The organism is Mannheimia haemolytica, assembly GCF_004342115.1.
In the GTDB taxonomy this organism is placed as follows: Bacteria; Pseudomonadota; Gammaproteobacteria; order Enterobacterales; family Pasteurellaceae; genus Mannheimia; species Mannheimia haemolytica.
Window position 1 is genome coordinate 1 of sequence record NZ_SMAC01000018.1, and the last position, 57,671, is coordinate 57,671.

At 41.0% G+C, this 57,671-nt stretch carries 50 protein-coding genes (1 of these 50 running past the window's edge); 24 read left to right on the forward strand and 26 right to left on the reverse strand.

Going from position 1 to position 57,671, the window contains the following annotated elements:
• Positions 1 to 185: 185 nt before the first annotated feature.
• Together EDC41_RS07765 and EDC41_RS07770 are read right to left on the reverse strand one after the other, a co-directional pair.
• Positions 186 to 569, reverse strand: coding sequence for a hypothetical protein (locus EDC41_RS07765; RefSeq protein WP_006249297.1), 384 nt, complete (start codon positions 567 to 569; stop codon positions 186 to 188).
• A gap of 29 nt (positions 570 to 598) precedes the next feature.
• Entirely contained in the window at positions 599 to 1,168 is a 570-nt protein-coding gene (locus EDC41_RS07770; RefSeq protein WP_006251100.1) for a TorD/DmsD family molecular chaperone, read from the reverse strand.
• 58 nt (positions 1,169 to 1,226) lie between these two features.
• Here EDC41_RS07770 and nfo point away from each other — a divergent pair, with 58 nt between their 5' ends.
• Both nfo and EDC41_RS07780 read left to right on the forward strand, forming a co-directional pair.
• Positions 1,227 to 2,072, forward strand: coding sequence for a deoxyribonuclease IV (gene nfo / locus EDC41_RS07775; RefSeq protein ID WP_006249299.1), 846 nt, complete (start codon positions 1,227 to 1,229; stop codon positions 2,070 to 2,072).
• Between the two features lie 127 nt (positions 2,073 to 2,199).
• Positions 2,200 to 2,772: an NlpC/P60 family protein gene (locus EDC41_RS07780; RefSeq protein WP_006251099.1), complete on the forward strand. Its 573-nt coding sequence runs from the start codon at positions 2,200 to 2,202 to the stop codon at positions 2,770 to 2,772.
• A 66-nt stretch (positions 2,773 to 2,838) separates the two neighbouring features.
• Here the strand turns inward: EDC41_RS07780 and EDC41_RS07785 are convergent, their stop codons facing one another.
• Complete coding sequence (locus EDC41_RS07785) at positions 2,839 to 3,297, reverse strand: LexA family protein (RefSeq protein WP_006251098.1); 459 nt, start codon at positions 3,295 to 3,297, stop codon at positions 2,839 to 2,841.
• A 173-nt stretch (positions 3,298 to 3,470) separates the two neighbouring features.
• Positions 3,471 to 3,854 carry an autonomous glycyl radical cofactor GrcA gene (gene grcA / locus EDC41_RS07790; RefSeq protein ID WP_006251097.1) on the reverse strand — a complete coding sequence of 128 codons (384 nt, stop codon included), beginning with the start codon at positions 3,852 to 3,854 and terminating at the stop codon, positions 3,471 to 3,473.
• A gap of 158 nt (positions 3,855 to 4,012) precedes the next feature.
• Here grcA and ung point away from each other — a divergent pair, with 158 nt between their 5' ends.
• The 3 genes from ung to EDC41_RS07805 are packed head-to-tail and all read left to right on the forward strand — an operon-like array spanning position 4,013 to position 6,111.
• The gene (gene ung / locus EDC41_RS07795) at positions 4,013 to 4,702 is read left to right on the forward strand and encodes a uracil-DNA glycosylase (RefSeq protein ID WP_006250132.1); all 690 of its coding nucleotides are present in this window, start codon (positions 4,013 to 4,015) and stop codon (positions 4,700 to 4,702) included.
• Between the two features lie 15 nt (positions 4,703 to 4,717).
• Positions 4,718 to 5,638: an SPFH domain-containing protein gene (locus tag EDC41_RS07800; RefSeq protein ID WP_006250133.1), complete on the forward strand. Its 921-nt coding sequence runs from the start codon at positions 4,718 to 4,720 to the stop codon at positions 5,636 to 5,638.
• A gap of 35 nt (positions 5,639 to 5,673) precedes the next feature.
• A complete protein-coding gene (locus EDC41_RS07805) occupies positions 5,674 to 6,111 on the forward strand; it encodes an NfeD family protein (RefSeq protein ID WP_006250134.1) in 438 nt (145 codons plus the stop codon).
• Positions 6,112 to 6,251: 140 nt separating this feature from the next.
• Here the strand turns inward: EDC41_RS07805 and EDC41_RS07810 are convergent, their stop codons facing one another.
• From EDC41_RS07810 to grpE, 5 genes are all read right to left on the reverse strand, one after another.
• Positions 6,252 to 9,056 (reverse strand): S8 family peptidase, encoded by a 2,805-nt coding sequence (locus EDC41_RS07810; RefSeq protein ID WP_032848863.1) that lies wholly within the window; start codon positions 9,054 to 9,056, stop codon positions 6,252 to 6,254.
• 247 nt (positions 9,057 to 9,303) lie between these two features.
• Positions 9,304 to 13,290, reverse strand: coding sequence for an ATP-dependent RNA helicase HrpA (gene hrpA / locus EDC41_RS07815; RefSeq protein WP_115262443.1), 3,987 nt, complete (start codon positions 13,288 to 13,290; stop codon positions 9,304 to 9,306).
• 103 nt (positions 13,291 to 13,393) lie between these two features.
• On the reverse strand, positions 13,394 to 13,846 hold the full coding sequence (locus tag EDC41_RS07820; protein WP_006251093.1) for a DUF441 domain-containing protein: 453 nt from the start codon (positions 13,844 to 13,846) through the stop codon (positions 13,394 to 13,396).
• A gap of 62 nt (positions 13,847 to 13,908) precedes the next feature.
• Positions 13,909 to 14,178, reverse strand: coding sequence for a CCDC90 family protein (locus tag EDC41_RS07825; RefSeq protein ID WP_006251092.1), 270 nt, complete (start codon positions 14,176 to 14,178; stop codon positions 13,909 to 13,911).
• A gap of 97 nt (positions 14,179 to 14,275) precedes the next feature.
• Positions 14,276 to 14,872 carry a nucleotide exchange factor GrpE gene (gene grpE, locus EDC41_RS07830; RefSeq protein WP_006251091.1) on the reverse strand — a complete coding sequence of 199 codons (597 nt, stop codon included), beginning with the start codon at positions 14,870 to 14,872 and terminating at the stop codon, positions 14,276 to 14,278.
• 221 nt (positions 14,873 to 15,093) lie between these two features.
• Here grpE and EDC41_RS07835 point away from each other — a divergent pair, with 221 nt between their 5' ends.
• The 3 genes from EDC41_RS07835 (at position 15,094) to recB (ending at position 21,298) form a co-directional block, all read left to right on the forward strand.
• Positions 15,094 to 16,188: an extracellular solute-binding protein gene (locus EDC41_RS07835; protein ID WP_006251090.1), complete on the forward strand. Its 1,095-nt coding sequence runs from the start codon at positions 15,094 to 15,096 to the stop codon at positions 16,186 to 16,188.
• A gap of 135 nt (positions 16,189 to 16,323) precedes the next feature.
• Positions 16,324 to 17,715, forward strand: a complete 1,392-nt coding sequence (locus tag EDC41_RS07840) for an MATE family efflux transporter (RefSeq protein WP_006251089.1) — start codon at positions 16,324 to 16,326, stop codon at positions 17,713 to 17,715.
• 58 nt (positions 17,716 to 17,773) lie between these two features.
• Positions 17,774 to 21,298 (forward strand): exodeoxyribonuclease V subunit beta, encoded by a 3,525-nt coding sequence (gene recB / locus EDC41_RS07845; protein ID WP_006251088.1) that lies wholly within the window; start codon positions 17,774 to 17,776, stop codon positions 21,296 to 21,298.
• Positions 21,299 to 21,339: 41 nt separating this feature from the next.
• Here the strand turns inward: recB and greB are convergent, their stop codons facing one another.
• From greB to EDC41_RS07860, 3 genes are all read right to left on the reverse strand, one after another.
• A complete protein-coding gene (gene greB / locus EDC41_RS07850) occupies positions 21,340 to 21,822 on the reverse strand; it encodes a transcription elongation factor GreB (protein ID WP_006249813.1) in 483 nt (160 codons plus the stop codon).
• A 50-nt stretch (positions 21,823 to 21,872) separates the two neighbouring features.
• Complete coding sequence (gene pepB, locus EDC41_RS07855; protein ID WP_006251087.1) at positions 21,873 to 23,153, reverse strand: aminopeptidase PepB; 1,281 nt, start codon at positions 23,151 to 23,153, stop codon at positions 21,873 to 21,875.
• Positions 23,154 to 23,291: 138 nt separating this feature from the next.
• On the reverse strand, positions 23,292 to 24,113 hold the full coding sequence (locus EDC41_RS07860; protein WP_006251086.1) for a 5'-nucleotidase, lipoprotein e(P4) family: 822 nt from the start codon (positions 24,111 to 24,113) through the stop codon (positions 23,292 to 23,294).
• Positions 24,114 to 24,260: 147 nt separating this feature from the next.
• Here EDC41_RS07860 and EDC41_RS07865 point away from each other — a divergent pair, with 147 nt between their 5' ends.
• Entirely contained in the window at positions 24,261 to 25,205 is a 945-nt protein-coding gene (locus tag EDC41_RS07865; protein ID WP_006251085.1) for a bile acid:sodium symporter family protein, read from the forward strand.
• Positions 25,206 to 25,317: 112 nt separating this feature from the next.
• On the opposite strand, the gene EDC41_RS07870 is transcribed toward EDC41_RS07865, so the two are convergent.
• Complete coding sequence (locus tag EDC41_RS07870) at positions 25,318 to 26,481, reverse strand: efflux RND transporter periplasmic adaptor subunit (RefSeq protein ID WP_006249365.1); 1,164 nt, start codon at positions 26,479 to 26,481, stop codon at positions 25,318 to 25,320.
• A gap of 65 nt (positions 26,482 to 26,546) precedes the next feature.
• On the reverse strand, positions 26,547 to 27,362 hold the full coding sequence (locus EDC41_RS07875) for a Cof-type HAD-IIB family hydrolase (RefSeq protein WP_006249366.1): 816 nt from the start codon (positions 27,360 to 27,362) through the stop codon (positions 26,547 to 26,549).
• Between the two features lie 483 nt (positions 27,363 to 27,845).
• On the opposite strand from EDC41_RS07875, the gene leuA reads away from it, so the two are divergent.
• The 7 genes from leuA to upp all read left to right on the forward strand — a co-directional run bounded on the left by leuA (position 27,846) and on the right by upp (position 34,772).
• Positions 27,846 to 29,390, forward strand: a complete 1,545-nt coding sequence (gene leuA / locus EDC41_RS07880) for a 2-isopropylmalate synthase (RefSeq protein ID WP_006249367.1) — start codon at positions 27,846 to 27,848, stop codon at positions 29,388 to 29,390.
• 221 nt (positions 29,391 to 29,611) lie between these two features.
• Positions 29,612 to 30,184 (forward strand): RNA polymerase sigma factor RpoE, encoded by a 573-nt coding sequence (rpoE, locus tag EDC41_RS07885; protein ID WP_006251084.1) that lies wholly within the window; start codon positions 29,612 to 29,614, stop codon positions 30,182 to 30,184.
• Positions 30,185 to 30,229: 45 nt separating this feature from the next.
• Entirely contained in the window at positions 30,230 to 30,853 is a 624-nt protein-coding gene (locus EDC41_RS07890) for a sigma-E factor negative regulatory protein (protein ID WP_006251083.1), read from the forward strand.
• Positions 30,854 to 31,010: 157 nt separating this feature from the next.
• On the forward strand, positions 31,011 to 31,994 hold the full coding sequence (locus EDC41_RS07895) for a MucB/RseB C-terminal domain-containing protein (RefSeq protein ID WP_006250209.1): 984 nt from the start codon (positions 31,011 to 31,013) through the stop codon (positions 31,992 to 31,994).
• Entirely contained in the window at positions 31,991 to 32,455 is a 465-nt protein-coding gene (locus EDC41_RS07900; RefSeq protein WP_006251081.1) for a SoxR reducing system RseC family protein, read from the forward strand. Before EDC41_RS07895 ends, EDC41_RS07900 begins: the two co-directional genes overlap by 4 nt.
• A complete protein-coding gene (fadD, locus tag EDC41_RS07905; RefSeq protein ID WP_006251080.1) occupies positions 32,433 to 34,118 on the forward strand; it encodes a long-chain-fatty-acid--CoA ligase FadD in 1,686 nt (561 codons plus the stop codon). The genes EDC41_RS07900 and fadD overlap by 23 nt, the downstream gene beginning before the upstream one ends.
• 24 nt (positions 34,119 to 34,142) lie before the next feature.
• Positions 34,143 to 34,772 (forward strand): uracil phosphoribosyltransferase, encoded by a 630-nt coding sequence (gene upp, locus EDC41_RS07910; protein WP_006250206.1) that lies wholly within the window; start codon positions 34,143 to 34,145, stop codon positions 34,770 to 34,772.
• Positions 34,773 to 34,882: 110 nt separating this feature from the next.
• Here the strand turns inward: upp and rsmA are convergent, their stop codons facing one another.
• The 6 genes from rsmA to hemA form a co-directional block, all read right to left on the reverse strand.
• Positions 34,883 to 35,749, reverse strand: a complete 867-nt coding sequence (rsmA, locus tag EDC41_RS07915; protein WP_006251079.1) for a 16S rRNA (adenine(1518)-N(6)/adenine(1519)-N(6))-dimethyltransferase RsmA — start codon at positions 35,747 to 35,749, stop codon at positions 34,883 to 34,885.
• A gap of 61 nt (positions 35,750 to 35,810) precedes the next feature.
• On the reverse strand, positions 35,811 to 36,755 hold the full coding sequence (locus EDC41_RS07920; RefSeq protein ID WP_006251078.1) for a peptidylprolyl isomerase: 945 nt from the start codon (positions 36,753 to 36,755) through the stop codon (positions 35,811 to 35,813).
• Between the two features lie 78 nt (positions 36,756 to 36,833).
• Positions 36,834 to 37,388, reverse strand: a complete 555-nt coding sequence (gene pyrR, locus EDC41_RS07925) for a bifunctional pyr operon transcriptional regulator/uracil phosphoribosyltransferase PyrR (RefSeq protein WP_006251077.1) — start codon at positions 37,386 to 37,388, stop codon at positions 36,834 to 36,836.
• A 13-nt stretch (positions 37,389 to 37,401) separates the two neighbouring features.
• Positions 37,402 to 38,829 carry a bifunctional D-glycero-beta-D-manno-heptose-7-phosphate kinase/D-glycero-beta-D-manno-heptose 1-phosphate adenylyltransferase HldE gene (gene hldE / locus EDC41_RS07930; protein WP_006251076.1) on the reverse strand — a complete coding sequence of 476 codons (1,428 nt, stop codon included), beginning with the start codon at positions 38,827 to 38,829 and terminating at the stop codon, positions 37,402 to 37,404.
• 95 nt (positions 38,830 to 38,924) lie between these two features.
• Complete coding sequence (gene der, locus EDC41_RS07935; RefSeq protein WP_006253144.1) at positions 38,925 to 40,460, reverse strand: ribosome biogenesis GTPase Der; 1,536 nt, start codon at positions 40,458 to 40,460, stop codon at positions 38,925 to 38,927.
• Between the two features lie 184 nt (positions 40,461 to 40,644).
• Complete coding sequence (gene hemA, locus EDC41_RS07940) at positions 40,645 to 41,952, reverse strand: glutamyl-tRNA reductase (RefSeq protein WP_006251074.1); 1,308 nt, start codon at positions 41,950 to 41,952, stop codon at positions 40,645 to 40,647.
• A 253-nt stretch (positions 41,953 to 42,205) separates the two neighbouring features.
• Between hemA and relA the strand changes: the two genes are divergently transcribed.
• Positions 42,206 to 44,404: a GTP diphosphokinase gene (gene relA / locus EDC41_RS07945; protein ID WP_006251073.1), complete on the forward strand. Its 2,199-nt coding sequence runs from the start codon at positions 42,206 to 42,208 to the stop codon at positions 44,402 to 44,404.
• Positions 44,405 to 44,522: 118 nt separating this feature from the next.
• A complete protein-coding gene (gene ispC / locus EDC41_RS07950; protein WP_006253142.1) occupies positions 44,523 to 45,713 on the forward strand; it encodes a 1-deoxy-D-xylulose-5-phosphate reductoisomerase in 1,191 nt (396 codons plus the stop codon).
• Positions 45,714 to 45,755: 42 nt separating this feature from the next.
• Here the strand turns inward: ispC and nhaC are convergent, their stop codons facing one another.
• From nhaC to EDC41_RS07980, 6 genes are all read right to left on the reverse strand, one after another.
• Positions 45,756 to 47,138 (reverse strand): Na+/H+ antiporter NhaC, encoded by a 1,383-nt coding sequence (nhaC, locus tag EDC41_RS07955; RefSeq protein WP_006251071.1) that lies wholly within the window; start codon positions 47,136 to 47,138, stop codon positions 45,756 to 45,758.
• Positions 47,139 to 47,183: 45 nt separating this feature from the next.
• Entirely contained in the window at positions 47,184 to 48,770 is a 1,587-nt protein-coding gene (locus tag EDC41_RS07960) for an FAD-dependent oxidoreductase (protein ID WP_032844914.1), read from the reverse strand.
• A 63-nt stretch (positions 48,771 to 48,833) separates the two neighbouring features.
• Positions 48,834 to 49,640: an ABC transporter ATP-binding protein gene (locus tag EDC41_RS07965; protein ID WP_006250193.1), complete on the reverse strand. Its 807-nt coding sequence runs from the start codon at positions 49,638 to 49,640 to the stop codon at positions 48,834 to 48,836.
• Positions 49,641 to 49,654: 14 nt separating this feature from the next.
• The gene (locus EDC41_RS07970; protein WP_006251068.1) at positions 49,655 to 51,625 is read right to left on the reverse strand and encodes a dipeptide/oligopeptide/nickel ABC transporter permease/ATP-binding protein; all 1,971 of its coding nucleotides are present in this window, start codon (positions 51,623 to 51,625) and stop codon (positions 49,655 to 49,657) included.
• 1 nt (position 51,626) lies between these two features.
• Complete coding sequence (locus EDC41_RS07975; protein ID WP_006250191.1) at positions 51,627 to 52,580, reverse strand: ABC transporter permease; 954 nt, start codon at positions 52,578 to 52,580, stop codon at positions 51,627 to 51,629.
• A gap of 211 nt (positions 52,581 to 52,791) precedes the next feature.
• Positions 52,792 to 54,375, reverse strand: coding sequence for an ABC transporter substrate-binding protein (locus EDC41_RS07980; protein ID WP_006250190.1), 1,584 nt, complete (start codon positions 54,373 to 54,375; stop codon positions 52,792 to 52,794).
• A 222-nt stretch (positions 54,376 to 54,597) separates the two neighbouring features.
• Between EDC41_RS07980 and hemW the strand changes: the two genes are divergently transcribed.
• The 6 genes from hemW to queF all read left to right on the forward strand — a co-directional run.
• A complete protein-coding gene (gene hemW, locus EDC41_RS07985) occupies positions 54,598 to 55,755 on the forward strand; it encodes a radical SAM family heme chaperone HemW (RefSeq protein WP_006251066.1) in 1,158 nt (385 codons plus the stop codon).
• Positions 55,756 to 55,896: 141 nt separating this feature from the next.
• Positions 55,897 to 56,379, forward strand: coding sequence for a virulence RhuM family protein (locus EDC41_RS07990; RefSeq protein ID WP_006251065.1), 483 nt, complete (start codon positions 55,897 to 55,899; stop codon positions 56,377 to 56,379).
• Positions 56,348 to 56,545, forward strand: a complete 198-nt coding sequence (locus EDC41_RS13865) for a hypothetical protein (RefSeq protein WP_006251064.1) — start codon at positions 56,348 to 56,350, stop codon at positions 56,543 to 56,545. Before EDC41_RS07990 ends, EDC41_RS13865 begins: the two co-directional genes overlap by 32 nt.
• Before the next feature lie 86 nt (positions 56,546 to 56,631).
• Positions 56,632 to 57,099: a thioredoxin-dependent thiol peroxidase gene (gene bcp / locus EDC41_RS08000; RefSeq protein WP_032844913.1), complete on the forward strand. Its 468-nt coding sequence runs from the start codon at positions 56,632 to 56,634 to the stop codon at positions 57,097 to 57,099.
• A complete protein-coding gene (gmhB, locus tag EDC41_RS08005) occupies positions 57,099 to 57,647 on the forward strand; it encodes a D-glycero-beta-D-manno-heptose 1,7-bisphosphate 7-phosphatase (RefSeq protein ID WP_006251062.1) in 549 nt (182 codons plus the stop codon). The genes bcp and gmhB overlap by 1 nt, the downstream gene beginning before the upstream one ends.
• A gap of 4 nt (positions 57,648 to 57,651) precedes the next feature.
• A protein-coding gene (gene queF / locus EDC41_RS08010) for an NADPH-dependent 7-cyano-7-deazaguanine reductase QueF (RefSeq protein ID WP_006251061.1) crosses the window boundary here: on the forward strand, positions 57,652 to 57,671 show its 5' end (the start). Its footprint extends 820 nt past the window's final position; 20 of the gene's 840 nt are visible here — the first part of the coding sequence; it begins with the start codon at positions 57,652 to 57,654; the stop codon falls past the right edge of the window.

The window sequence follows — 57,671 nt, forward strand, 5'->3', positions numbered from 1 at the left end:
ACGGATTTGGGTGGAAAAGAATTTAAGCTCAAATTAATCTGACAGACACGGTAATTTAAAACGGGGGACTGTCAGATTAGGTTTGATCTTCTACATATAAAATAAACCTATATCAATTAATAAGCGGTCATTTCTCGCCAATTTTTTGCAAGGTGTTAAAAAAATGACCGCTCATACAATGAGATTTACCAGCAATAATAGCAGTAACGCCAGCCTCTATACATATAGTCTCTATCGTAATTCCAACGAATTTCTTCAAGTTCTACTTGTGCCTTGTAATTTTGCCAAGCAAGCTTATAACAGGCTTGGAACATTGGGGCATTGACTTTTTCGGCATAGCGTTTCTTAAATGCTTTCTCTTCTTGTTCGGTTTGGCTAAGTGGCGGATTAAATTGTTGGTACATTAACTCCGCCGTTTCTACATCACATTGTTTGGCGAGCTGAACTTGCAAATCTTGTTCTGCCCGAATTTGCTTCGCTTTACGTTCAGCTTGTTGCTCTGGAGTTAAAGTACAGCTACTTAACATAAGTGCGAGTGAAAAAATGCAGCCTAATTTGAGTGTTTTCATTGCTGAATCCTCTAGTTGAAATTGGTGATTTATTCTACCACTTCTAACTCACTTTCTTCAAGTTCATCAGCCATAGCACTAAGGGCATCACGGCTAAGTTGTGCGAGGGCTTTATAAAAACCATTGTCGAAAGCTTCTATTTTTCCTAAGAATTTGCCTGCACAAGGTAGTAAAAATTGTTCGAATAATATTTTTTGAGCTAAGGCAGAATCGAGATTATCTTCGATCCAAGATGCCGTGAGAAATAGTAACCCAATGTGATCGGCATTTTCTAATTCAGGCATTGCCCGCTCTTGTCTAAAAGCTACAAAATTATTAACTGATAATCCATAGGCTGAAATTGTTGGAGAAATAGCCCCATTTTCAGCAAAAAGCGCTTGATAGCTTGCTGCTAATTGCGTAGGGTTAGCATTCTTTTGTAAGAGAGTCAGCGCATTTTCACTTTGGCTATCCGTATTTAATGCCCAGACTTGGCGTAATCCTCCTTGGGCAAGCCAGTTAAATGTGCCAGCTAAAATAGGGTCGGTAGGGTGACGATAAAATAAGTTGCCAAACAAACGGCAAAGCAGGGAAAAATCGTTAATGGTAGTTTCGTTCATAATTTGAAATAGATAGAAAAAAGAATTGTTAGTATAGCAGAACACAAGAGAGGACTGAATGAAATATATAGGCGCACACGTTAGTGCTTCAGGTGGGGTGGAAAATGCAGTTTTGCGTTCCGTAGAAATTGGTGCTAATGCATTTGCGTTATTTACTAAGAATCAACGTCAATGGCAGGCACCGGCATTAAAAGCCGAAACTATCGAAAAATTTAAGCGTTTTTGTAAAGTGCATCATTTTTCAGCAGAGCAAATCTTACCACACGATAGCTATTTGATTAATTTAGGAAATCCGGAAGCGGAGGCATTGGAGAAATCTCGTGTAGCATTTATTGATGAGATGTCTCGAGCAAATCAATTAGGTTTAAAATTGTTGAATTTTCACCCGGGGGCGCATTTAAAGCAAATTTCCGAGCAAGATTGTTTGGCTAGAATTGCAGAATCGATCAATATTGCAGTTGAAAAAGTACCGAATGTTATTGCCGTGATTGAAAATACGGCAGGACAGGGTTCTAATTTAGGTTGGCATTTCGATCATTTGGCAACTATTATTGAGCAAGTTGAGGATAAAAGCCGAGTGGGGGTGTGTTTAGATACTTGTCACTTATTTTCTGCCGGCTATGATATTAGTTCTTATGAAAAGAGCGAGGCAGTATTTAATGATTTTAACCAAACGGTTGGTTTTCATTATTTAAGGGGAATGCACTTAAATGGTTCAAAAACACCATTAGGCAGCAGAGTGGATCGTCATCATACCTTAAGAGAAGGCACAATAGGAACCGAAGTGTTTGCATTTATTATGCAAAATATGCATTTTAACCATATTCCTATGATTTTAGAGACAATTTCGCCTGAAATTTGGGCAGATGAAATAAAATTTCTACGCACATTGGAACTAAAATAGGTTATACTGGTCTGAGTAGTGGGTCTAGCAGAGTCTAGACCTTATTTTGTTATCTTTTTTAATCTTTTAGAAGATTTAGTTAAGGAATTTACCGCTGTAATTGTTCTGGCGAGACGAGACATAAATTATGAAAAAAAATCTTTTTGCAACAACCTTCAAGCCCGTATTTATTGCTTCTATTTTGTCTGTTTTTGGAGGGTATTCTTCCATTGCTGTAGCAAGTTTAAGTTCTAAACCGGCCACACCAAATCAAATCATTGCAAGTAAAGCAGAAAGATTAGCTAAGTCTTCTTCAGTATTTACCAATCGAGCAAATCTTCCAACTTCTTCCGCTCATACAGCGAATTATAGTGGTCGTATTAATAGTGTTTATCATAATTGGGTAGGGACACGCTATCGTTTAGGCGGCATAACAAAAGCAGGAATTGATTGTTCCGCCTTTGTGCGTGAAGTAATGGGCAAAGCATTTAGTAAAGATATGCCTCGTTCAACTGCAGAACAACGCCATGTCGGGCATTCCATTTCAAAATCTGATTTACGCCCAGGTGATTTAGTCTTTTTCCGTAAGAATAACCATGTAGGGGTTTATATTGGTAATGGTAAATTTGTACACGCTAGTTCAAGTAGAGGGGTAACCACCAGCTCATTGTCAGAAAGCTACTGGTCAAGAAACTACACACAATCTCGCCGTGTAATTTAATAAATTACAATTCCAAGATGAAAAGAACACTCACTTTTGCGAGTGTTCTTTTTTAATTAAAAAAGTTTATGCTACGCGTTGCTTAGCTTGTGTAAATGCTCCACGAGTACGCATTTGATGAACCACATTAGTAATTACACCTGCTATTTTTACTTCAGCCCAATCAGTAATTCTAAGATTTGATTCGCTCACATCTAATGAAAATAAAATTTTTTCAGCAATACCTTCCCCATTCTGAATTTCATTAAAGAATTGATAGAATTTATATTCCCCATCTTTTTCAAGCACCAATAGATCATTAACTAAATATTGGTTGGTCTGTTCTACAATCAATAAATCGTCTAGTTCAATTCCCCACGCGATTAAATTTGGGTTTTTCACGTGGATAAAAAAAGTGTCTCTTGGGCGTTTGATACAAAGTGAGTTAAGATCGAGCTTTACAGAGCGGCTGCTATTGAAATCCCGATAAAGCGGAATCGGCTGATAAGCTGCCGTTTGATCTGAAATTTGTCTAATTGAAGCCATAGTAAAATCCTCTATCTGTTTTTTTATACAGGGTATTTTACTGGCTAAAATACCAGTGTCAACCATTATTTTGGAATTTTTTGTAAATTTAACCAGTGTTTTGACCGCTTGTTATCCTTTAAAAAGCAATAAAAAAGCACCCATAGGGTGCTTCTTATGCTTAAAAGCTGTTATTATAGGCTTTCAGTGAATGTACGAGTAATAACATCGCGTTGTTGCTCAGGGGTTAATGAGTTGAAACGAACTGCATAACCTGAAACACGGATCGTTAATTGAGGATATTTCTCAGGGTTTTGAATCGCATCTTCTAATGTTTCACGGCGTAAAACGTTTACGTTTAAGTGCTGACCACCTTCAACTTTAATCGTTGGTGCAACATTAACGGGTACTTCACGGTATGCGATATCACCTAATTCGCTGATAGCAACAACTTGATCTTCTTCAAATCCTGCTTTTGCAGCTAAACAACGAGCTTCATTTTTAGCTTCGTCTAATAACCAGAAAGAGTTTAATAAGTTGCTGTTTGATGATTCTGTGATTTGTACACCTTTAATCATTTTGATATCTCCTCTAAGATTGAAATTATAAAAAAATTTTAAAAATTCAAATTTATTTGAAGTTATTGTACCCCTTTTTAGATAAAAAGCGATAAAAATTTAACCATTTTTAGACATGATTGAGTTGGTTGGGTAAAAAATATACACTTGGTGGTTTTATGAAAACTTGGACAGAAGCTTTAGGCGAAGAAAAACAAAAAGCGTATTTTCAACAAATTTTACAATATGTACATAACGAACGATTAGCCGGCAAAGTCATCTATCCTCCGCAAAACGAGGTGTTTAGTGCTTTTGCCTTAACCGAATTTAGTGACGTGAAAGTAGTAATTTTAGGGCAAGATCCTTATCACGGCCCAAATCAAGCCCACGGATTAGCCTTTTCAGTTAAACCGCCGGTTGCCCCGCCACCTTCTCTGGTCAATATGTATAAAGAATTATCTGAAGATATTGAAGGATTTCAAATTCCACCGCATGGCTATTTAATTGACTGGGCAAAACAAGGGGTATTTATGTTAAACACTAGCTTAACGGTTGAGCAAGGTAGAGCCGGTTCGCATTCACAAATTGGTTGGGAAATTTTTACCGATAAAGTGATCGCACAATTAAATCAACACCGTGATAATTTAGTCTTTCTACTTTGGGGAAGCCACGCTCAGAGAAAGGGGCAATTTATCGATCGTAATCGCCATTGTGTGTTAGCTTCTCCGCACCCATCACCACTTTCCGCATATCGTGGATTTTTTGGTTGTAAACATTTTTCTAAAGCCAATAACTACTTGATTTCTCAAGGAATATCCCCAATTAATTGGCAATTATCAGTAGACGTTAGTTATTCTTCAACACATTAGTTTAAGGAGCAAACGATGAATTTTGATTTACCGATTGTTAGTATTGCATTTGTTGTGCTTGTTTTAGTTGCATTAAGTTCGACTATTAAAATTGTGCCACAGGGCTATCATTGGACAGTAGAACGTTTTGGTCGTTATACTAAAACGCTAAGCCCGGGGTTGAACATTGTCGTACCTTTTATTGATCGTATTGGGCGAAAAATGAATATGATGGAGCAAGTTTTAGATATTCCATCGCAAGAGGTTATTTCACGTGATAATGCAAGTGTTGCGATTGATGCTGTATGTTTTGTTCAAACAGTTGATGCTCGCCGAGCTGCCTATGAAGTGAATCATTTAGAGCAAGCAATTGTTAATTTAACCATGACAAATATGCGTACCGTGCTCGGCTCTATGGATCTAGATGATATGCTCTCTCAGCGTGATTTAATTAACGGTAGATTACTTTCCATTGTCGATGAGGCGACTAATATTTGGGGAGTAAAAGTCACCCGTATTGAGATTAGGGATGTTCGTCCACCGAAAGAGCTGGTTGCGGCAATGAACGCTCAAATGAAAGCTGAGCGTAATAAACGTGCTGATATTCTTGAAGCAGAAGGGATTCGACAAGCTGAAATTCTGCGGGCTGAAGGGGAAAAACAATCTCGTATTTTAAAAGCAGAAGGTGAAAGACAAGAAGCATTCTTACAGGCAGAAGCTCGTGAACGAGCCGCAGAAGCGGAAGCTAAAGCCACTCAAATGGTTTCTGAAGCAATTGCTAAAGGCGATACTACAGCGATTAACTATTTTATTGCACAAAAATACACCGAAGCTTTGAAAGAAATAGGTTCTTCAGATAACAGTAAAGTTGTACTTATGCCGTTAGAAGCTGGAAATTTGATTGGTTCTGTTGCTGGTATTGCTGAAATTTTAAAAAGCAATAAAACAAGCTCATAGCCTAAAACCGGATTAATTGAGTATATGGAGGGAGTATGGACTGGTTTTTTAATTGGATTGGCTGGAGCATATTAGGCTTTGTACTACTTGCATTAGAATTAGTATTACCGGGTGTCTTTATTATGTGGTGGGGATTTGCCTCGCTTATTCTTGCTTTCATCGTTGCACTTTTTACATTAGGGCAAGCGTTACAAATTGCGTTATTTGCGATAATTGCGACTATTTTTAGTCTTATTTGGTGGAAATATCAGCATGGAAAAGACAAGAAAGAGGATCAGAGCAGTTCCCTTAACTCTCGAGAGCATGCTATGCTAGGAGCTCAAGGCTTTGTGGTTGAAATCTTACCTAATGGCATCGCTCGAGGAAAATTTGGTGATACGACTTGGCGTGTTATAGGTAATAATTTACAAGTAGCAGATAAGATTGAAGTCCAGAAAGTGGAGGGAATTACCTTATTTGTCCGTAAGCAATAAGTTTTTTCTTATTTAGTCATAGAACACTAAACAAAAACCTTGAACAGTTGTTCAAGGTTTTTTCTCTCAAGCGGTTGAAAATAGAGTGAAATTTGCAAATTTTCACCCTAAATTAACCGCTTGTGTCCCACCATAATAAGTTAGAAACTAAAGCCAACATTTACTTTCCAACCAAATAGGTTTGCAGATTTCACTCGACTGTAATCTAAATTCATCGCAGTAAACCAATTTTTATAATGCAGTTTCACCCCGACTTCGCCGTTTAATTGGCGATTACGTTTCGTCGTTGCTTCACTATGCAGTGTTTTTCCTGCAATGTTACTGGTAATTTTGGTTATTTTTACATTTAATCTATGCAAGTAATTTAGCCCGATATAAGGGGAAATAGAGCCTTGCTCAAGTTGGAAAGTTCGCTGTAATTTCACGCTTGGAACAATATTCACATCACGATAACGCATTGCAGCCGTTTGAGTCGCAAGTTCGCCACTTTCATTTAAACCATTCATTTTGGTTTGAATCCATTGTACGCCAAGGCTTGGTTCAATTATCCATTGGTTTGGCATAAATTGATAACCGATCCGCATTTCACCACCGAGCGTTGAACCTCTGGTTTCTGCAGTACCTAGTTGATGGCTAGCAAATCGACGGCTTTGTTGATATTTCTGGCGAGCAAATTGCAATGTAGCTTCACTAAACCAAGCGTTATCTAAATGATAACGTAAGCCAATATTTAATGCTGTTTGTTTTAAGGTAGCTTGTGCAAATGGTTTTTCTAAGCGGTTTTTTTGCTGTGAAAGTGTTGCACTAAGTACCGTTTTATCTGCCAGTTTGTGGTTTACTCCCAATTGTGATTGGTGGTGTTTAACATCGGTATGCTTCGATGAGGCTGATTGTTTTTGATTCAAATGTTCAGCCCAAACAGTCGTTTGCAGTGGTGTATGGTATGCCGTAAACAAATGTTGCTGTGCTTGGGTTAAGCCTTTGGCATTTTGGCTACGTAGCAATTCAAGGCTATCTGCATAAATATTGTTAGATACAGCATAGTGCAGATTATCTAATTTACGTTGTTCGAGTGCAGATTGCAGCCAACCGTTATACCAACTACGGCGATAGGCAATAGGTGTAGTTCTTAACGCATTTAATAATGCTAAACCGGCTTGCCCGTTTGTATCGGCTTTCTCATCAGTTAGTGGCTTATTCACTTTTGCGATAATTTCGCTCTCTTTGAAATAGAGATCTTGGATTAACCCTCGTTTGGCTAAATTCTCGTTTTCGACTAATTGTGTAAATCCGCCTTGATAAGTTGCTTTATCTTTCAACTGTACTATGGTCGCTGAAACATCACCTGCTTCGGTTTTTTCTGTTAATTTATCATCAATTTTTAACGAGCCGGCTAAATGTATATTGGCTTGAGCATTGGCAATTAGCCCAGATTTGCCCAACACTTCTAATTGGCTTTGTCCAGACGAAGAATAATTTTGCTCAACTTCGGTTCCATTGACAGCTAAATTTGCATGGTTACTGATTGTTTTCACCTTAGTTTTACCGTTTAAGGCCAATCTACCTTCTTCAACTGCTACCGTATCTAAATGATTTTCGCCGTCTAAATGCAGTGATTTGTCCCCTTTTTTTGTAATTTTAAATTGGCTGGCGAGTGGATTCGACCAATGGTCATCACGAGTTACGGTAATCGTTTCATCATTTAAGAATTGAGTTGGGCCATTAACAGCTTTTTTCAGGTTAATGAGACCCCAGCCATAAACATTATCGACCCCTTTTTCACCTAAATCAGTGGCGGTAGTCAATAAAGTATCGCGAATTTGAGTCGCAGTCAGATAATCAAAGCGTTCTTTTAATACTGCTAATGAAGCAGTTATAGCAGGTGCTGAAAATGACGTACCTTGCTCTTTTGTTAAGCCATATTGTGGTTTTTTATGTTCATCAGCAACGCCAATTAAAACATGTAAATCGCCCGGTGCTGCTACACACCAGTTTTTACTTGCTCCGCAGTGGTTAGAGTATGGAGCAATTTTTTGTTCTTTATCTACCGCAACGGCAGAAATTAAATTTTTCTCAAGCTCGGGAAAGTAACGTGGTAGAAGAGCCATTACGCCTGGCTGTTTCTTGCTCTCATTACCAGCAGCAAAGACTAATAAGGTGTTGCTATTTTTGGCTCTCATAATAGCTTGAAGTAGCGGATTGTGCTTATTTTGCTTGATAGATTGATAAAATTTATCTACAACATTGATGTCATCGCTAATAGAAAAAGGATTCCAACTATTATTGATTGCAAAAACATTATTATCTAGTAATTTATTCAGCCCGGATGCCCATTCAGCACGTTCAATTGCCATTTCTTTTTCTTTGCTTGCTAATAAGTCATTCTTTGCCATTTGATCCAGACTTGGCGTTTTTTCATCCTCTTCGTCTTTTGCATTTTCTAATTCTTTCTTAGCATCTTGAATAACTTTTTCTAAAGTTCGTTTATATGACTTCGTTGCAACATAAAGCTCAGCTCCCTTTGCAATACCACCACTATAGCCATCACCAAGAGTTTTATCTGCTTGAGCGGCAATAATACCAGCTACACCTGCACCGTGTGTTTCAAGAGAAGGAATAAGATCAATTCCATCTTCTTTTTCTACGGGTTTTACCTCGAATTGAGGATAACTTGCATCGTAGATTCTTACTTCGCCTTCGGGTGTTGTTAATTGATGAATAAGAGGATGAAGATGTGAACTATGGCGAGGGTGTTTAACCATGAAGCCCTCATCCATTACGCCTAGTTTAACACCCTTGCCACTATATTTTGAGCTGAGGCTCTCAGATAATTGAATGATAGGTTGTGGATTCTTTATTGATTCTGTAGCGTATGCAATAGATAAAAAACTAGAAATGCTAATTGCAATAAGTGTTTTGTTAAATGAATGCTTTATTTTATACATAATTTTACCTCCAAAAATAAGCTTATTTTACGTAGTTAATTTTTTATTACAAATAATTATCATCTAGTTAATGATAAAGATCAAACTTTCTGATATATTTAGTTTTCTAATTTTTATCTTGAGATTTTTTTAATCAAAAAAATGTAGCAGGTTTGCTTCTGAAGCGAGAGGAATAGGTATTCGAGAAAACAAGCGGTCAGAGTTGCAAAATTTTTTACTTATCTGACCGCTTGTTGTATAGGGAATATTACTTTATTTCATTGATCACATTCAAAATCCGCTTATCCGAAATCGGGTATTTTGTGCCGAGCTGTTGAGCGAACAGACTGACCCGCAGTTCTTCGATCATATATCGAATTTCCAGTACCTCGTCCGGCACCGCTTTGGATTTTGGCAGTTTGGCAAGGAGCTGTTTATATGCCTCTTGCACTGCTTCCACCCGTAGCATTTTGGCTCGGTCGGTGTTGCTGTCCACTAACAGTTTATCCAAACGGCGTTCGATAGCGGTCAAATAACGGTATAAATCTGCAAGGCGGGCGTAGCCGGTTTTGGTGACAAAGTCGGGGTAAATCAGCCCTTCGATTTGGGTTTTGATGTCGCTTAACGCAAACGCCATCGTAAAATCGAGCTTGCCTTTTAACCGCTTGTTTAGCTCGTAGGCCAGTGTGAGGCACTTTTCAACCTGTTTGGCAATTTCTACGGTTTTATCGTTTAAATTTGCCCGCACAAATTCGTGCAGTTGGGTGAATTTTTCCTCCGTCCAGACAAACCCGCCGAACTCTTCTACCAGCTGATCTACCGCACAGGCAATGCAGTCGTCAATCAGCTCCAATACTTTGCCGAACGGGGCAAAATATAAGCCCAGCTTGGCTTTGTTCGGCAGTTTTTCGTGTAGATATTTAATCGGCGATGGCACATTTAGCAACAGCAGACGGCGAAGTCCTGCCTGCATTGCACGAGCCTGCTCAAATTCCGTTTCAAACAGTTTCACCCCCACAGCCGTTTGTTCATCGACAATCGCAGGGTAGGCTTTCACGCTGAAATGAGCTTTTTTCTGCTCATAGAACTGTGGCAATTCGGCAAAATTCCAAATATGCACACCACTTTGCTCAATGCCGTCATCGGCAATGTTGGAAAGGGTGTTCTGCACCTCATCTTTCAAGGCAAATTTCAGCTCATCAAGGTTTTCGCTCTCTTGCAGTTTCTTGCCTTTATCATCAATCACACGGAAAGTCATCCGCAAATGTGGCGGCAGTTGGCTTAAATCCCACTGTTCAGGCTCGACCAATACACCCGTCATTCGGCGTAGTTCGTGGCTTAGACTGTCCAGCAACGGTTTTTTAAACGGCTCGGCTCGCCCTAAAAAGGCATCCGCATAATTCGGCGCCGGCACAAAATTTCGCCGTAGCGATTTCGGTAAAGATTTAATCAGCGAGACGATCAGCTCGTGGCGTAGCCCCGGAATTTGCCAATCGAAACCTTCGGGTTCCACTTGGTTAAGCAGCGGTAGCGGAATATGCACCGTCACGCCATCGTGATCTTTTCCGACCTCAAACTGATAGCTCAGTTTGAGTTTTAAATCGCCTTGATGCCAGAAATTCGGGAAATCCAGCTCGCTGGCAAGGTTGGCGTTGTCGTTGATCAGGAACGATTTTTCAAAGTTCAGCAGTTCAGGATCTTTTTTGCTTGCCTGTTTCCACCAAGTATCAAAATGCTTGCTCGACACAACTTCGGTGCCAATCCGCTGATCGTAAAACTCAAACAGCACCTGCTCGTCCACCAAAATATCACGGCGACGGGATTTGTGTTCCAATGCCTCAACTTCACGGATCAAGCGGTGATTTTCTTTGAAAAATTTGTAATTGTTGTGACATTCGCCTTCCACCAACGCCGAGCGGATAAAAATCTCACGGCTGACGGTTGGGTCTATCGAGCCATAATTCACCGAGCGTTGTGCCACAATCGGAATGCCGTAGAGCGACACTTTTTCCGATGCCATTACCGCCCCTTTTGACTTCGCCCAGTGCGGTTCGCTGTAACTGGATTTAGTGAGGTGTACTGCCAACGGCTCCACCCATTCCGGCTCAATACTAGCAACCATTCGACCCCAAAGTTTAGTGGTTTCCACCAGCTCTGCCGCCATTACCCATTTCGGCTGTTTTTTGAAAAGTGCCGAGTTCGGGAAAATGAAAAAGTGGGCATTTCTTGCCCCTAAATAGTGCATTTTTTCATTATCCTTCAAGCCGATATGCGACAACAAGCCAGTGAGCAAGGCGGTGTGAATCGGCTGATAACTTGCCGGCTCACTGTTAATTTTTAAGCCCATTTCTCTAACTGCAAGGCGGAGTTGGTGGTAGATATCCTGCCACTCCCGCACACGGTTGTAGTTCAAATAATCCTTACGGCAGAGATTACGGAACTGGTTTTTCGACAGTTCTTTTTGTTGGGCTTGGATAAAGTGCCACAAATTCACAAAGGCTAAGAAATCGCTCTCTTTATCGGCAAAACGGCGGTGTTTATCGTCTGCCGACTGCTGTTTTTCCTGCGGACGCTCACGAGGGTCTTGGATTGAGAGAGCTGACACAATCATCATCACTTCGTGCAACGAACCGTTTTTCGCCGCCTCGATCACCATTCTGCCTAAGCGAGGATCGACTGGCAGTTGGGCGAGTTGGCGACCGATTGGGGTTAATCTAAACCCATCCCCCCGTTTACGGGGGGAGGTTGGGAGGGGGGGAGTGCCATCATTAGAACGGATTTCCCCCCTCCCTAGCCCTCCCCCGCAAGCGGTGGAGGGGATTTTTTCATTTGGAATAATCGCCTGTAATTCTTCCAACAACCGAATCCCGTCCTGAATTTGTCGGCTGTCAGGGGCATCAACAAACGGGAAATTGGCAATATCACTCAATCCAAGCGAAGTCATTTGTAAAATAACCGCTGCAAGGTTAGTTCGTAGAATTTCAGGATCGGTAAATTGTGGACGGCTGTTGAAATCCTCTTCTGAATAGAGGCGGATACAGATCCCTTCCGAGGTTCGCCCACAACGCCCTTTCCGCTGGTTGGCGGAGGCTTGCGAAATCGGCTCAATCGGCAAGCGTTGCACTTTGGTGCGGTAGCTATAACGAGAAATACGAGCCGTGCCGGTGTCGATCACATATTTAATATTCGGAATAGTGAGGGAGGTTTCTGCCACGTTGGTCGCCAGAATAATTCGGTTTAGCCCACCGCTTGGCTGGAAAATCCGTTGTTGTTCGGCAGCCGATAAGCGGGCGTAAAGGGGTAAAATTTCGCTATGTCGCAGTTCCTGCTTTTGCAAGGCTTCGGCAGTGTCACGAATTTCCCGTTCACCGTTCATAAAAATCAGAATATCGCCACGCCCTTCGGCTTGCAGTTCGTCCACCGCATTTAGAATACCTTGCAGTTGATCTTGATCTTCCACTATCGGGCGATAACGCACTTCCACCGGGAATGTCCGACCAGAGACTTCAATAATCGGGGCGTTGTTGAAATGTTTGGAAAAACGTTCTACATCAATAGTTGCCGAGGTGATGATCACTTTCAGATCGGGGCGTTTGTGCAGAATTTGTTTCAGATAACCCAAAATAAAATCGTTGTTCAGCGAACGCTCGTGAGCTTCGTCAATAATCAGCGTATCGTACTGATTTAAATAGCTGTCGAGCTGGATTTCCGCCAGCAGAATACCGTCCGTCATTAGCTTGATTAAGCTGTTTTCACTGACTTGATCGTTAAAGCGGACTTTGTAACCGACCGTCTCGCCCAGTTCCGATTTCAGCTCTTCGGCAATGCGAGTCGCCACCGAACGTGCGGCAATTCGGCGGGGCTGGGTATGCCCAATCAAGCCCTTCACCCCACGCCCGAGTTCTAAGCACATTTTCGGTAACTGGGTGGTTTTGCCCGAACCGGTTTCCCCTGCGATCACCACCACCTGATTTTCGCTAATCAGTTTTAAAATTTCCTCACGGCGAGCGGAAACAGGCAGATCAGGGTAGTCAATTTTCAGGTTTTGGGCGTGCTGAGTTCGTGCGAAAAAACGTGCCTGACAAGCGGTGAGATCTTGCGAAATTTCTGCCAAAACTGACCGCTTGTGATCGATGTTTTTAATATTTTCCGCCCCTTTTAAGCGACCGAGCAGGCGGCGGAAATCGGCGGTGGTGATATTTTCCAGCTTCACAAGCGGTGGTTTCTTATGATTTTTTTGCAAAGGTGTTTCCATTTAATTTCTCTTTTGCATTAAGACCTTGTGATTTATTGTAGGGTGGGCGTAAGCCCACGTAACAGAATAGGGATTTTATGCGTGGACTTACGTCCACCCTACATTAGGTTTTACCAACAATCAGTGACAAAATCCCTGCCGCAATCAACGGCCCGACCGGTACGCCTTTTAAGAACGCCACGCCGATCACCGTGCCGATTAAAAGTCCAGTTACCAACACCGGCTGGCTGCCCATTAAATTCACGCCCCTGCCACCTAGCCACGCTACCAGCACGCCAGCAATTATTGAGAGTGCCATTTTCCAGTTCAATAGTTGGGCAAGTTCGGGAAGCGTAATTCGCCCTGAAACCAAGGGGCTAAGTACGCCGATGGTTAAAATGATAATCCCGATTTTTAAGCCGTATTGATCGACAAAGGGGACAAATTTAGAAAGTAAGGTTTGTTGCATAATCAGCAATACGGCGGCTGAAATAGTAACCGCACTGTTTTGGCTGATCAGCCCTAAAATAATCAGCACCACAAGTAGAAGTGCCACTGCGTTAAATTGTAAAGTCATAGGATTAAAACGTAAAAACCCTTACTTCATAGAAGTAAGGGAGTGGTTAATTAAACGTTGAGCTAGTTAATAAATTTCATTATTGCCATTAAAAAGCCAAGAATTGTGATATTTAAGGTAATTGCTTTAAATATCGTGGTATTGATTTCATTTTTTAGCTTTTCAAGTTCAAGTTGCAAATCAGCTTTTGTTGCTAGTGGGCTTTGACTTTGCTCTAAGGCTTCATCGAGAGCATTAGCAAATGCCTCAGCCATTTCAGGTGTTTGATTGGCTTCTTGCAAGCGTTTTACAAAACGTAATTTGTCAAATCGTAGGCTCATAGCTGCATCCATTTCAATTATCCTCTTGTGGTTAAGTTATAAACTAATTTAGCATAATCACAAGCAGGAATTTTAGGAGATTTTGTGATCTTCGTCGAAAATCGACAATTTAGTTTGCCACCATCACCATTGCCGGGCGAATCACTCGTCCGTGAAGCGTGTAGCCTTTTTGTAGCACTGTGCTGACATGGTTGGCTTCAATTCCTTCGGCAGGTTGCATTGAAATAGCTTCGTGCAATTCAGGGTTAAATGCCTCGCCTACTTCGCCAATTGCCACCACACCAAATTTAGCCAGTGTATTGATGAATTCTTTATGAGTCATTTCAACGCCGTCAACTAACGCTTGAGTGGTTTCATCGGTCACGGCTTTATCAAGGGCATCTAATCCACGTTCAAGGTTATCAACCACTGTTAACAATTCTTTGGAGAATTTTTCTAAAGCGAATTTGTGAGCTTTTTCAACATCTTGCTCTGCACGGCGGCGGATATTTTGAATTTCTGCTTGAGCCCTAAGCTGAATATCTTGCTCACGTTTGTCGGCTTCTGCAATATAGGCTTCTAACTCGGCAATTCGAGCTTGAGCGAGAGCTAACGGTTCTTCTTGAGGTGTATTTTGTTCTTCCGCTTGAGTTTCTTCAGTTACAACTTCAGGTTGAATTTCTTCTTGTTTTACTTCTTCTTGTAAGTGTTCATTTTGAGTGGTCATTTTTTATCCTTTAAAAGACTAATCTGGAAATGTAAATCTTCCTTAATATAGCGATAAATTAAGGGATTTCAAGCATATCTCTTTCTTTTTGCGAAAATAATTCACTTTTTAATCAGAAAAGGCTTGCAAAATACGGGGGGGGGCTTAAAATGCCCTAGTCTTTTCCGCCCTTAGGCAAGGCTATATTTTTTAATCACTTTTCTTTAACGGAGAAAACTTAAATGAAAAAATTAGCGGGTTTATTTGCAGCAGGTTTAGCAACAGTTGCATTAACAGCGTGTAATGAAGAAAAAGCGGCAGAGCCAAAAGCAACTGCGGCTGAAGCAAAACCTCAAGCAACAAATCAAACAGTTCACCTTTATACTTGGACTGAATATGTGCCTGAAGGTTTGTTAGATGAATTTACGAAAGAAACCGGCATTAAAGTTGAAGTTTCAAGTCTTGAATCTAACGAAACAATGTACGCTAAATTAAAATTACAAGGCAAAGATGGCGGTTATGATGTAATTGCTCCATCAAACTACTTTGTATCTAAAATGGCGAAAGAAGGAATGTTAGCGGAATTAGATCACGCACAACTTCCGGTTATTAAAGAATTAAACCAAGATTGGTTAAATAAACCTTACGATCAAGGAAACAAATATTCATTACCTCAATTATTAGGTGCGCCGGGTATTGCATTTAATACGGCAGATTACAAAGGTGAAACATTCACTTCTTGGGGTGATTTGTGGAAACCTGAATTTGCAGGTAAAGTACAATTATTAGATGATGCTCGTGAAGTATTCAACATTGCGTTATTAAAATTAGGTAAAAACCCAAATACAACTAATCCGGATGAAATCAAAGAAGCCTTTGAAGAGTTGAAAAAATTACGTCCAAATGTGCTTTCATTTACCTCTGATAACCCGGCAAACTCATTTATTGCTGGTGAGGTTTCTGTAGGTCAGTTATGGAACGGTTCTGTACGTATTGCGAAGAAAGAAAACGCACCGGTTGATATGGTATTCCCGAAAGAAGGTCCTGTGCTTTGGGTCGATACTTTAGCCATTCCGGCAAATGCGAAAAACAAAGAAAATGCACATAAATTAATCAACTACTTATTAAGTGCAAAAATAGCTGAAAAATTAACGTTAGCGATTGGTTACCCAACTTCAAACGTAGAAGCATTAAAAGTATTACCGAAAGAAATTACTGAAGATATAGCAATTTACCCATCTGCAGAGGTTTTACAAAAATCTCAATGGCAAGATGATGTTGGTGATGCAATTGAGCTTTACGAAAAATACTACCAAGAGTTAAAAGCAGCAAAATAATAGCTGATTAATTCTGAAGCCTCTAGGGAGCAATCTTTAGAGGCTTTCTCTTTTGAGTTGCAAAAAATTTGGCAAAAACGACCGCTTTCTAAGGTACAATCATAAAAACATACTTAGATTTTGAGAGATTAAACCATGAACTTAAGATGGCAAGAATATCCTGAAAATGCCCGCAAATTATTTAAACTATCCCTACCCATTTTTATTTCCCAGCTTTCAGCTTCCGGAATGGGGCTGGCGGATATTGTAATGGCTGGCTTGGTGAGTGATGATGATGTCTCGGCGATTGCGGTAAGTAATTCGATTTACTTTCCGCTCTTTCTGTTTGTGTTAGGGTTGCTGAATGCAATTACCCCAACCGTTTCTTACTTAAACGGCTCGAGCAATCGCCATTTAATTGCTAACCAAGTAAGGCAGGGCTATTGGATTGTGTTTGCAATGTCTATTCCATTAATGGCAATTTTCCTAAACAGCCATCTGATTTTAGACTTAATGCAAACACCGGCTGAGTTTTCAATCAAATCGCAACAATATTTAGCAGTAATGGCAGTTGGGCTTATTCCTGCTTTGCTGGCGGTGAGTTTACGTTGTATGAACGATGGATTATCTAACCCTAAACCTGCGATGCGGATTACCTTTTTCGGTTTATTGCTGAACATTCCGCTAAACTATATTTTCATTTTCGGCAAATTTGGCTTGCCTGAAATGGGAGCGGTAGGCTGTGGTGTAGCAACCGCAATTGTGAACTGGATTATGTTTTTTATGTTGTTGCATTATTGCTACACCAATTCTGCCCAAAAAGATATTCGTTTGTTTGAGAAATGGATTGATGCTCCAAGCGGTCAAATTTTGCTAAAACTTTGCAAATTAGGGCTGCCGATTGCCTTTGCGATTTTTACCGAAGTGATGCTGTTTTCGACCTCATCGCTGTTTCTGTCACCACTTGGTTCACAGGTGGTGGCTAGCCACCAAGCTGCATTGCAAACCAGCTCGCTATTTTTTATGATTCCGATGTCGTTTGGCATTGCAACCACCATTATGATCGGACAAACACTTGGGCAGAAAAATGTGGAGGGGGCGAAAATCTTAAGTTACCACGCACTGATTACCGCAACCGCTTTAGCTATTATTGCCGCCATCATTATTATTTTGTTGAAAAATTTTATCCCTTTTGCGTTTACCAACAACCCGATTTCGATTGCGATTACCGCTCATTTATTGATTTTTGCGGCGGTTTATCAAATACCGGATGCCATTCAAGCGGTAGCAAACGGCATTCTGCGTGGTTATAAACATACCCAACCGATTTTATACGTTACTCTGTTTTGTTATTGGGGGGTGAGTATGCCGCTGGGCTACATTTTGGCAAGAACCGATTGGATTGTACAACCAATGGCTGCTCAAGGTTTTTGGTTAGTCTTTTGTATCGGCTTAAGTTTGGCTGGTGGCTTGTTATTATGGCAAATGCGAAAAATACAAGCGGTGCCAAAAGCACAATTAATTGCAAAATTAGAACGGATTAAATAACAGATTCTCTGCTATGGAACATAGCAGTGCTTTTTACTTTTAGAAGATAACTTTGCTGATGAAAAACCTAAATCCTATCCAACTACCTTTGAATAAATCCGTTTTAATCGAAGCATCGGCAGGTACAGGGAAAACCTTTACCATTGCCAACCTGTATTTGCGTTTATTGCTCGGCATTGGTTGCAACCCGTTAACGGTGGAACAAATTTTGGTGGTGACATTTACCAAAGCAGCAACCGAAGAGTTGAAAAACCGTATCCGTAAAAATATTCAGCAATGTGCCGACTTTTTAAAAGATCAAGCTGATGGTTTGGAAGTGGAAAGTACAAAATCCTATCGAAACAACCTTGATTTTTTGGCACAGATTTATCCGCTCATTCCGAATATTCACGAAGCATTGTTACGTTTAAGTATTGCCGAACGGGAAATTGATACCGCCAGCGTGTTTACCATTCACGGCTTTTGTCAAAAAATGCTGGTTCAGTTTGCGTTTGAGTCGGGCGTGCGGTTTGACTTGGATTTACAGCCAAACCAAAGTGATCTACTTAAAAAATTAAGTGAAGAAGTCTGGCGAGAGCAATTCTATCCGCAAGATTTAGCCATCACTTATGCGGTTGCCGAACAACTTGGTACGCCGGAATATGCCCTCAATGCGGTAAGGCGTTATTTATCTACTGAATTACCTGAACCAAATGCCTCTTTAAATCAAGATATTGCCGAGCATTTGGCTCAATATCAGCAGTTTATTAATGAGGTGAAATCCTATTGGAAAACGCATTCAGATGAACTGGTTGAAACTATCCGCCACGATTTAAAGCATAAAATTACGCTGCACGGAGGTTGGTATCGAGCGACCACTTTTGAAGCCGGTGTGGAAGTGATGAACCAGTGGGCTAATTCGCAACATAACCATTTCCCGGCAGGGCTTTATTTATTCACTACAGAGAAAATTGCGGCTGGCACGAAAAAGAGCTGTGAGCCGATAGATTCCCCTCATCTTGCAAAAAATCAGGCTTTTTTGACCGCTTACAAGGAACGTTTTGAAAACAGCTTGTCAGCAATGTTGCAGTATCAATTTTTAATTGCTCTCAAAGCAAAATTGGCAGAGTACAAACAATCGCACCCACAACGCAGTTTTGATGATTTACTCACAATGCTAAACCAAGCGTTGAAAAATCTACACACGGGCGAAGCCTTGGCTCAGAAAATTCGGGCGATGTATCCTTTTGCGATGATCGATGAGTTCCAAGATACCGATTTAACCCAATATGAAATTTTCAGCCAAATTTTTATGGCAGAGAATGCAGAGAACGGCTTTATTATGATTGGCGACCCGAAACAGTCGATCTATAAATTCCGTGGGGCGGATATTTTCACGTATTTGCGAGCAGCAAAGCAGGCTGATGAACAATTCACATTGGGCAAAAACTGGCGTTCGTTGCCTGAAGTGGTGCAAGCGGTCAATAATTTGTTTTCTTTTGCAAATGATAACTCTCCGTTTCTTTATGAGGATATTGGCTTTCACCCAGTGGAGGCTGATAGCCAAAAAGGTCAGTTAGTTAGTGAGCAAGGGCATTTTGTAGGCTACATCACGGAAAACAGTAAATTAGATGATTTGGCTGAAATGTGTGCTTATCAAATTCATCAACAGCTTGAGGCGATGGCTCAAGGCAAATTCGGAGTTGAAAAAAACGGCGAATTTCAATCCTTTGCTGCAAAAGATATTGCGATTTTAGTCCGAAAAGGTTCACAAGCTAAGCGAATCAAAAAGGCGTTGGCAAAACGTAATATCAAATCCGTCTATTTAGCTGAATCAGCTTCTGTATTTGGTTCGGAAATTGCAACAGAATTGTGTTGGTTATTGCAAGCCGCACTGAATCCGTATCATTACAAGGCATTATTATCGGCGTTAGGCTCAACCTTGTGGGGCTTAACGGCGGCAGAGATCCACCGCTATAAGGAAAATGAGCAACTTTGGGATCTGAAAGTCAATCAGTTTGTGGAATACAGCAACATTTGGAAAGAGCAGGGCGTTCTGCCGATGTTGCATAAAATCTACTTAGAGCAGGGCATTATCGAACGTTTGAAAGGTTTGGAAAATGCGGATCGCTTGATTACGGATTTATTGCATTTAACCGAAATTTTGCAGGAAACCTCGCAAGCGTTAGAGTCTGAAGCTGAACTGTTGCGGTGGTATGAAAAGCAAGTTAATTCGCCCGATTTTAATGACGAGCAACAACTTCGGTTGGAAAGTGAAGAGGAGCTAATCAAAATTGTGACGATTCACGGCTCGAAAGGCTTGCAATATCCAATTGTTTGGTTACCTTTTGTTTCACAAAAAAGTGAGGGAGACACGCAGACAGCATTAAGTTTATATCGCAATTCTCAAGGTGCGCTGGATTGGTGTTTAGGCTCAGAAGAGGCAAGTTTTTCGCTACAGTATGAGGCTTATGCGGAAGATTTACGTTTGCTGTATGTGGCATTAACCCGCGCGGAATCTCAGCTTAACTTAGTGTTGCCGAAAGAGATTTCCGGCTGGTCTCCACTCCATTACTTGTTAGCAGACGGGGAAATACCTACAGGAAAAGTGCCTGTTTCAGATTATTTTAGCCAAAAACGGATTGCTGCTAATTTGGTTGAAGTAGCCGGGGAATTACCTTTCTCACTGTGGGAAGGAGAACAATCTTCAGACGATTACCAAGCAAAAACCTTTAGTGGCAATATCCGTGTGGTTGGTCAAATTACCAGCTTTACTTCACTTTATGCCCAACACGAGCGTTTTAGTGAAGGGAAATCAGAAAGGGTAATGGATTTAGCCCAAGATCGAGATGTACATATAGAAACCATTGAGGCAGGTTATTCAAGTGAAACTGCCGCTTTCTCGCCATTCCAATTCCCACACGGTATTAAAGTGGGCACGGTGTTACATCACTTTTTTGAGCATTGCCAATTTAACGAACAAATTGATAGAGAGGCTGTTGCTAAAGTATGCGAGCAATTAGGGCTAAGTGAGGAATGGATTGAACCAACAGCATTATGGTTTGAGCGTATTCTAACTACCCCTTTGGCAGAGGCAAATTTCTGCTTAAAAGCGATTGATGAAACCAAACGATTAAACGAGTGGCAATTCTATTTACGCTTAAAAAATGATAAAGCCTTACATCAATTAAATGCGTTATTAAAGCAACATAGCCCTTTAGCAAAAACTTTACCTGAATTGCAATTACCGCAATTAGAAGGTTTTGTGCGAGGCTTTGTAGATTGTATCGTGCAAGTGGAGGAGAAATTCTACTTAATTGATTACAAATCGAATTTCTTAGGCTATCTGCCACAAAATTATGCGAAAGAACACATTCAACGGGAAATGGGCAGACAACGCTATGATTTGCAATATCTGCTTTACACTCTCGCCTTACACCGTTATCTAACTGCCCGTTTAGGTGAAAAATACGATTATGAACGAGACTTCGGCGGAGTGGCTTACTTGTTCTTAAGGGCAATGAACGGCGAAAATGATAACGGCGTTTATTTTGACAAGCCGACTAAGCAGTTGATTGAAGAAATGGATCGGTTGTTTGGGTAAATATGTGTAGGGGCGAAAATTTTTCGCCCCTTTATGGGTAATTAACTCGCTTGCTCATACCAAATCTTATTGATATAAAGCAACACTTTACCAAGCGGAGTTTCTACCCTAATTTCATCATCAACCTGTTTGCCGATTAAGGCTCGGGCGACAGGGGAGTCAATCGAAATCCAGTTTTTTGCTGGGTCGAACTCATCGCAACCAACAATACGGTACTGTTTTGCCTCGCCCTCTTCATTTTCTAATTCCACCCAAGCGCCGAAAAAGACTTTGCCTTCTTGTTTAGGGTGATAATCAACAATTTGTAGCACCTCTAGCCGCTTAGATAAAAAACGCACACGGCGGTCGATTTCTCTCAAACGGCGTTTGCCGTAAATATATTCGGCATTTTCGCTTCGATCACCCAATGCGGCAGCATCAGACACCGCTTGAGTCACTTTCGGGCGTTCTTCCCGCCATAGAAATTTTAATTCCTGATCTAAGGCTTGCCAGCCTGAACGGGTAATGTAATTTGATTTAGCCATAGTTATTTAATTGTTTATGGAGCAAATAGTGATTTGCCCCTACGAAGTTTCTATTTTGAAAGCAATAAATTCGCTACTGTTCTTATTCCCAGTCCGGTTGCTCCTGCCGCCCATAAATCGCTCGCCGTTTTGCGGAATGTGGCAGAGGCGTCAATATGTAGCCAGTTTTGCTGGTAGTTTTCTACAAAGTAAGATAAAAATGCGGTGGCGGTACTTGCCCCAGCCCCCACCGGCACAGAGCCGATATTGGCGATGTTTGCAAAGGAAGAAGCAATTTGCCCACGGTGAAATTCTTCAAACGGTAAACGCCAGAACGGTTCATTTTCCGTTTTGGCAGACTTAAATAGTGCTTCGGTTAGGTTGTCGTCCATTGAAAGCACCGAGTGGTAGTCATTGCCGACTGCGACTTTTGCTGCTCCTGTGAGGGTTGCAGCATCAATAATAAATTGTGGATTTTGCTTGCACGCATCAATTAAACCATCGGCAAGCACTAAACGCCCTTCAGCATCGGTGTTTAAAACTTCAACAGTTACGCCATTGCGGTAAGTGATAATATCGCCTAATTTGAACGCATTGTGGCTGACCATATTTTCCGCACAGCAGAGGTAGAGTTTCACTCGTTTATTCAAGCCTCGAGCAATGGCAAAAGCAAGTGAGCCGGTTAAAAGTGCCGCTCCGCCCATATCGGTTCGCATTGTGCTCATACTATCGCTTGGTTTTAGACTATAACCGCCGGTGTCAAAGGTAATGCCTTTGCCGACCAAGCAAGCCAGTACCTGTGCGTTTTCATCGTTGGTTGGGTTGAAGTCTAATACTAAGAATGCAGGCGGATTGGCAGAGCCTTTTCCAACTGTCCAAATGCCGTGATAGCCTTGTTCTTGTAATGCTTCGCCACGAATGATCTGGTAAGAAACCGTATTCGGTTTTGCCATTTTTTGGATAAACTCGACCGCTTGTTCGGCTAATTTTTCAGGGGTTAATTTATCTGATGGCTTATTAATTAATTCACGCACGAAAGTGGCACATTTTACACGGTTATCAAATTCGGCTTGCTGTTCGTCTAAGTCTGGGTATTGTACCGAGCCTTGATTTTTTACCGAATGAAATCCTTGATGAAACGCCCAGCAGGATTTTAAATCCCAACTATCGCCGGTCAGCTCCACGGTTGAAATACCTTGATTTTTAATTTTGCGGGCGGCTTTTTGAATAGTGGCTAAATCGTTGTTCGGATTATGTACGGTAAACCCCGCATCATTTGCGGAAAGAATAGCATTTTTACCCCAAATTTCAGGGGCGTTTTGAGTAGAAAGTGAAATTTTCATTGCTGTCATTATCGGTTTCCTTAGAAAATGGATTTTGCTTTATCCTAACAAACTTTTGCAAAGTTTTATACAAAAATGACCGCTTGCAGAGCATAGCCTTGACAAGCGGTCATTGTTTCGCGTTTTTACAACCTGATTAAGGACGGATTATTTGCCGTCCCAAGCTTTAATTGCATTGTGGCGGATTTTAACACGGCTTTCAGCATTGCCTTTGTAGTAATCTTTATCTAAACCGCCTTCCCAGTCGCCATAGTTCGGGTTCGGTAACATAATGAATTTTTTACCGAATTGTTGGCTGTTTTCGGCTACGAATGCACGGCGTTCCGCGTTTGATTTACGGTAAGTCGCATCGCCGAAATCGTTTAAGTTGTCGCCAATATAGAGCACGATTTCATAGCCTTGTTTTTCGATTTCTTCAAAGCGAGGGGTTTTGTTCGATTTGTCTTTTTTCAACAAGAGTGTTTGTTCGCTCACACCACTAAAGCCTAATTTGTTCATATCATCAATAGTACCGGCTTTTTCACTGCTGTCTTTACGGTTTGAAACATAGAACATAGTTCCTTTGTGGCTATTAACGTAGTTGTTAAATTCCACTGCACCGGCAATCGCTCCGGTTTGGCGGGCATTTACCCAACGAGTCCAGCTTTCACCATCAAACGGCTTGTGGTTTTTAACTTTCCAGCCGGCATAAAGGCTGTTGTCCACCATAGTTTCATCTAAATCTACTACCACGGCTTTTTTCTTGCCTTTTTTCACTTTGGCTTGGTCGAATGCCACTTTCGCTGCATTGAATGCTTGATGGGCAAGAGCTTGGTATTCGCCGGATTGTTGCATCCAGTTTATCCCTAATGTAGCTTGCTCTTGCAACACCATTTGATGATGCTCATCGCTGTTTTTATGCGTGTGCGAACAAGCAGTTAATACAAATAAAGCTGTGAGGCTCATAGCAGAAAGTTTGATGTTTTTCATACGTATATCCTTAGTTTTATTGTTGATAAACAGAGCGATTATACCTAAAAAGAGTTGCTTATGGCTAATAGTTTATTGCTCCTATTCACTTTTAAAGCAAACTAAGGTAGCCTAGTAACCTTTTTATAACAATTACACAGAGGCTATATGCAAACATTATTAAAATTTACACAATTTATCAGCAAAACCTTCGCCATTTGGGTGGTGTTTTTTGCTTTTATCGCAGCACAATTTCCGGAAACCTTTAAGCAATTCCTGCCTTGGATTCCTTATCTGTTAGGGATTGTGATGTTGGGAATGGGGTTAACCTTAACTTTCAAAGATTTTGCCGAGGTAACGAAAAATCCGAAATCAGTGATTATCGGCGTGATCGCTCAATTCGTGGTAATGCCGAGTGTAGCTTATGGATTGGCAAAAGCATTTAACTTACCCGCAGATTTAGCCATTGGTGTGATTTTAGTTGGTTGTTGCCCGGGCGGTACTTCTTCAAACGTGATGACCTATTTGGCTCGTGGCAACACAGCGTTATCGGTAGCTTGTACCACTATTTCAACTTTACTTGCCCCAGTGCTTACGCCGGCAATTTTCTATTTATTTGCCAGCCAATGGTTAGAAATTAATGCAACGGCAATGTTTATTTCGGTGTTGCAAATGGTGCTATTGCCAATTTTTGTGGGCGTGGTGATTCGTACTATTTTCAAACAAAAAGTAGAGCAATTTAGCCAAACAATGCCATTAATTTCAGTGATTGCAATCGTATTAATTGTCACGGCGGTGGTGTCAGTTAGCCGAGATCGTATTATTGAATCCGGTTTATTAATTTTTGCGGTAGTAGCATTACACAACGGTTTAGGTTATTTAATCGGTTATTTGGCGAGCCGTTTATTAAAATTACCGATTGCAGACAGCAAAGCGGTGGCGATTGAAGTGGGGATGCAAAACTCAGGATTGGGGGCAGCACTTGCCGCATTACACTTTAAAGCCAACCCTATCATTGCGGTGCCAAGTGCGGTATTTAGCTTCTGGCACAATATTTCAGGCCCGATTTTGGCGATGATTTTCGCTAAAATGAAAAACGATAACGAAAAATAAAATTCGTTTTAATACAGACGTTTTAATGTTTTAATAAAGAATAGACAAACGGTTAAATTTTTCTAATTTTTTGCAAAATGTTCAGAAAATTTAACCGCTTGTTGTTTAGAATTTAGAACATTCTTGGTCCACGTGCAGTGCTGATTTTTTCATCATCCGCTCTTTGGGTAACAATCACTTGATCACCCTCATTTAAGCCTGCTAATACTTCGGTATTTTGCGTATCCGAAATGCCAATTTGGATTTTTCTTTCAACCGACTGCTCATTTTCCAGCACCAACACATAATTCTCTTTACCACGTTTTTTGATTACGCTGGTGGGTACAACTAAAACCTGTTCCCGTTTATCAATAGTAATTTGGGCTTGAGTAGTCATTCCGATGCGTAAACTGTTATCGGCATTATCAACGGAAACATTAGCGTAGTAATAAACCGCTTCGGTATTACCCGATTGTTCGGTGTAGTTATTATCGGTCAGCGTGGTGAGTGCCGGATCAACTGAATCAATGGTAGCACTATATTCTCGATTTGGCTCAGCAAGGGTGGAAAACTTAACTTTTTGCCCGACTTTAACCTGTGCAATATCGCCCTCCGAAATTTCAAGTTTAATCAGCATCTTAGATAAATCTGCTACCTGTACAATAGTTGGCGAAGTTTGATTGGAATTGACCGTTTGCCCGACAGAAACCGGTACAGACACAATCACGCCGTCCATTGGCGAGATAATTTGCGTATAAGTTAAGTTGGTTTTAGCATCGTTTACCGAAATTTCAGCCGATTTTAATTGTGCTTTAATGTTATCCACCGTGGCTTTGGCTGAAGCTAAGGTATTTTTAGCCGTTTCAAGATCGTTTAAAGAGGCACTATTTGCCCGATAGAGTTTATTTAAGCGGTTGTAGTTCGATTGAGCTACTTCAAGTGCAACCTGTGCAGAGGTGAGCTGTGCTTTATAAGAAGAAAGCCGGGCTTGAGCGGTGCTTAAGGTGTTGCTCTGGTTGCTGGAATCAATATCTGCAATTAAATCTCCTTGCTTCACCGATTGCCCGAGCTCGACATAGAGTTTTTGGATTTTGCCCGAAACTTGAGCCCCCACTTCGGTGCGTTTATTCGCTCGAACCGAACCGGTTGCCAGCACATTTTTGTTAATTTCTGCCCGTGTGACAGCTTGGGTAATGTAATGGATTTGCGGTTTATTGGTTTGTTGCTGATAATAAAAATAGCCGCCTATTCCGAGAGCGGCAATTAGCACAAGAGTGGCTAATGTTTTACGTTTCATACTGTTCCTTGATGATATACAAGCGGTCAAATTTAGACAAAAATTTGCAAAAAAGTTGCTCTCAACTAAACAATGCCAAATGTGGCTCGAAGATAGCTTGCCACCGCTTCATCTTTGTTAAAGCCAATCACTTCATTATTCGGTAATACGGCTTTTAAACGTGGATCGGCATTACCCATTAAACAACCTTTGCCGGCTAAACTTAGCATTTCCACATCATTCATACCGTCACCAAAAGCGATACAATCGGCTAAGGTGTAGCCCCGTAATTTGACCAATTCGGCGAGAGCATTGGCTTTACACACTCCTTTTGCCATCACTTCAAGGCAAAGTAGGGCAGAGTAGGTCATTTGCACACGGTCGCCATAGGTATCCCGAATATAATGTTCAATCGGTACTAAAGCTTCAGCAGTTTTGCCGATAAAAAACACTTTCTCGGTATTTCGACCGTGATGATGAGCAAAATTTACTACTTGATAGCTAAATCCTGAATCTTGATGGAATTTTTTTAACTCTGCAATCTCTTTATTGATAAACCATTCATCGCCTTGATAGCTGTTTAAGCACACATTTTGGTCGTCAAATTCAATGTTCATTAATTCAAAGGCAAGATCTTCCGGTAAATAATGGTTGAGAATTTTTTTACCCTCTAAATTGTTGGCTCTTGCCCCGTTTGAAGTGACTAACATTGCATTTTTAACGTTTACTTTCCCAATAATCTGAGACACATCTGGATGATTGCGACCGGTGGCGAAAAAAATATCAACACCTTTTTTTGATAGTTGTTCTAATGTATCAATAGTGAAATCACCAATTTTATGATTGGCATTTAATAGTGTGCCATCAAGATCGGAAATAATTGCACGAAATGGGAGAGTCATAATCTATTCCTAACAATAAAATAATATCAAAGGCTACCAAATTTGATCTGAAACTTCAAAGAAAACAAATTTTTTTACAAAAATATCATTAAATTCTAAATATTTGTTTTATTATTAAAATTAATTCTTTGTATCATTTTGCTTAAATGAAATAGTTTTTTTTACTAATAAGTTGGATTTATTCAATATAATAATCTGGTATGACTTGAATTAATGGGCTGGTAAACGGTTGTGTGAAGAGAAAAATGCTATTGACATTGATTTGGATAAGGATAATATACACCTCAACTACTGAATAACAATGCAAACATAAACACACAACACAACATGGAAAAATTTACCTTACTCCGATTATCTCTGTTATCGTATTTTGTGCGAGGATAAAGATTGATTGGAAAAAGTAAATGGACTATCCACATTCTTGCCCGCACCTTAAAATGCGGGCTTTTTTTATCAAATAAAAACACCTAAAAAGAGGCTTCTATGAGCAACAATAACATTATTATTTTTGATACGACTTTACGTGATGGTGAGCAATCATTAAAAGCAAGTTTAACCGTAAAAGAAAAATTGCAAATTGCCCTTGCTTTAGAACGTTTAGGGGTTGATGTGATGGAAGTCGGTTTTCCAGTTTCTTCAGCGGGCGATTTTGAATCAGTACAAACCATCGCTCGTCATATCAAAAACAGCCGGGTGGCGGCGCTTTCCCGAGCGGTTGCAAAAGACATTGATGCAGCTTATGAAGCCTTAAAAGTAGCAGAAGCATTCCGTATCCATACCTTTATTGCCAGCTCGGCATTACACGTTGAGGCTAAATTAAAACGTTCATTTGATGATGTAGTCGAAATGGCGGTTGCAGCGGTAAAACGCGCCAGAAATTATACTGATGATGTTGAGTTTTCCTGTGAAGATGCTGGGCGTACTGGAATTGATAACATCTGCCGCATTGTAGAAGCTGCCATTAATGCCGGTGCAACCACAGTGAATATTCCGGATACAGTCGGTTTCTGTTTACCGAATGAATACGGCAATATTATCCACCAAGTGATGAACCGTGTTCCGAATATCGATAAAGCGATTGTCTCTGTTCACTGCCATAACGATTTAGGTATGGCTACCGCCAACTCATTGACAGCGGTGCAAAACGGAGCGAGACAGATTGAGTGTACTATCAACGGTATTGGCGAACGTGCCGGTAACACCGCTCTTGAAGAAGTGGTAATGGCAATTAAAACCCGCCAAGAATTTATGGGGGTTGATACCCGCATTAATACCCAAGAAATTCACCGTGTCAGCCAAATGGTCAGCCAGCTTTGCAATATGCCGATTCAGCCGAACAAAGCGATTGTCGGTAGCAATGCCTTTGCTCACTCTTCAGGTATTCACCAAGACGGTATGCTGAAAAATAAAAATACTTATGAAATTATGTCGCCGGAAACCATCGGCTTGAAAAAAGAGAAGCTGAATTTAACTGCCCGTTCAGGTAGAGCAGCGGTGAAAGGGCATATGGCTGATATGGGTTATACGGAAACGGATTACGATTTAGATAAACTTTATGAGGCCTTCTTGCAACTTGCTGATAAAAAAGGGCAAGTGTTTGATTATGACTTAGAAGCTCTTGCCTTCATTGATATGCAGCAAGGCGATGAAGACCGCTTAAAATTAGATGTAATTACCACCCAACTAATCAGCGGTTTACCGGCTTCGGCTTTTGTACAGGTGGAATTAGACGGCGTTCGTCAAAGTGCTACATCTCAAGGGGGAAATGGTCCAGTTGAGGCAACTTACAATGCCATTATGAACATTGTGGGAATGGAGCTAAAAATGTCGCACTATAATCTGACTGCGAAAGGCGAAGGAGCAGAAGCATTAGGGCAAGTGGATATTGTAGTGGAATATGAAGGTCGAAAATTCCACGGTGTGGGTTTGGCAACCGATATTGTGGAATCTTCAGCCCGAGCTTTAATTCACGCCATTAATGCGATTTACCGTTCACAAAAAGTGGCAGATTTAAAAGCGAAGAAATAACTTATAGAGCGAAAGCATAACATAGACAAGCGGTCGGATTTTTTGAAATTTTTGCAAAATTTCGCTAAAATCCGACCGCTTGCTTAGTTTATTAAGTAGGTTTTATCTAGGAATGTAAAAAATTACACAATTTTTCAAATTTTTTGAACTTTTGTCATAAAGCACACACTAACAAAGTGTGCAATGGAAAATGACATATTGATATTTAGGAGAGTCCGCAGTTGAGCGAACAGATCACCGACCAAGAATTAGTCGAAAAAGCACAAAAAGGTGATAAAAAAGCATTTAATTTACTTGTTGTACGTTATCAAAATAGAGTAGCCGGTTTGCTGACTCGTTATGTTGCAAGAGATGATATTCCGGACATTGTGCAAGAATCTTTTATTAAAGCCTATCGTTCTTTAGAGTCTTTCCGTGGCGAAAGTGCTTTTTATACGTGGCTTTATCGCATTGCAGTGAATACTGCGAAAAATCATTTAACCTCTTTAGGCAGAAGACCGCCAAAAGAAGATATTCTTGCCGAAGACGCTGAAAGTTATGATGTAGGCGCGCAACTTCGTGAAAGTGATACGCCAGAGAATTTGATATTATCCGAGGAATTAAAGAAAGTCGTGTTTGATACGATTGAAAATTTACCTGATGAGCTTAAAACCGCCATTCGTTTAAGAGAATTGGAAGGGCTAAGTTACGAAGAAATCGCAGAAGTGATGGAATGTCCGGTTGGTACTGTACGTTCCCGTATTTTCCGAGCAAGGGAAGCGATTGATGCTAAAATCAAGCCACTTATGCAATAGATAGAAAGATTATTTTAGAAGAGATTTAAATCATTGGAGTCAATTATGCAAGAACGCATCACTCAACAAAATGAACGCCTTTCAGCTTATATGGATGGGCAAAATGTTGATACAGCATTTGTAGAAACATTAACTAACAGCCCTGAATTACAGCAAAAATGGGCAAGTTATCACACTATTCGTAGTGTGATGCAAGGTGATGAGATCATTTTAGGGACAGATTTCTCTGCTAAAATGGAAGCATTACTGGAAAATGAAGAAATTGAATCTCAAGCAAATGTAGAGAAATCTAAAGGCTTATTGCTCAAGCTCAAGCGTTGGGGAACTCCAATTATGCAAGCCGGTATTGCAGCTTCAGTGTGCTTAGTTGCGGTATTAGGGGTTAATTCAATGAATGCGAGTGATGAAATGGCTCAAACGCAACAACCAGTATTACAAACATTGCCATTTAGCAATTCAGTTGAAGCGGTAAGTTATAATGCGCCAGTTCAAGATCAACCAACAGAAGAACAGTTAGAGCTTCAACAGCGTAAGATTAATGCGTTATTAGAAAACCATGAGTTACAACGCCGTACTAATAACGTTAAAAATTTAACCTTATCTGAGGAAGAAAAGCAAAAAGCACAAACTTCTTCCAATACAGAATCAGAGCCAAATATACAAAAATAATAGGTAAAATAAGTTACTGAAAGCCACATAATTTATCCATAATTATGTGGCTTTTTGTATGTAAATGTAGCGAAAAAATAAGAAATAACCAACAAGTAGCGAAATAGTGAAAATTTTTTGCTAAAATAACCTAAGTTAATTTGGCTTGAGAATAAATATGCTTTTTAAGATAAAAAAATACTTATTGTTGTTTTGGGTTATTTCTGCCTGCTATACATTTGCTTGGGCAGAATCAACTATTAAAACACCATTAGCATATTTAACGGCTATGTCAGAAGCACATAAAAAATCCACTTATGAATTAGTTTATATTCTTCAACAGGGAAGTGATACAGAATCTTTCCGTTTACGTCATGCTTTTACCCATAATAAAGAATATGCCCAATTACTGAATTTAGATCACAGCCGAGAAGAAATTATTTTAAAAAATAACAAGGTCAGCTATTTGGGGTATAATTTTCGTCCTTTTAGTTTAAATAGTTCACAGATTTTAGATAACCTCCCTAATGTACTTTACACAGATTATGCAAATTTAAAAGGTTATGCCTTTTTAGATGCTGGTAAAGATCGTATTTCTGACCGAATTACAAAGGTAATTCGTATGAAGCCAAATGATACTTTAAGATATGCCTATATACTATGGATTGATGAAGAAACACATTTATTACTTAAAAGCCAAGTCTTGAATATGGATAATTTGGTATTAGAAGAATTCAGAGTTTTGCAACTTTATCAATCTCCAGAATTGGATAGGATTGCAAATGTAATAGAATCACTAATGTTACCAACATTAACGACAGTGAAAAAAGAAGAATTTCCTAAGTCTGATGGTTGGCAGGTGAAGTGGTTGCCGACAGGGTTTAGGTTAATTCAGCAACAAACAGTCACAGGTGCGACATATCAAGTGGAAAGTGAGTATGTAGATAGCAGAGTATATAGTGATGGTTTATCTACATTAACTATTTATATTATGCCTAGCCAAGGCGTGAGTTTTAATGAGTACGCTTGGCAACAAGGTAAATTAACGATTTTAAATCAAACGATTAATGATAGAGATATTGTGATTATTGGTGATGTGCCGTTGCAATCGGCTAAGCAAATTATGAACAATATTGGTTTTAAGGAAGGAGCTCAGCCATGATGATCGAACAGGCTACGGTAGTGGAATATCAGAATGGTGTGGCTATTGTACAATGTTATGCTAAAAGTAGCTGTGGTGGCTGTGCAGCTCAGTCTGCTTGTGGCAGCAAAGCATTATCAGCATTAGCAGGTGAAAAAATTGACCCTCGTTTTCGTATTGAGGTAGATGAACCCCTAAAAGTAGGCGATAAGGTTGAACTAGGGTTAGCTGAAAATATCTTGCTCAAAAGCGTGTTTTTAATTTATGGCATTCCTCTGCTGGTTCTTGTGATGACAGCGGTCGGATTTTCGCAATTTTTTGCAAATGAGCTTATTGTTTTATTTATAATGTTGCTTTCAACAGGTATAACATTCTGGGCTGTAAGAAAATTGATTCATAAACACAGCAAACAAGCAAATTTTTCACCTATCTTTTTAGGTAAGGTTTTAGGAGACTATAATGGAAAAAATATGGCTAAATAATTATCCGCCTTATTCACCAAAAACGATTGAAACAGATCAATATGAATCTTTAGTGGAAATGTTTGAAGCAGCGATACAACGCCACCCTGATATTCCAGCTTATATTAATATGGGGCAGGTTTTAACGTTCCGTAAATTGGAAGAACGAAGCCGCTCGTTTGCCGCTTATTTGCAAAATGAATTACGCCTGAAAAAAGGTGATCGAATCGCATTGATGATGCCGAATTTATTGCAATATCCGATCGCTTTATTTGGCGCATTACGTGCCGGGCTTGTGGTGGTGAATGTCAACCCGCTTTATACGCCGCGTGAATTAGAACATCAATTAAATGACAGTGGTGCGAAAGCGATTGTGATAGTCTCGAACTTCGCGACTACCTTAGAAAAAATTGTCTTTAATACTGAGATTAAGCACGTTATTTTGACCCGAATGGGCGACCAACTTTCATTCGGCAAACGCACCTTAGTCAATTTTGTGGTGAAATACATCAAAAAATTAGTGCCGAAATATAAATTGCCACATGCGGTCAGCTTCCGTGAAGCCTTAAGCATTGGCAAACAGCGTCAATATGTAAAACCGAATATTGTCAGCCAAGATCTCGCCTTTTTACAATACACTGGCGGTACTACAGGTGTAGCGAAAGGGGCAATGCTGACTCATCAAAACTTAATTGCTAATATGATGCAGGCAAAATGGATTGTTGAGCCATTGTTGGGTAATTCTGCCAATATGATTGGATTGGTACCTTTACCGCTGTATCACGTCTTAGCACTTTCGATGAATTGCTTGCTCTTTATCGAATTAGGACTTACCGGATTATTAATTACTAATCCGCGCGATATTCCAGGCTTTATTAAAGAATTAAAAAAGTACAAAGTTTCAGTGATTACTGGGGTAAATACATTGTTTAATGCATTACTTAATCACGAAAGTTTTAAAGAGGTTGATTTTTCACACCTAAAATTAAGTGTAGGTGGCGGTGCAGCGATCCAATCTAGCGTGGCAAAACGCTGGCACGATTTAACCGGCGTACATATTATCGAAGGTTATGGAATGACAGAATGTTCTCCGCTGATTAGTGCAACCCGTGGCGATTCGGTGGAATATTCCGGCTCTATTGGCGTGCCAGTGCCAAATACTGACATTCGTATTGTGGATGATGAAGGCAAAGAAGTACCACTCGGCGAACGGGGCGAGCTGGTGGTGAAAGGGCCGCAAGTAATGCAAGGCTATTGGAACCGTCCTGATGAAACGGCACAAGTGCTACAAGATGGTTGGATGGCAACCGGTGACATTGTGGTAATGGGGGATGATCTGAACTTACGCATTGTTGATCGTAAAAAAGATATGATTATTGTCTCCGGTTTTAATGTGTACCCAACCGAAATTGAAGAAGTGATTTCCCAAAACCCAAAAGTGAATGAAGTAGTGGCGATTGGTGTGCCGAGTGAGGCTTCCGGCGAAAGCATTAAAATTTTTGTAACCAAAAAAGATGAAAGTTTAACCCGAGATGAATTGAGAACCTATTGTCGTCAATTCTTAACCGGCTACAAAATTCCAAGAGACATCGAATTCCGTGACGAATTACCAAAAAGTAATGTTGGTAAAATTCTTCGCCGAGTGTTAAGAGACGAAGAATTAGCAAAGGTGAATAAGGCTTAAATTACCCTAATTAAGGAGCTTAAAATGAAAATTGTTGAAGTAAAACACCCGCTTGTAAAGCATAAATTGGGCTTAATGCGTGAAGCGGAAATCAGCACCAAAGATTTCCGTGAGCTAGCGAATGAAATTGGTAGTCTGCTTACTTACGAAGCAACCAAAGATCTGGAAATGGAAAGTGTGGAGATCAATGGCTGGAGCGGAGAGAAAATTGCGGTTGAGCGAATTAAAGGCAAAAAAGTGACTGTTGTGCCGATTCTGCGTGCTGGCTTAGGTATGATGGACGGTGTGTTAGAGCATATTCCAAGTGCCAGAATTAGTGTGGTTGGGATTTATCGTGACGAAGAAACCTTAAAGCCCGTGCCGTATTTCTCCAAACTAGCCAACGATGTTGATGAGCGTTTAGCCATTATCACCGACCCAATGCTTGCAACCGGTGGCTCAATGGTAGCAACCATTGACCTCCTGAAAAAAGCAGGCTGTAAGCAGATTAAAGTGCTAGTGTTAGTTGCCGCTCCAGAGGGGATTAAAGTATTAGAAGCCGCCCACCCAGATGTTGAACTCTACACCGCCTCAATCGATAGTCACTTAAACGAAAACGGCTATATCATTCCAGGCTTAGGCGATGCAGGGGATAAAATTTTCGGCACCAAGTAACATCAAAACTAAGTAACAGCAAAACAAGTAAAGCTGATTTAAACAAGCGGCCATTTTTCACTAAAGATTTGCAAATCTTGGTAGAAAAATGACCGCTTGTAATTTATTGATTAGCAATCTTCATCAACCAATTCTTCGGTTGTATCAATTGCCGGCGGGTTGTCGTGTAGCCAGTTAGCCAAACGCACATAATCGGCAATGGTAAGGTTTTCCGCTCGGGCGGTTAAATCAACGCCTAAGGCTTCCAGTTGCTCCGCACTAAACAGGGTTGAAAGAGCATTGCGTAAGGTTTTACGGCGTTGGTTAAAGGCTTGAGTCGTGACCCGATTGAGCCAATACACATCTTTTGCCGGATAAGGCAGTTGGTTATAAGGCACTAAACGCACTACCGCAGAATCGACTTTTGGTGCCGGTTTAAAGGCGGTTGGCGGCACTTCCAGCACCGGAATTACTTGGCAATAGTATTGAGCCATAATGGTTAAACGCCCGTATGCTTTACTGTTTGGCGCGGCACATAAACGTTTCACCACCTCTTTTTGCAACATAAAGTGCATATCTTGAATTAAGTCGTGAAAGGTCAGCAGGTGGAATATCAAGGGCGTAGAAATGTTGTAAGGTAAGTTACCAAACACACGCACCGAGTCTTCGTCTAAGTTGAGTTGGTTAAAATAGTCACGGACATTAAAGCGTAGGGCATCTTGCTCAATAATGGTGAGTTTTTGGTTTAAAAACGGGTGGTGGCGTAAACGCTCTGCTAAATCACGGTCAATTTCAACCACCGTGAGTTTATCTACCAATTCGGCAACCGGCTCGGTTAATGCTCCTAAACCCGGACCGATTTCTAATAAAAATTGTCCGTTTTTCGGGTTAATGGCTGAAACTATGCTGTGAATAATGTTCATATCGTGCAAAAAGTTTTGCCCGAAACGCTTACGAGCGGTATGACCTAAATGTTTTTTGGAATTTGTAGAACTCATTGTTATCCTTTTTGAAATAAGAAAAGAACCCCGCATTATGCGAGGTTCTTAAAAATTTTAATTATTGACCGACATATTGAATATTGGCGGTTTTTCTAAGCGCTTTTACCCAATCTTTAGAGGCTTCTTCGGCTTGCTTGTTCACCAGTTGCTGATAAGCACGTTGGTGGTAAGCATCTTCGGTTCTGTCTCCGTTACGAGTGTCGGTGACTTTTAAAATATGCCAACCAAATTGCGATTTAAACGGAGCAGAAATTTGGTTTGGTTTGATTTTTGATGCAACATTCGCAAATGCCGGATCGTAAATTTCTAAGAAGTTAAAACCTAAATCTCCACCGTCTGTCCCTGAGGCGTAATCAACAGAATGGGCTTTTGCCGCTTCTTCAAAGCTGATTTTGCCTGAGTTAATATCAGCAGTTAAGCTGCTAAGTTTTGCTTTGGCTTGAGCATCATTTAAAATCGGGTTGGTTTTTAGCAAAATATGACTAATTCGATGCTCTTTGCCGGAAACGGTTTTCAATTTGCCTGCTGCTTTATCTTTCGCCATTAACTCTTTCGCCAGAGCTTGCACTTGCTGTGGTGCAACCTGAATCGATTTGCTAATGCTGATATGGCGAACTTGTTCCATTGCCATTTGTTGAGCAATATTACGTTTGAATTGTTCAAGTGTAATACCTTGATAATCTAACGCATCTAATAACTGACCGTAAGTAATACCGTTTTGAATTGCCACATTTTCAACCGCTTGGTTTACCGCAGCTGGGCTGACTTTAACGCCGGCTTCTTTCATTGCCTGTTGCACCAACATATCATCAATCACTTGATCAATAGCCGCACGTTGAGCAGTTTCTGTCGCCTTTTTCTTGCCAAGCACACGTTGAACCTGGCTTTGCATAATAGGGGTATCATTCACTAACGCCACCACTCTTTCTTCAAATGCGTGGGCGGTTTGGGTAAGACTCATTGTTGCAACGGCAACAGCAAATAATGATTTGACTAATTTCATTTTTATAACAATCCTAATGGAGGTAATTAAGCAGTAACTTTTCCTTAGAGATAAGTTTAGCGAAAAGGTTCACTTAATTTAAGCACTTTCTTTATTGGCAGCAGGAACTAAGACCACTTGGTTAATCCCATCATACGAGAGCGTTTGCACCTGAATTTGCTCGTTTTTAGCCGTTGGAATATTTTTTCCGACATAATCGGCTCGGATAGGCAATTCCCGATGACCTCTATCGACAAAAATCACCAGTTCAATTCTGGCAGCTCTGCCAAAATCTAAGAGTGCATCAAGTGCCGCCCGAATGGTTCTGCCGGTAAACAGAACATCATCAACCAAAATCACTTTTTTACCGTTCAGATTTAGCTGATTATCGGCTCCCATAAATACGGGATCTTGATAAATTAAGTCTAGGTCATCACGGTAGAACGTAATATCTAACGCCATATAAGGCAAGCGTGTTTGAGCTAAATCTTCAATGCGTTTTTGGATTAACTCGGCAATTTCAGCTCCTCGACGTTTGATGCCGACAATCACTACATCTTGCAAATCACCGTGTTTTTCAATAATTTGATGTGAAATACGAGATATTGTGCGCTGAAATTGCTCGGTATCAATAATGATTTTTTCTCTCGTCATTCGCTTATTACCATTATAGTGCTTGAATTTTCTTGATCACATTAGTGGTAGAACAGCCGTTTTCAAAGTTCAATACTCGCACATCGCCGCCGTTTGCCCATACTTCTTGGCTGCCGGCAATCTCTTCCGGCTTGTAATCACCACCTTTTACCAATAAATCAGGTAGGATTTCACTGATTAAACGTTGTGGTGTATCTTCATCAAAAGGCACAACCCAATCTACAGAGGCTAAACCAGCTAAAACTGCCATACGGGCAGCTAAATCATTAATCGGGCGAGCTTCGCCTTTTAGGCGTTTTACCGAAGCATCGGTATTGACGGCTACAATTAATCGGTCGCCTAATTTACGGGCGTTTTCCAAATAGGAAACGTGACCGGGGTGAAGAATATCAAAGCAACCGTTCGTCATCACGATTTTTTCGCCACGTTTTTTCGCTTCTTCCACAATCGCTTTTAATTCGGCTTCAGAAACCAAGCCAAAACCGGTGGCAGTGCGTTGGTGAATCGCATTTTCCAGCTCAACCGGGCTGACGGTTGAAGTCCCTAATTTACCTACGACTACACCGGCGGCAGCATTGGCTAAATAGCAGGCTTCTTCATAGGCTCTGCCATCGGCAATCGCAGTGGCTAATACACTGATTACGGTATCGCCTGCACCGGTTACATCATAAACCTCTTTGGCTTGGGTCGGCAGATGATAAGGCTCGTGGTTCGGGCGAAGTAAGGTCATTCCTTTTTCCGAACGGGTAACTAATAGTGCAGATAAATCATAGTCGGCAATCAGTTTTAACCCTTTGCTGACAATCTCATCCTCATCTTTACAATGCCCAACCACCGCTTCAAATTCCGACATATTTGGTGTAAGCAATGTTGCCCCACGATAGCGTTCAAAGTCTGTGCCTTTCGGGTCGATCAGCACCGGCACCTTAGCATTGCGGGCAATTTGGATCATTTGTTGCACCGATTCCAATGTGCCTTTGCCGTAATCCGAGAGAATTAATGCTCCGTAAGCGGTAATTTCTTGCGAAAGTTTTGCAAGTAGGGCGGTAGAATCTACATTGTGAAAACCCTCTTCAAAATCCAACCGCAATAATTGCTGATGGCGGGAAAGAATCCGCAATTTTGTGATGGTTGGGTGCGAATTAATCGCCACACAATGATTTTGGATCTGGTGGGAATTAAGTAATTTATCTAAAGCACGCCCGGCATCATCATCGCCAATTAAGCCGTGTAATGTTACCGGTACGTCAAGACTGGCGATGTTCATCGCCACGTTTGCCGCACCGCCGGCACGCTCTTCAATATCTTGTACTTTCACCACCGGCACAGGGGCTTCAGGCGAAATTCGATTGGTTGCCCCGAACCAGTAACGGTCTAACATTACATCGCCAAGCACCAGCACTTTAGCATTATTAAATTTTGGAGAGTATTGCATCATCATAGTTAATATTCTCTGTTAAATGATGGCGCAAGCGTCCACGCTTGTGCCATTATTAGTTTTAGCACAAGCGTGGACGCTTGCGCTATCGTTAGATATTATTTCTTACTTTTCTTAATAAACTTCATCAAACGTTTACGTTTGCGTAATTGGCTTGGTGTCAGTTTGTTTTTCTTACCGGCAAAAGGATTATTGCCTTCTTGGAATAAAATCCGAATTGGCGAGCCGATAATTTTTAAACTTTTACGGAAATAATTACTTAAATAACGTTTGTAAGAATCCGCTAATTTTTCAACCTGATTGCCGTGAATCACAATAATTGGTGGGTTGTAGCCACCCGGGTGAGCATATTTTAATTTCACTCGGCGACCATTAACCAATGGTGGTTGGTATTCATCAGCAGCCATACGCAAAATGCGAGTCAGCATTGAGGTCGAGGTTTTTTGCGTTGCACAAGCGTAGGCTTCTTTTACTGAATCAAACAAATTCCCCACGCCTGAGCCGTGCAATGCCGAGATAAAATGCACTCTGGCAAAATCAATAAAATCTAAACGGCGATCTAACTCTGATTTCACTTGATCTTTAATATCTTGCGACAAGCCGTCCCATTTGTTTACCACAATCACCAATGAACGACCAGCATTTAGAATAAAGCCGAGTAGTGATAAATCCTGATCGGAAATACCTTCTCGGGCATCAATAGTTAATAGCACCACGTTTGCATCTTGAATGGCTTGCAAGGTTTTAATTACCGAGAATTTCTCAACCGCTAAATTCACTTTGCCACGTTTACGCACACCGGCGGTATCAATGATGGTATATTGCTGACCGTCACGCTCCATTGGAATATAAATAGAATCACGGGTTGTTCCTGGCATATCATAAACTACCACACGCTCTTCGCCTAAAATGCGGTTGGTCAGTGTTGATTTACCAACATTCGGACGACCGACAATCGCAATTTTGATATTTTTATCTTCAATCGACTCTTCTGCTTCTTCTGCCAAGGCTTCATCTAATAATGCCGCATCTTCTTCGTTCTCAAAGTCGAATTCGGTATCCCATTCGTCTGTTTCTTCATTTGCAACATTTTTAGCATTTTCGCCCGCTTGTTCTTGGTTAAATTGCTCGGCATTTAGCTGTTCGCCTAAAGGAGCTAACACTTGCTCGATAAGCTGCGTAACCCCACGCCCTTGTGCTGCAGCAATTTGTTCTACTTCGCCTAAGCCTAATTGATAGAATTCGGCACAGTGAGAGTCGGCATCAATACCATCGGTTTTATTGGCAACCACCACCGTGGTTTTTTCACGTTGGCGTAAATATTGAGCAATGCCGACATCGGCAGGTAATAATCCGGCTCGGGCATCAACCAAGAAAAGCACCACATCGGCTTCTTCAATCGCCAATAAAGATTGTTCCGCCATTTTTTCTTCCACGCCTTCCTCTGTACCATCAATACCACCGGTGTCGATTACAATGAAATCGTAGCCGGCAATATTAGCGTGACCATATTTACGGTCTCGGGTTAAGCCGGGGAAATCTGCTACTAAGGCATCTCGAGTACGAGTTAAACGGTTAAATAAAGTCGATTTGCCGACATTAGGTCTGCCCACTAGGGCAACAACAGGAGTCATTTTGTATCCTCTATATCCGGTTATTTGCAAAATGGTTGCAAAAATTGGCTTATTATAGCGGAAATTTGGGGAAGTTGAAATTAGAAGAAGATCGGGAACACGGGGAGGGACGCACGGCGTGCATCCGCAAGCGGTTAAAAATGTTCAATTTTTTGCAAATATGCCTAAAAGAATGTGCTGAGCATCATTCTTCTAGCCGTAATGCTCTTGAAAAACTTTGTAAGCCGGTGGAGTTGCCACTTTTTGCCATTGCTTGTAACGCTTGGGTTGGGGCGTGTAGTAACTGGTTGGTGAGTTTGTAGCTTAGCTCACTTAATACTTTTTGGCTGTCTTGCCCTTGACTGATTGCTTGTAGGGCTTTCTCCAACAATTCTTGGCGGGTTTGCTCCGCATCTTGACGATAGCGTTTGATTAAATCGCTAGACTGCTGTTGTTTTAACCATTCAAAAAATGCTTTGCTTTCCTCTTTGACGATTTCAGCGGCTTGTTTGGCGGCTTCTTCACGCTGAGCCATATTGCGTTGGATAATATTTTGTAAATCATCAACACTATAAGCGTAAACGCCCTCTAAGTCGCCGGCTTTTTCGTCAATATCACGAGGAACGGCAATATCAATCAGCAAAAGTGGGTCAAATTGGCGTTGTTTTTGCGCAATTTCCACCATTTCTTTACTGATTAGGGTATCAGGGCTACCGGTGGAGCTAATAACTACATCAGCTTGGTTTAAACCGAGTTGCAAAGCACTTAACGACAGAATTTGCATTGGAGCGTTTAGTTTTTCCGCCAACATTTCCGCCCGAATATGGGTGCGGTTTGCCAACATTATATTTTTCGCCCCGTGTTGAATTAAATAGCGGGCGACTAATTCAATGGTTTCGCCTGCCCCTACCAGCAAAAAGCGTAACTTGCCAAAATTATCGAAAATTTGATGGGCTAAACCGCAAGCTGCATAAGCAACTGACACCGCTTGGCTGCCGATTTCGGTTTCGGAACGTACTCGTTTTGCGGTGGCAAAGGTGCGTTGGAACAAGCGTGATAGCTTGGTGAACATCGCTTTTTGCTGATGTTGGTAGAAATCTTCGCTATATTGATAGGCTTGTTTAACCTGCCCTAAAATTTGTGGTTCGCCTAAAATTAGTGAATCTAATCCGCTTGCCACTTTCATTAAGTGGTTAGCGGCTTCTAAATTTTGTTTAAAATATAAACATTCACGCAACTCGCTTTCATCAAGTTGATGAATTTGGGCAAACCAGCGGAAACATTGTTCACGCCATTGGATATTTTCCTCGCTCTCTTCACGGGGAGAAATATTAGGCTGGTGGAAGTAGAGCTCGGTGCGGTTGCAGGTAGAGAGAATGACCACGCTTTCAGCCAATCCGCTCGTTTGGATTTGTTCAAGAGCCAGTTTACGTTTGTCATCTACAAACGCCACTTTCTCTCTTAAACCCACAGAGGCGGTTTTATGGTTGATTCCTAAAGCTAAAATTGTCATTGCTACCCACAAAAATAAAGATCAAAATAAAAACGCAAGTATTTTAATCAAGAGCGTGAAGTCGTGCAAATGATTGTGTTGATAGGTTTGATTTATCACAAGGTTGCTACCTCTTAAGGAGTAAAGAGGATAAGATAACTTGGATTAAATTTTCGATTAGGGGTAAATTTTTTCTGAATTTCCACGTATAATAAAACTCCATTTTAAGCTGTACAAGCGGTCTAATTTCCACAAAAATTTACAAGGAGGCCTTATGGTAGCAATTCGTTATTCCCATCAACTTGAACCGAATAATTTTGAGTTGTCGAGTTGGTGTGCAAGCCTGAATATGTCTCCTGTGACTTTTGAGCAGATTCACAATGCGTGGAGTTATGCACAGGAAAAACTGGATACCGACTATAGTCTGATGTGGTATGGCATTGAGATGGTTGAAGTATTGCACGGCTTGAATATGGACGATGACAGCTTAGTTGCCGCAATGCTTTTTCCTCTGGTAAAACACAATGTGATCGACTTGGTGCAATTAAAAGAAGATTTCAGTAACGACATCAAAAACTTAGTTAAAGGCGTACTCGAAATGGAGAATATCCGCCAGCTTAGTGCCAATAATGTGTCGGATCTGCAAATCGACAATATCCGTCGCATGTTGTTGGCGATGGTGGACGATTTCCGCTGTGTGGTGATTAAACTTGCCGAACGAATTGCCTACCTGCGTGATAGTAACCACCATTCCGAAGAAGATACCGTTCTCGCCGCTAAAGAATGTTCTCACGTTTATGCACCGCTTGCCAATCGATTGGGTATCGGGCAGCTCAAATGGGAGCTGGAAGATTACTGTTTCCGCATTTTACACCCTGTCTCTTACACTCAAATTGCTAAATTTGAATTGGGCGAACGCCGTGTGGATCGTGAGCGTTATATTGCAAATTTTGTAGCAGATCTGACCGCTTGTTTAAGTCCTGAAATCAAGAATGTGCAGATTTATGGACGCCCGAAACATATCTACAGCATTTGGAAGAAAATGCAGAAAAAACGGTTGAGATTTAATCAGCTTTTCGATATTCGGGCAGTGCGGGTAATAGTGCCAACACTAGAAGATTGCTACACGGCATTAGGCATTATTCACACCAAATATACCCATTTGCCGGAACATTTTGATGATTATATTGCTAACCCGAAACCTAACGGCTATCAATCATTACACACCGTTGTATTAGGCGAGGGCGATAAAACCATCGAAGTGCAAATTCGCACCCAGCAAATGCACGATGATGCCGAGCTTGGGGTGGCGGCTCACTGGAAATACAAAGAGGGAGCAACCGCAGGGCGTTCGGGCTACGAAGAAAAAATTGTCTGGTTGCGTAAACTCCTTGAGTGGCAAAATGATCTTGCCGATTCGGGCGATATGGTGGCGGAAATGCGGTCACAAATTTTTGATGATCGTGTTTATGTTTTTACCCCGAGAGGTGAGGTGATCGATTTACCGCAAAAAGCTACGCCGCTTGATTTTGCTTATGCAATTCATAGTGAAATCGGGCATCGTTGCATTGGAGCAAAAGTGGCAGGGCGGATTGTGCCATTCACTTATCATCTGCAAATGGGCGATCAGGTTGAAATTATCACCCAAAAAGAGCCGAACCCAAGCCGAGATTGGCTCAATCCGAATACCGGTTTTGTGAATACAGGCAAAGCTCGCTCAAAAATTATTGCGTGGTTTAAAAAATTAGACCGAGAGAAAAATATTCCAATCGGCAAAGAGGCCCTTGAAGCCGAAATGGAAAAATTCGGTTTTACGCTCAAGCAAATTGAAGAATATGCTCTGCCTCGCTATAACTTAAAACAGTTTGATGATCTCTATGCCGGTATTGGCGGTGGCGATATTCGTCTTCATCAGTTAATGCACTTCTTGCAATCAAAATTAATTAAACCGACCGCCGAACAAGAAGACGAAGCGGTACTTAAACAGGTGAATAAAAACACCAATCAGCCGAAGCCAAGCAAAGGCTATGTGATTGTAGAGGGCGTAGGGAACTTAATGCATTCCATTGCCCGTTGCTGCCAGCCGATTCCGGGTGATGAAATCGTGGGTTACATCACACAAGGCAGAGGGATTTCGATTCACCGTGCAGATTGTGAGCAACTGTTTGAATTACAAAGTCTCAACCCAGAACGAGTTGTGGAGGCGGATTGGGGCGAAGGCTATACCTCTGGTTTAAGCTTAACCATTCGAGTGATTGCCAATGACCGCAACGGCTTACTGCGAGATGTCAGTGCAATTATGGCAAATGAAAAAGTAAACGTGTTAGGCGTTTCCAGCCGAACCGATGTGAAACGTAGCCTTGCCACCATTGATATGGAAATTCAGCTTAACAACGTTGAAATTTTGAATAAATTATTGGCTCGTATCGCTCAATTAGATGATGTTATCGAAGCAAAACGGCTTTCGAGTTAATCTACAAGCGGTTGTTTTTGCTAAACAATTTACAAACAACGAATGAGTATCCGCATAATTACGGCGTAGGGGCGAAAAATCTTTCGCCCTTATCAGTCATTAGATAAAGAGAAACAAAATGAAAAAATTAGTGATTTTAGGTTCAACAGGTTCTATCGGTAAAAGCACTTTATCGGTAGTTGAGCATAACCCAAACCAATATGAGGTGTTTGCGTTAGTTGGTGGAAAGAATGTTGAATTAATGCTGGAGCAATGTCGTCAATATCAGCCGACTTTTGCGGCAATGGATGATGAAAAATCCGCACAAGCATTAAAAACGGCATTGGCAACTTTGGGGTCTAAAACTGAAGTGTTAGCCGGTCAAGCAGCTATTTGTGAGCTTGCTGCACATTCCGAAGTGGATATGGTAATGGCTGCTATTGTAGGAGCAGCAGGGTTATTACCGACACTTTCTGCGGTGAAAGCGGGTAAAACCGTATTGTTGGCAAATAAAGAATCGCTGGTAACCTGTGGGCAAATTTTTATTGATGAGGCTCGTAAATCCGGTGCGAAGCTCTTACCGGTAGATAGTGAACACAATGCGATTTTCCAATCGCTTCCACCGGAGGCACAGCAAAAAGTCGGGTTTTGTCCACTCGCTGAACTGGGTGTCAGTAAAATTATTTTAACAGGATCGGGTGGACCGTTCTGTACTAAGCCATTAAATGAATTTGATGCGATTACACCGGCTCAAGCAGTTGCTCACCCCAATTGGTCTATGGGTAAGAAAATTTCAGTCGATTCAGCCACAATGATGAACAAAGGCTTGGAGTATATTGAAGCCCGCTGGTTGTTTAATGCAACAGCCGAGGAAATGGATATCATCATTCACCCACAATCAATTATTCATTCGATGGTGCGTTATATTGATGGCTCGGTGATTGCTCAAATGGGCAACCCGGATATGTGTACGCCGATTGCTCACACGATGGCATATCCAAACCGAATTAATGCTGGTGTGCCACCATTAGATTTCTTTAAATTAAAAGAGCTAACCTTTATCGAGCCGGATTTTGCCCGTTACCCGAACTTAAAATTAGCGATTGAGGCTTTTGCAGAAGGACAGTATGCGACAACAGCGATGAATGCCGCCAATGAAATTGCCGTTGAGGCGTTTTTAAACGAGCAAATCCGCTTTACGGATATTGTGAACGTGAATAGAACGGTGGTGGAAAATATTGCTCCAATTCAAGTCAGTGAAATTGCTGATGTATTGCATATTGATAAACTCGCCAGAGAGTTAGCCAAACAAGCTGTTCTTCAGCTCTAATGAAAAGAAAATGCCTACAAATTTGTAGGCATGTTTCACATATTAGTTAGCTTTTTTACTGATTGTTACCCCGGTAAATCCAAAAATTAAGGTAAGGATTAAACAGATATAACAGAAGAATGCGTATGGTAGATAATCTAACACCGGTACATTTAATACGCTACTGATAAACACACCGCACACGCCCCAAGGGACTAATGGGTTGATTACCGTGCCTGCATCTTCAATGGTGCGAGATAAGTTTTTCACTTCTAGGCCTAAACGCTCATAAGTTGAGCGGAAAGTATTACCTGATAACAATAAGCTCAAATATTGCTCACCGATTAAGACGTTAATTCCCACCGCAGTGCTGGCAACTACAAGAGTAACACGTCCTGTGCTGGTTAAAAAGCCGCTAATGCCGTTAAGTAGTGCCGGTAAAATGCCGAGGATTTGTAAAAGACCACCTAAACTTAACGCAAGCAATACAATAGTGATGGTAAAGAACATACTATTAATGCCACCACGAGAGACTAATGATGCCACTTCGCCTAAATCTACGCCTTCAACAGGTTTATAGCTGGTAAAGAAATAATTCCCTAGCTGTTCAAGGGTTGGCGAACTGTGGATATAGGTAATAATTAGCGAGAGTGTTACTGTAGTTACAATAATATAAATTGAATTAACACGCTTAATTGCCATTAAAATTAACGTAACAAAAGGTAGCAAAGAGTAGCCGTGTATTAATCCTGTTTCTTGCAAATTGGTTTTTAGGTTCTCTATATTTGCTAAATTTTGTGCATCAGTAGGTTCGGTTAAAAACCAAAGGAATAATGCTGTTAAAATCCACGCAGGGATGGTGGTATAAAGCATATTACGGATATGAGCGAACATATCAATGCCCACTACGGAAGCAGCAATGGTAGTAGTGTCTGAAAGTGGAGAGGTTTTATCGCCAAAAAACGCCCCTGAAACCACCGCACCTGCTACAATCGCAGGGTTCGCACCGAAAGCAGAAGCCATACCGATAAAAGCAACACCGATGGTGGCGGTTGTGGTTAAACTACTGCCTAACGCAATACCTACTACAGAACTTAATGCGAATGCAGAAATGTAAAATAATTCAGGTGAAATCACACTTAAGCCATAATACATTAAGGTTGGAATCGCACCAGACATCATCAAAGCTGAAACCAATAATCCAATAAAAAAGAATAGGTAAACCGCACCAATACCGGACATCAGCCCGCTTGCCATACCCTCTTGCATATTTTTAAACGGAATTTTATTGATTAAGCCGAAAAGTAGCAGCATTACAATCACGGCTAGAATTGAAATTTGAGGCACCCAGCCAAGCCCAATCATTGTAAAACCTAAGATAAAGACCGTCAAAAGCGAAAGTATGACCGCTGTCATTGGTTTTAATTTAAGTAGGTAGTTATTCATTTATACTCCTAATTTATTATTTTTAAATAAGTTGGCTATTATAGACTAATTTTGTTCATCTAAGTAGTGCGCGCCTAAACTCTGCTCATTTAGCATTTGATTGACCACTAATTGAGCGGTTTTTAACGCATTGTAAATTTCAATGCCTTGATATTGAGCGTGATAGATTGGGTCAAATTCTTGTTCCAAACGGTTTAATTCCTCAAGTAGTAGTTTGAGGTTGCTCCGAGTGCGGTACACATTGGCGTATAACGCCATTTTCTCTCGAATAGTAGAAAGCACTTCACTGGCAGTTAGTTCTAGATTAGCAGTTGAATTAGCAAGCTGATTTAATGCTTTTTCTGCCATTGCAAGCGGTGAGATTTCGCTGTTTTTTTGCAAATCATTCTGTTCTAGCGAACGAACAATTTCCGATACCGCACGTTTGGCAAACACTAAGCCACCGCCGACTGAGTTACCACCCATACGGTTTGCCCCTTCAATGCAGTGAGAAATCTCACCAATCGCAAATAGCCCTTTTACTGCACTTTCGCCCCATTGATTAATTTGAATGCCGCCGTTACAGCTATGAGCAAACGGCTTGATTGCAATCTTATCTTGCACTAAATCAATCCCGACTTCATTTTTGAGCCAATTCAAATAGACGGTATAAAACTCTTCCGTGTCTTCATACAATTTGGGGCTGTATTTAAGGTAAATGCCTTTTTCGTGAGGGTTTTCAAGCAAATGTTTCATCATCACTAAATCGAACTCCACGCCGGCAAAATCAAGGCTGAAAGGAGCATAATGGCTACGTTCCAGCACCATTTTTGCAAATTGCTCGGCATTTAAGTGTGGAAATAGATTGTTACCCTTAGAATCGGTGATTTGGGTGACATACTTCAATGTATGTTCGCCAAATAGCACCTTGTATTTTGGCTCGACAAAGGCAGGAATGAACTGAATAAAGGCAAGATTAACCAAGGTTGCCCCGGCTTGTTGTGCCACATAATGAAGTGAACCGATAACATCAGCCGGGTAGAGATTATCTTTATACAGCCCAGCAATCCCGCCTGCGGCTAAAATAAGATGCTTGGTTTTGCAAAAAATATAGGAAATTTGACCGCTTGTAGTGAGCGAAAATACCGCACCTTGCACTTGGTTATTGTCTGTGACGATGTGTAAAAGGGTAGCATTTTCATAGAAATCAATGTGTTGCTCTTGCAAAATCTGTTTCGCTCGTAGGGCAGATTCCCGCCAATCTTTAATTAAATAAATTGGGCGAGGGTATTTGGCAAAACAAGCCGGACGGTTGTCGTTACGCTTCCAAGGCTGAAAGCCGATACGGTGGAGTAGTTCAATCGCTTGTGGTGAATCTTCGATATAGGCTTGTACCACATTAGGGTTGATTTTGCCTTTGCCGATGTTTTCAATATCTTCTTTAAAGTGAATTTTATCGGCTTCATCGCCGGTTACTTGAATGCCAAGTGTTGCCTTAAGCGGAAAGTAGCTCGCTCCCGAGCCAATCGTAGATTTGCTAATCAGTAAGGTATTAATGCCTTTTTCTTTTGCCTCAACTGCAGCAGAAAGCCCAGCGATGCCAGAGCCGACAATTAATAAATCAATGTTAATGGTTTGGGTAATTTGGATCATAAATAAAAACACAAGCGGGTAAAATTTGCGAAAAATTTTACCGCTTGTAGGCACAAAGCACAATTATAATAAAGATGGTGCTGCTTCAATTAAGGTTCGGGTGTACTCTTGCGTTGGGCGTTCAAATACGTCTGAAGCATCGCCCATTTCCACAATTTTACCGCCGTTCATAACCACAATGCGGTCTGAAACTTGGTGAACGGTTTGTAAGTCGTGAGAGATAAATACCATCGCTAAATTGAGTTCTTTTTTCAAGTCTGCCAGCAGGTTCAGTACTTGAGCTCGAACCGATACGTCAAGTGCAGAGGTTGGTTCATCAGCCACAATCAGCTTCGGATTTAATGCCAATGCACGAGCAATCGCTACACGTTGCTTTTGCCCACCAGATAATCGGGTTGGCTCGACCAACGCCGCTGAACGAGGTAGACCGACTCGAGAGAGCAAATCATAAACCCGCTTCTCACGTTCTTGCGGTTGTAAGATATTATGAATATCCATCGGATCTTTTAAAATATCCAACACACGCATACGCGGATTTAGGGCGGTTGCCGGGTCTTGGAAAATTACTGACACTTGGCTACCGAAATATTTGCGAGCTTCCGCACTGCCATATTTCATCTCTAAGCCGTTAAATTTTACTGTGCCGGAGGTTGGTTTTTGAAGCCCGATCATCACACTGGCTAAAGTAGATTTGCCACAACCAGATTGTCCAACCAGACCGACTGTTTCACCGGCGTGAATTGCTAGGCTGACATCATTTACCGCCGTGAATTTTTTCGGGTTAAATAAGGTGCCGTCACGAGAAGCAAATTGCACAACAATATTAGACAGTTCAATAATTGGCTGTTCTTTGATAAATTTCATACTCATCGTATTGCTCTCCTTTATGCTTCTTTAGATTGTGGTTCTTCTAAGTGTGAAGCCCAGAAGTGTTGTGGGTGATCACCGGTTGGCACTAATTTCAAGTGCTGTTCAGGGTTTGCATCTGGTCTTAATGAACGACTCGCAAAACGGTCACCTTTCGCAAAATCAAATGGTGAAGGCACACTGCCTGGAATTTGGTATAGGCGTTCTGCACGCAATTCGGTAGAAAGTACCGAGCCTAATAATCCACGTGTGTATTCGTGTGTTGGGTTTGCCAATAATGGCGTAGTTGGTGCAGTTTCAACCACTTGACCAGCATACATTACCGTGATGTGGTGAGCGATTTGTGCCACTAAAGCTAAGTCGTGGCTCACGAATACCATTGCAAATCCAAGTTTCTCACGTAATTCGTTTAATAATTTGATCACTTCAGCTTGAACGGTTACGTCTAATGCTGTTGTTGGTTCATCAGCAATCAATAGTTTCGGTTCACGAGCAAGTGCCATTGCAATTAATACACGCTGACGTTGTCCTCCAGATAACTCGTGAGGATAACGGTTGAGCGTTTTTTCCGGGTCAAGTTTTACCCATTGCAATAATGTTTCTGCTGATTGTTTACCACCACGGCTGATTAATTGTGCCATTTGGTCTTTAATACGCATTGATGGGTTTAACGCACTTAATGCATCTTGGTAAATCATCGAGATTTCGTGACCACGAAGGGCATTTAAATCGGCTGATTCTAAAAGATTGTGTTGTTTACCTGAACGGTCGGTAAAGAGGATTTCACCAGTGATTTTTGCAGTTTTTGGTAATAAACCCATAATTGAGAATGCGGTGATTGATTTACCACAACCAGATTCACCCACTAAGCCCATGGTTTCGCCTTCGTGAACAGTAAAGCTGATATTATCAACAAGCGGAGTTTCACCATAACGATTTGGGAAACGGATTGATAAGTTTTTCACTTGTAAAATCGGTTTGGCCGTTGAGTTTAATTGCATACGGTCAGTACGGGTCGTTTCTTTCTCGTGTAATTTGAGTAAGTAACGTTTTAACGCAAGAGTTTCAGACATTGCTTCTTGAACGTCTGTTGCCAATGGTTTTGCGACATCTTCTTTACTTTGAGTTGAACGTTTTAGTTTTGGATTTACTAACGCATCGGTTAAGCCTTCAGCAAGGATATTTAACGCAAGTACGGTTAATAAAATCATAATCCCTGCGAAAGTTGTAGCCCACCAGAAGCCACTTAATACAAGGTTACGACCTTCAGATAAGATATTTCCCCAAGATGGGAATGGAGGCTGGACACCTGCACCTAAGAATGAAAGTGATGCTTCAAATACGATGGCATCAGCAACCATCACTGTTGCGAATACTAAAACCGGTGCAGCAGTATTACGCACAACGTGTTTTAATAGAATATAAGTACGGCTACCACCAATTACACGCTCGGCACGCACATAATCTTCTTCCCATTGAGATACTACGTTAGCACGCACCACTCGGGCAAGTTGGGGAGTGTAAACAACCGCAATAGTCACGATAATCACAGGTACAGAGTTACCGAAAGTGGCAAGTAATACAGCAGCTAATGCGATACCCGGGAATGCCATTAAGATATCCATAAAACGCATAATCACTTCGTTACCGAATTTATCGGCGGTTGCCGCGGTTGCCCCTAAAATACTACCGAATAGAATCGCAACGCCTACCGCACCTAAACCGATAAAGAGAGATGTTCTTGCTCCCCATACCATACGCGAGAAAATATCACGTCCTAAACGGTCTGTACCGAATAAATAATCACCGCTTGGAGCTTGCACTGGACGTAGCGTTTGTAGTGGGTCATAAGGCGCTACTAATGGTGCAAAAATAGCGACTAATGCGATAAATACAATAAAGAGTAAGGCGATTTTTGAGCTGGTTGATAATGCTCTAAATCTTGCACCGCCTGAAGCAAGTCGAGCAGCTAATCCTTGGCGAAACATATTATAAACTCCGAATTTTTGGATTAATGAGCAAGTAAAGAATATCAACAATGATATTCACCAACACGAAAGTAAATGCGATAGTTAATACTACACCTTGCACTAAGTTCAAGTCGTGATTGACGATACCGTTGAAAATTAATTTACCCATTCCCGGTAAGTCGAAGATCTGTTCAATCACAACTGCACCACCTAATAAATAACCAACCCGTAAACCTAATACTGTTACCGGAGTAATTAAGGCATTACGAAGCACGTTGTGGCGAATCACCGTTGAGTAAGGTACACCATTACCGATGGCTGTTCGAACATAATCTTTATCCATTTCTTCTACCATTGTTGTACGCACGACACGGATCAATGAGGCACATACAGGAACAGCTAAAGCGAGTGAAGGGAGAACCATTGAGTTTACATAGCCTTTTGGATCTTCGCTAAATGGAATAAAACCGCCTGAAGGCAACCAATCTAATTTTAAGGAGAAGTATTGAATCAATAAAATACCCAACCAGAAAGAAGGTGTGGCAACAGCGGCAACCGAGATTAAACGGATTAATTGATCAATCCAAGTATCACGGTAAAGTGCTGCCGTTACACCTAATGTGAAAGAGACGATAGCAGCTAAGAAGACCCCAATAAAGGTAAGCTGTAATGTTAAAGGGAATGCTTTAGCAATCATATCAACAATAGGCTGTTCTGGAGGGGTTGTCATACCGAAATCTAATACGAATAAATTCCCTAAAAAGCGAAAATATTGTACAAGCAATGGATCATTTAACCCATGTTGTTCACGATAGATTTCTTTAGCGGCTTCGCTGGCGCTTTCACCGAGAGCAACGGTTGCCGGATCTCCGGGGGTGAATTGTAAAACAATAAATACCAAGGCAGTTACGCCTAAGATCATTACCGGCAGAGCCATTAGGCGACGCCATAATAATCGGAGTATAATTTCCATTTTCTTCTCCTTGAGTGTAGTTACACTCCAAAATTAAATCTAAGTTTACCTACAAGCTAATATAGTGATATGTAGGATTATAAATGAAAATATAGAAATGGTAAGAATTCTGAGTGATATAAGACGAATATTACATCATTTTGATTTTTATTTATGCAAGCGGTAAATTTTTTGTAAAATATTACCGCTTGCATTTAGCTAGCCGTTACGACTATTTAGCACGACCAACACCGATAAATGACATACCTGTTGTTGGTAATGGTTGGAAACCTGTTAATGCCTTATCATTCCACGCAGTTGGCAATTTACGGTGAATAATTGGGTAAAGAGGCACTTGTTCAGCGATAATATTGATTGCTTTCGCCCAGGCTTCTTTAGAAGCAGCAGGATTTTTGGCCGCTTCATCAAGCAGTTTTTGTACTTCTGCATATTCAGCTGTTTCAGACCAGCGGAAACGACGTTTCGGCCATACATCACCACGATACCACCAGCTTAATAATAGGTCTAAGTCATTACCGAAAACTGATGGGTCGCCAGGTGCAATCACAACTTCGTATGCACCTTTATCAACGTGTGTGCCATATAATGCACCTGATTGTAAGTGTTTGAGTGAAACTTTCACGCCTTTTAAGCTGTTCCACGATTCAAGAATTAATGGCGCACATTCTTTCACCCAAGAGTGATCGGTTGCCAACAATTCAAATTTTAACTCTGTCACACCCGCTTCTGCTAATAACGCTTCGGCTTTCGCTTTATCGAAATCATATTGCGAATTTGCTTTCACATAATCCGGGTGAGTATCTTGCACGTAAGATGTAGCAGCTTTTGCATTGCCTAAGAACACCACATCAATTAATTTTTGGGTATCTAAGCCATAATGTAACGCTTGGCGAACTTTCGGGTTGTTAAACGGTGCTTTTTCACAGTTAAACATTAAGAACAGTAAGCCGAATGATTGTACTGACTCAACGGTACCTTTACGTTTTAAGCGTTCTGCATCTAAGTAAGGCACAGACTCAATTGCTTGAACACGGCCAGATTCTTGAGCGGTTACACGAGCGGCATCATCAGAAAGTAAGAACCAAGTCATTTTCTCGACTTGTGCCGGGTAGCCACCGTTATAATCTGCAAATGCTTCGAAAACAATACGATCATCTTTAGTTGCGGATACAAATTTATATGGGCCAGTCCCCACTGGATTAGCATCAAATGCAGCTTGACCGGCTTCTACCACTGCTTTTGGTACGATTTTAACAATGGTTAGGCGCTCTTTGAATAACGCAAATGGATATTTCAATTTGAATTCAACCACTTTGTCATCAACTTTTTTCACAGTGTCAATAAATGGAATGAATTGTGCGAAAAGTGATGCTTTAGCTGGGTCTAATACACGTTCAAATGAGTAAACTACGTCTTCAGTGGTAACCGGATTACCATTGTGGAATTTAGCCCCGTCACGTAAAGTAATTCGATAGGTTACATCATCAATTTTTTCAGGCTCTGCTGCTGCCAATGCTAAATATGGTTTGCGAGTGGCTGGATGTAAGTCCACGAGGCCTTCAAAAATATGGAGGTTTGCCGCCATTGAGGATGCACCGCTTGAGGTAAGCGGGTCAAATCCGGTTGATATGGGATAAGCTATACCGGCCTCAATCGTTGAGCCGGCGGCAGGGGCTGCAAATGCTTTAGGTGTAAATGTACCTAAAGTGCCACTAAATGCCATACCGGCACCGACACCTGCAATTAGTTTCATAAAACCACGGCGGGATTCGTTGTGTTCAAACTGTTTTTTCATCTTAAAGCTCCTTTAAGTTTTTATGATAGGGGCGGTATTATTTGCTGAAGTGAATTTATCAAAAAATGCACTTTTTTTAAATTGAATTTATCATATCATTAATGTCAAAGTGGTAAAGCAAGAATTATTGAATTTGTGATCTAGCTCACGAAAATCTTTGCTTTTCACTTCACGTGCTTTTCGTTATTATTCGCCAATTTAATCATAAATGAAAAATTGACAGTGAACCTGATTTTACCGCCTTTAAGCCTTTATATCCATATCCCTTGGTGCGTGCAAAAATGCCCTTATTGCGATTTTAACTCGCACGCTCAAAAAGGATTAATTCCCGAGCAAGAATATATCGAACATTTACTTGCAGATTTATCCCAAGATTTGACCGCTTACCGAGTGGCAATAGGTGATCGTAAATTATATTCTATTTTTATTGGCGGCGGCACCCCGAGCTTATTTTCAGCGGAAGGGATAGCTTATTTATTAAGTGAAGTAGAAAAACGGATTGCATTCGAGCCAAATATCGAAATTACACTGGAAGCGAACCCGGGAACCGCAGAGGCAGAGCGATTTTTAGGTTACGCACAAGGTGGCGTAACCCGCATTTCAATGGGAATCCAAAGTTTTGAGCCGGAAAAATTATTGAAATTAGGACGGATTCACGATGCAAATGAAGCAAAACAAGCGATTAAATTTGCCCAAAATTCTGCAAAATCGGGCTTGCAAAGTTTCAACATTGATTTAATGCACGGCTTACCAAACCAATCGGTTAAACAAGCCTTGGTGGATTTAGAAACAGGGATTTCACTCAATCCACCGCATTTATCGTGGTATCAGCTCACGATTGAGCCGAATACGATGTTCTATTATCGTAAGCCAACCTTGCCTGATGATGACGAGTTATGGGATATTTTCGAGCAAGGGCATCAACTTTTAACGAATGCCGGCTATGAGCAGTATGAAACCTCGGCTTATGCCAAAAAAGGCTACCAATGCAGACACAATTTAAATTATTGGCGATTTGGGGATTATTTGGCGATTGGTTGTGGTGCTCACGGCAAAATTTCGTATCCGACAGGGGAAATTTATCGTTTTAGCAAAACCAAACACCCGAAAGGTTATATGCGAGGGGAGTACCGCTACAGCCAAGATCTGATTGAGTTAGACGACCGCCCGTTTGAGTTTTTTATGAACCGCTTTAGATTGCTTGAAGCCACGCCAAAACAAGAATTTGAATGGTTTACCGGTTTAGACAGGGAAATTGTTCGCCCGACAATCGATTGGGCGTTAAACCAAAACTATATTTCCGAAAGCTCAACCCATTGGCAAATTACCCAACACGGTAAATTGTTTTTAAATGAATTACTGGAAGGCTTTCTAGACTGATTTGCAAAAAAACGACCAAAACAGACCGCTTGTAATGCTAAATTACAGGCGTTTTTTGTGATGTGCGTCGAAAAATTCGTATTTTTTACTAGACAAAAAAACAGTATTCAGTAGCATAGCTCTCACAAATAAGGAGAGCTTATGACCGATAAACAAATCCGTAATAGTACCGCCGAATTTTTGATTTTTACCCAACAAAATGGAGCAGAAAATATTACTGTTCGTTATGAAGATAACGAAATTTGGCTCACGCAAAAATTAATTGCTCAGCTTTTTGATGTTTCTATTCCAACTATCAATGAGCATTTAAAGCATATTTTTGAAAGTGGAGAGCTAGAAGAAATGTCAGTTATTCGGAATTTCCTAATAACTGCCGCAGATGGTAAAAATTATCGTACCAAACACTACAACCTTGATGCCGTTATTTCGATAGGCTATAGGGTAAACTCGGTGCGGGCGACACAATTTCGCCAATGGGCAACTAAAGTATTACGGGATTTCGCCCAAAAAGGCTATGTGATTGACCGCCAAAGAATGGAAAATGGTACATTTTTAAATGAAGATTATTTTGAGCAGTTGCTGGCAGAAATTCGTGAAATTTGGTTATCTGAACGGCGTTCTTGAGGGCAAAGGCAAAATGCGTTTTGATGAAGCGAAATTGCACGCAGAAAGCGAATTTGAGAAATACCGCATTGTTCAAGACAGATTATTTGAAAGCGATTTTGACAAGGTATTGAAAGAAGTGTTGCGGTCGGAAAATCAATACCGTCCATCATTTTCAACAACATAAAACAACCGCATTTTGCAAATTTTTTGCCAAGTTTGACCGCTTGCCGTGTATAATGCAAGCGGTTATTTTTTATGGAAAAATTACAAATGAATATCTTACAAGCAGGCGATAAAGCCCCTCAATTCACTCTTCAAAATCAGGCTGATGAGTCGGTTTCACTCTCTCAATTTGCCGGTAAAAAAGTGTTGGTTTATTTCTACCCGAAAGCCCTTACACCGGGTTGCACTACGCAAGCTTGTGGTTTGCGTGACAGCAAATCAGAACTTGATGAGCTCAATGTGGTTGTTCTCGGAATTAGCACCGATTTACCGAAAAAATTAGCTCAATTTGTAGAGAAAAAAGCCCTTAATTTTACCTTATTATCTGACCCGGAACACCAAGTTGCGGAAGCCTTTGGTGTATGGGGCGAAAAGAAATTTATGGGAAAAACCTATGACGGCATTCACCGCATCAGCTTTTTAATTGATGAACAGGGCGTGGTTGAGCAAGTGTTTGATAAATTTAAAACCGGCGAACATCACCAAATGATCGTGGATTATCTACGGGGTCGCTAATGGGAAAAAAAACCATTTTTTTAGACCGTGACGGCACAATTAATATCGATCACGGCTATGTGCATCAAATTGATGATTTTCAATTTATTGACGGTGTCGGCAAGGCGTTAAAACAGCTACAAGACAAAGGTTATTTATTGGTGCTGGTAACCAATCAATCTGGCATTGCCCGAGGCTATTTTAGCGAAGCACAATTTATGCAACTAACCGAATGGATGGACTGGTCGCTCGATGAAGATTATGGCGTGGTACTAGACGGTATTTACTACTGCCCACATCACCCCGAAGGCAAAGGCGAATACCGTGAAGATTGTGATTGCCGTAAGCCTAAAGCAGGTATGTTTACTCAAGCGATTCAAGATTTAAACATCGACCCAAGCCAATCTTATATGGTGGGCGATAAATTAGAAGATATCCTTGCCGCAGAAGCTGCCGGCGTGAAAACCAAAGTGCTGGTTCGCACCGGCAAAGCCGTGACGGAAGAAGGTCAGGCTAAAGCCGATTTGGTGTTAGATAGTTTAGTTGATTTAGTAAAATATATTAAATAAAGCAATGAATTATAACGATAAATC

Bases quoted from the DNA above. Each gene is read 5' to 3' on its own strand.
- EDC41_RS07875 (WP_006249366.1), bottom strand. From the start codon at position 27,362: ATGACTCTCCCATTTCGTGCAATTATTTCCGATCTTGATGGCACACTA.
- fadD (WP_006251080.1), top strand. From the start codon at position 32,433: ATGGAAAAAATATGGCTAAATAATTATCCGCCTTATTCACCAAAAACG.
- EDC41_RS07970 (WP_006251068.1), bottom strand. From the start codon at position 51,625: ATGTTTCGCCAAGGATTAGCTGCTCGACTTGCTTCAGGCGGTGCAAGA.
- nfo (WP_006249299.1), top strand. From the start codon at position 1,227: ATGAAATATATAGGCGCACACGTTAGTGCTTCAGGTGGGGTGGAAAAT.
- hldE (WP_006251076.1), bottom strand. From the start codon at position 38,829: ATGATGATGCAATACTCTCCAAAATTTAATAATGCTAAAGTGCTGGTG.
- EDC41_RS07835 (WP_006251090.1), top strand. From the start codon at position 15,094: ATGAAAAAATTAGCGGGTTTATTTGCAGCAGGTTTAGCAACAGTTGCA.
- EDC41_RS07980 (WP_006250190.1), bottom strand. From the start codon at position 54,375: ATGAAAAAACAGTTTGAACACAACGAATCCCGCCGTGGTTTTATGAAA.
- greB (WP_006249813.1), bottom strand. From the start codon at position 21,822: ATGGCTAAATCAAATTACATTACCCGTTCAGGCTGGCAAGCCTTAGAT.
- der (WP_006253144.1), bottom strand. From the start codon at position 40,460: ATGACTCCTGTTGTTGCCCTAGTGGGCAGACCTAATGTCGGCAAATCG.
- EDC41_RS07820 (WP_006251093.1), bottom strand. From the start codon at position 13,846: ATGACTTTACAATTTAACGCAGTGGCACTTCTACTTGTGGTGCTGATT.
- EDC41_RS07840 (WP_006251089.1), top strand. From the start codon at position 16,324: ATGAACTTAAGATGGCAAGAATATCCTGAAAATGCCCGCAAATTATTT.
- EDC41_RS07770 (WP_006251100.1), bottom strand. From the start codon at position 1,168: ATGAACGAAACTACCATTAACGATTTTTCCCTGCTTTGCCGTTTGTTT.
- EDC41_RS07860 (WP_006251086.1), bottom strand. From the start codon at position 24,113: ATGAAAAACATCAAACTTTCTGCTATGAGCCTCACAGCTTTATTTGTA.
- upp (WP_006250206.1), top strand. From the start codon at position 34,143: ATGAAAATTGTTGAAGTAAAACACCCGCTTGTAAAGCATAAATTGGGC.
- grcA (WP_006251097.1), bottom strand. From the start codon at position 3,854: ATGATTAAAGGTGTACAAATCACAGAATCATCAAACAGCAACTTATTA.
- leuA (WP_006249367.1), top strand. From the start codon at position 27,846: ATGAGCAACAATAACATTATTATTTTTGATACGACTTTACGTGATGGT.
- EDC41_RS07990 (WP_006251065.1), top strand. From the start codon at position 55,897: ATGACCGATAAACAAATCCGTAATAGTACCGCCGAATTTTTGATTTTT.
- EDC41_RS07765 (WP_006249297.1), bottom strand. From the start codon at position 569: ATGAAAACACTCAAATTAGGCTGCATTTTTTCACTCGCACTTATGTTA.
- EDC41_RS07870 (WP_006249365.1), bottom strand. From the start codon at position 26,481: ATGAAACGTAAAACATTAGCCACTCTTGTGCTAATTGCCGCTCTCGGA.
- EDC41_RS07965 (WP_006250193.1), bottom strand. From the start codon at position 49,640: ATGAGTATGAAATTTATCAAAGAACAGCCAATTATTGAACTGTCTAAT.
- nhaC (WP_006251071.1), bottom strand. From the start codon at position 47,138: ATGAATAACTACCTACTTAAATTAAAACCAATGACAGCGGTCATACTT.
- EDC41_RS07920 (WP_006251078.1), bottom strand. From the start codon at position 36,755: ATGAAATTAGTCAAATCATTATTTGCTGTTGCCGTTGCAACAATGAGT.
- EDC41_RS07900 (WP_006251081.1), top strand. From the start codon at position 31,991: ATGATGATCGAACAGGCTACGGTAGTGGAATATCAGAATGGTGTGGCT.
- EDC41_RS07785 (WP_006251098.1), bottom strand. From the start codon at position 3,297: ATGGCTTCAATTAGACAAATTTCAGATCAAACGGCAGCTTATCAGCCG.
- EDC41_RS07865 (WP_006251085.1), top strand. From the start codon at position 24,261: ATGCAAACATTATTAAAATTTACACAATTTATCAGCAAAACCTTCGCC.
- ispC (WP_006253142.1), top strand. From the start codon at position 44,523: ATGAAAAAATTAGTGATTTTAGGTTCAACAGGTTCTATCGGTAAAAGC.
- rsmA (WP_006251079.1), bottom strand. From the start codon at position 35,749: ATGAGTTCTACAAATTCCAAAAAACATTTAGGTCATACCGCTCGTAAG.
- bcp (WP_032844913.1), top strand. From the start codon at position 56,632: ATGAATATCTTACAAGCAGGCGATAAAGCCCCTCAATTCACTCTTCAA.
- EDC41_RS07800 (WP_006250133.1), top strand. From the start codon at position 4,718: ATGAATTTTGATTTACCGATTGTTAGTATTGCATTTGTTGTGCTTGTT.
- EDC41_RS07960 (WP_032844914.1), bottom strand. From the start codon at position 48,770: ATGATCCAAATTACCCAAACCATTAACATTGATTTATTAATTGTCGGC.
- EDC41_RS07890 (WP_006251083.1), top strand. From the start codon at position 30,230: ATGCAAGAACGCATCACTCAACAAAATGAACGCCTTTCAGCTTATATG.
- grpE (WP_006251091.1), bottom strand. From the start codon at position 14,872: ATGACCACTCAAAATGAACACTTACAAGAAGAAGTAAAACAAGAAGAA.
- relA (WP_006251073.1), top strand. From the start codon at position 42,206: ATGGTAGCAATTCGTTATTCCCATCAACTTGAACCGAATAATTTTGAG.
- hrpA (WP_115262443.1), bottom strand. From the start codon at position 13,290: ATGGAAACACCTTTGCAAAAAAATCATAAGAAACCACCGCTTGTGAAG.
- gmhB (WP_006251062.1), top strand. From the start codon at position 57,099: ATGGGAAAAAAAACCATTTTTTTAGACCGTGACGGCACAATTAATATC.
- EDC41_RS07825 (WP_006251092.1), bottom strand. From the start codon at position 14,178: ATGGATGCAGCTATGAGCCTACGATTTGACAAATTACGTTTTGTAAAA.
- pyrR (WP_006251077.1), bottom strand. From the start codon at position 37,388: ATGACGAGAGAAAAAATCATTATTGATACCGAGCAATTTCAGCGCACA.
- EDC41_RS07975 (WP_006250191.1), bottom strand. From the start codon at position 52,580: ATGGAAATTATACTCCGATTATTATGGCGTCGCCTAATGGCTCTGCCG.
- EDC41_RS07805 (WP_006250134.1), top strand. From the start codon at position 5,674: ATGGACTGGTTTTTTAATTGGATTGGCTGGAGCATATTAGGCTTTGTA.
- hemA (WP_006251074.1), bottom strand. From the start codon at position 41,952: ATGACAATTTTAGCTTTAGGAATCAACCATAAAACCGCCTCTGTGGGT.
- EDC41_RS07810 (WP_032848863.1), bottom strand. From the start codon at position 9,056: ATGTATAAAATAAAGCATTCATTTAACAAAACACTTATTGCAATTAGC.
- pepB (WP_006251087.1), bottom strand. From the start codon at position 23,153: ATGACAGCAATGAAAATTTCACTTTCTACTCAAAACGCCCCTGAAATT.
- ung (WP_006250132.1), top strand. From the start codon at position 4,013: ATGAAAACTTGGACAGAAGCTTTAGGCGAAGAAAAACAAAAAGCGTAT.
- EDC41_RS07895 (WP_006250209.1), top strand. From the start codon at position 31,011: ATGCTTTTTAAGATAAAAAAATACTTATTGTTGTTTTGGGTTATTTCT.
- EDC41_RS07780 (WP_006251099.1), top strand. From the start codon at position 2,200: ATGAAAAAAAATCTTTTTGCAACAACCTTCAAGCCCGTATTTATTGCT.
- recB (WP_006251088.1), top strand. From the start codon at position 17,774: ATGAAAAACCTAAATCCTATCCAACTACCTTTGAATAAATCCGTTTTA.